This is a genomic window from Micromonospora sp. WMMC264 (genome assembly GCF_027497275.1).
GTDB lineage: Bacteria > Actinomycetota > Actinomycetes > Mycobacteriales > Micromonosporaceae > Micromonospora > Micromonospora chalcea.
The window spans coordinates 3,197,754-3,255,424 of record NZ_CP114907.1 but is presented as its reverse complement, the minus strand read 5'-3'; the positions used below and the strand labels follow the sequence as shown (position 1 = coordinate 3,255,424).

The 57,671-nt window shown below is 67.5% G+C and carries 32 protein-coding genes and 2 pseudogenes (2 of these 34 cut by a window edge); 18 read left to right on the top strand and 16 right to left on the bottom strand.

Annotated features, from left to right (window positions below; genetic code table 11):
• Nucleotides 1-229 carry the final stretch of a CATRA conflict system CASPASE/TPR repeat-associated protein gene (locus O7542_RS13820; protein WP_281606376.1) on the top strand. Its footprint begins 1,955 nt before the window's first position, so the window shows 229 of its 2,184 coding nt (coding positions 1,956-2,184); the start codon falls outside the window, past its left edge; it ends in the stop codon at nucleotides 227-229.
• Between the two features lie 85 nt (nucleotides 230-314).
• Here the strand turns inward: O7542_RS13820 and O7542_RS13815 are convergent, their stop codons facing one another.
• The 3 genes from O7542_RS13815 to O7542_RS13805 all read right to left on the bottom strand — a co-directional run bounded on the left by O7542_RS13815 (nucleotide 315) and on the right by O7542_RS13805 (nucleotide 4,859).
• On the bottom strand, nucleotides 315-1,145 hold the full coding sequence (locus tag O7542_RS13815; protein ID WP_281606375.1) for a macro domain-containing protein: 831 nt from the start codon (nucleotides 1,143-1,145) through the stop codon (nucleotides 315-317).
• Nucleotides 1,146-1,230: 85 nt separating this feature from the next.
• On the bottom strand, nucleotides 1,231-1,773 hold the full coding sequence (locus O7542_RS13810) for a nucleotide-binding protein (protein WP_281606374.1): 543 nt from the start codon (nucleotides 1,771-1,773) through the stop codon (nucleotides 1,231-1,233).
• Between the two features lie 86 nt (nucleotides 1,774-1,859).
• Complete coding sequence (locus O7542_RS13805; protein ID WP_281606373.1) at nucleotides 1,860-4,859, bottom strand: CHAT domain-containing protein; 3,000 nt, start codon at nucleotides 4,857-4,859, stop codon at nucleotides 1,860-1,862.
• Between the two features lie 73 nt (nucleotides 4,860-4,932).
• On the opposite strand from O7542_RS13805, the gene O7542_RS13800 reads away from it, so the two are divergent.
• Nucleotides 4,933-8,046 (top strand): CHAT domain-containing protein, encoded by a 3,114-nt coding sequence (locus O7542_RS13800; RefSeq protein WP_281606372.1) that lies wholly within the window; start codon nucleotides 4,933-4,935, stop codon nucleotides 8,044-8,046.
• Between the two features lie 12 nt (nucleotides 8,047-8,058).
• Here the strand turns inward: O7542_RS13800 and O7542_RS13795 are convergent, their stop codons facing one another.
• The gene (locus O7542_RS13795) at nucleotides 8,059-10,629 is read right to left on the bottom strand and encodes a CHAT domain-containing protein (RefSeq protein ID WP_281606371.1); all 2,571 of its coding nucleotides are present in this window, start codon (nucleotides 10,627-10,629) and stop codon (nucleotides 8,059-8,061) included.
• 718 nt (nucleotides 10,630-11,347) lie between these two features.
• Between O7542_RS13795 and O7542_RS13790 the strand changes: the two genes are divergently transcribed.
• On the top strand, nucleotides 11,348-12,154 hold the full coding sequence (locus tag O7542_RS13790; protein ID WP_281606370.1) for a transposase family protein: 807 nt from the start codon (nucleotides 11,348-11,350) through the stop codon (nucleotides 12,152-12,154).
• Between the two features lie 38 nt (nucleotides 12,155-12,192).
• Here the strand turns inward: O7542_RS13790 and O7542_RS13785 are convergent, their stop codons facing one another.
• Nucleotides 12,193-13,455 (bottom strand): ISL3 family transposase, encoded by a 1,263-nt coding sequence (locus O7542_RS13785; RefSeq protein WP_281606369.1) that lies wholly within the window; start codon nucleotides 13,453-13,455, stop codon nucleotides 12,193-12,195.
• Nucleotides 13,456-13,817: 362 nt separating this feature from the next.
• Nucleotides 13,818-15,320 carry a TIR domain-containing protein gene (locus O7542_RS13780; protein ID WP_281606368.1) on the bottom strand — a complete coding sequence of 501 codons (1,503 nt, stop codon included), beginning with the start codon at nucleotides 15,318-15,320 and terminating at the stop codon, nucleotides 13,818-13,820.
• Between the two features lie 160 nt (nucleotides 15,321-15,480).
• Here O7542_RS13780 and O7542_RS13775 point away from each other — a divergent pair, with 160 nt between their 5' ends.
• Entirely contained in the window at nucleotides 15,481-18,987 is a 3,507-nt protein-coding gene (locus tag O7542_RS13775; protein ID WP_281606367.1) for a helix-turn-helix domain-containing protein, read from the top strand.
• Here the strand turns inward: O7542_RS13775 and O7542_RS13770 are convergent.
• The gene (locus O7542_RS13770; RefSeq protein WP_281606366.1) at nucleotides 18,965-19,525 is read right to left on the bottom strand and encodes a hypothetical protein; all 561 of its coding nucleotides are present in this window, start codon (nucleotides 19,523-19,525) and stop codon (nucleotides 18,965-18,967) included. The two genes, O7542_RS13775 and O7542_RS13770, sit on opposite strands and share 23 nt — an antisense overlap.
• A gap of 513 nt (nucleotides 19,526-20,038) precedes the next feature.
• Here O7542_RS13770 and O7542_RS13765 point away from each other — a divergent pair.
• From O7542_RS13765 to O7542_RS13750, 4 genes are all read left to right on the top strand, one after another.
• Nucleotides 20,039-20,230 carry a hypothetical protein gene (locus O7542_RS13765; protein ID WP_281606365.1) on the top strand — a complete coding sequence of 64 codons (192 nt, stop codon included), beginning with the start codon at nucleotides 20,039-20,041 and terminating at the stop codon, nucleotides 20,228-20,230.
• Nucleotides 20,231-20,776: 546 nt separating this feature from the next.
• On the top strand, nucleotides 20,777-21,955 hold the full coding sequence (locus O7542_RS13760; RefSeq protein WP_281606469.1) for an IS701 family transposase: 1,179 nt from the start codon (nucleotides 20,777-20,779) through the stop codon (nucleotides 21,953-21,955).
• Nucleotides 21,956-22,493: 538 nt separating this feature from the next.
• The gene (locus O7542_RS13755; protein ID WP_281606364.1) at nucleotides 22,494-23,078 is read left to right on the top strand and encodes a sigma-70 family RNA polymerase sigma factor; all 585 of its coding nucleotides are present in this window, start codon (nucleotides 22,494-22,496) and stop codon (nucleotides 23,076-23,078) included.
• Nucleotides 23,065-24,045 (top strand): hypothetical protein, encoded by a 981-nt coding sequence (locus O7542_RS13750; protein ID WP_281606363.1) that lies wholly within the window; start codon nucleotides 23,065-23,067, stop codon nucleotides 24,043-24,045. The genes O7542_RS13755 and O7542_RS13750 overlap by 14 nt, the downstream gene beginning before the upstream one ends.
• Nucleotides 24,046-24,448: 403 nt before the next feature.
• On the opposite strand, the pseudogene O7542_RS13745 reads toward O7542_RS13750, so the two are convergent.
• Nucleotides 24,449-24,925, bottom strand: a pseudogene (locus O7542_RS13745) (transposase); the annotation flags it as partial.
• 550 nt (nucleotides 24,926-25,475) lie between these two features.
• On the opposite strand from O7542_RS13745, the gene O7542_RS13740 reads away from it, so the two are divergent.
• The 4 genes from O7542_RS13740 to O7542_RS13725 all read left to right on the top strand — a co-directional run bounded on the left by O7542_RS13740 (nucleotide 25,476) and on the right by O7542_RS13725 (nucleotide 31,105).
• Nucleotides 25,476-25,928 carry a hypothetical protein gene (locus tag O7542_RS13740; RefSeq protein ID WP_281606362.1) on the top strand — a complete coding sequence of 151 codons (453 nt, stop codon included), beginning with the start codon at nucleotides 25,476-25,478 and terminating at the stop codon, nucleotides 25,926-25,928.
• Complete coding sequence (locus tag O7542_RS13735) at nucleotides 25,925-27,985, top strand: DEAD/DEAH box helicase family protein (RefSeq protein ID WP_281606361.1); 2,061 nt, start codon at nucleotides 25,925-25,927, stop codon at nucleotides 27,983-27,985. Before O7542_RS13740 ends, O7542_RS13735 begins: the two co-directional genes overlap by 4 nt.
• Nucleotides 27,978-30,131: a hypothetical protein gene (locus tag O7542_RS13730; protein WP_281606360.1), complete on the top strand. Its 2,154-nt coding sequence runs from the start codon at nucleotides 27,978-27,980 to the stop codon at nucleotides 30,129-30,131. Before O7542_RS13735 ends, O7542_RS13730 begins: the two co-directional genes overlap by 8 nt.
• Nucleotides 30,132-30,451: 320 nt before the next feature.
• The gene (locus O7542_RS13725; protein ID WP_281606359.1) at nucleotides 30,452-31,105 is read left to right on the top strand and encodes a Crp/Fnr family transcriptional regulator; all 654 of its coding nucleotides are present in this window, start codon (nucleotides 30,452-30,454) and stop codon (nucleotides 31,103-31,105) included.
• Between the two features lie 619 nt (nucleotides 31,106-31,724).
• Here O7542_RS13725 and O7542_RS13720 read toward each other — a convergent pair.
• Nucleotides 31,725-32,432: pseudogene (locus O7542_RS13720) on the bottom strand (IS256 family transposase); the annotation flags it as partial.
• Complete coding sequence (locus O7542_RS13715; protein ID WP_281606358.1) at nucleotides 32,432-32,899, bottom strand: hypothetical protein; 468 nt, start codon at nucleotides 32,897-32,899, stop codon at nucleotides 32,432-32,434. The gene O7542_RS13715 and the pseudogene O7542_RS13720, both read right to left, overlap by 1 nt.
• Before the next feature lie 358 nt (nucleotides 32,900-33,257).
• Between O7542_RS13715 and O7542_RS13710 the strand changes: the two genes are divergently transcribed.
• Both O7542_RS13710 and O7542_RS13705 read left to right on the top strand, forming a co-directional pair.
• Nucleotides 33,258-33,917: a hypothetical protein gene (locus O7542_RS13710; RefSeq protein ID WP_281606357.1), complete on the top strand. Its 660-nt coding sequence runs from the start codon at nucleotides 33,258-33,260 to the stop codon at nucleotides 33,915-33,917.
• A gap of 28 nt (nucleotides 33,918-33,945) precedes the next feature.
• Nucleotides 33,946-34,818 (top strand): hypothetical protein, encoded by an 873-nt coding sequence (locus tag O7542_RS13705; RefSeq protein ID WP_281606356.1) that lies wholly within the window; start codon nucleotides 33,946-33,948, stop codon nucleotides 34,816-34,818.
• Nucleotides 34,819-34,820: 2 nt separating this feature from the next.
• Here the strand turns inward: O7542_RS13705 and O7542_RS13700 are convergent, their stop codons facing one another.
• Complete coding sequence (locus tag O7542_RS13700) at nucleotides 34,821-38,309, bottom strand: CHAT domain-containing protein (RefSeq protein WP_281606355.1); 3,489 nt, start codon at nucleotides 38,307-38,309, stop codon at nucleotides 34,821-34,823.
• A 525-nt stretch (nucleotides 38,310-38,834) separates the two neighbouring features.
• Between O7542_RS13700 and O7542_RS13695 the strand changes: the two genes are divergently transcribed.
• A complete protein-coding gene (locus O7542_RS13695) occupies nucleotides 38,835-39,149 on the top strand; it encodes a YrhB domain-containing protein (RefSeq protein ID WP_281606354.1) in 315 nt (104 codons plus the stop codon).
• Nucleotides 39,150-40,617: 1,468 nt separating this feature from the next.
• Nucleotides 40,618-40,938: a hypothetical protein gene (locus O7542_RS13690; RefSeq protein ID WP_281606353.1), complete on the top strand. Its 321-nt coding sequence runs from the start codon at nucleotides 40,618-40,620 to the stop codon at nucleotides 40,936-40,938.
• A 74-nt stretch (nucleotides 40,939-41,012) separates the two neighbouring features.
• On the opposite strand, the gene O7542_RS13685 is transcribed toward O7542_RS13690, so the two are convergent.
• From O7542_RS13685 to O7542_RS13665, 5 genes are all read right to left on the bottom strand, one after another.
• Nucleotides 41,013-43,445 (bottom strand): tetratricopeptide repeat protein, encoded by a 2,433-nt coding sequence (locus tag O7542_RS13685; protein WP_281606352.1) that lies wholly within the window; start codon nucleotides 43,443-43,445, stop codon nucleotides 41,013-41,015.
• Between the two features lie 714 nt (nucleotides 43,446-44,159).
• Complete coding sequence (locus O7542_RS13680; protein WP_281606351.1) at nucleotides 44,160-44,594, bottom strand: hypothetical protein; 435 nt, start codon at nucleotides 44,592-44,594, stop codon at nucleotides 44,160-44,162.
• Nucleotides 44,595-44,796: 202 nt separating this feature from the next.
• Nucleotides 44,797-49,911 (bottom strand): hypothetical protein, encoded by a 5,115-nt coding sequence (locus O7542_RS13675; protein WP_281606350.1) that lies wholly within the window; start codon nucleotides 49,909-49,911, stop codon nucleotides 44,797-44,799.
• A 465-nt stretch (nucleotides 49,912-50,376) separates the two neighbouring features.
• Nucleotides 50,377-51,378: a hypothetical protein gene (locus O7542_RS13670; RefSeq protein WP_281606349.1), complete on the bottom strand. Its 1,002-nt coding sequence runs from the start codon at nucleotides 51,376-51,378 to the stop codon at nucleotides 50,377-50,379.
• A gap of 906 nt (nucleotides 51,379-52,284) precedes the next feature.
• On the bottom strand, nucleotides 52,285-56,472 hold the full coding sequence (locus O7542_RS13665) for an NACHT domain-containing protein (RefSeq protein ID WP_281606348.1): 4,188 nt from the start codon (nucleotides 56,470-56,472) through the stop codon (nucleotides 52,285-52,287).
• Between the two features lie 387 nt (nucleotides 56,473-56,859).
• Between O7542_RS13665 and O7542_RS13660 the strand changes: the two genes are divergently transcribed.
• Both O7542_RS13660 and O7542_RS13655 read left to right on the top strand, forming a co-directional pair.
• Entirely contained in the window at nucleotides 56,860-57,297 is a 438-nt protein-coding gene (locus tag O7542_RS13660) for a hypothetical protein (RefSeq protein WP_166457799.1), read from the top strand.
• A gap of 179 nt (nucleotides 57,298-57,476) precedes the next feature.
• On the top strand, nucleotides 57,477-57,671 hold the 5' portion of the coding sequence (locus O7542_RS13655) for a hypothetical protein (protein WP_281606347.1). The gene runs 840 nt beyond the window's last position; the window shows 195 of its 1,035 coding nt (coding positions 1-195); it begins with the start codon at nucleotides 57,477-57,479; the stop codon falls past the right edge of the window.

Genomic DNA, 57,671 nt, shown 5'->3' with positions numbered 1-57,671 from the left:
CGACGTACTCGCCGGCATGGCCTTCGCATTGCAGCCCGACCGCACGGTTCTGGTGCGGCTGGGTGGGGCGGTTCTCCCGGACGAGCTCAGCGGCCGGATCGCCGTCCATCTCGATGGTGCCAGCAGTCGCGGCCCTCACCAGCTGGCCCAGCTGCTGCGACGTCTCGGTTACGCCGTCAAGACGGACGGCACGGACTGGCTGGACACGGACCGGTTCAAGGACTTCTGAAACGTCCACCACCCCGGTAGACGGCGGCAGAAAGTGCAAGCTCGCGGGGTTGGGGCGTGACGGGCGGATCGGTGCGGTGGATGCCCTACAGGGAGTCGAGGAACGCCCGCAGCTCCAGGTGATCAATTCTGGCGAAATCCGTCGGTCGCAGCACGATGCGGAGCTGACTGGTGCGCAGGCGTTCACGGGACGCGGCGACGAACGACAGAAGGATGAGCCGCACGATCGACTGCTGGTCCAGCGCGTCCACCCGGGCCAGGGCCGCTCCGGTAACCGGCATGGCGAGTGGCTGCCGCCCGCCATGTTCTTCCACCGCGTCCCACAGCCGGGAGAGGCTGTGCCACAGGACATCCGTGGAGGAACGTGCGACCAGACCGCCGGACATCGTGCTGTAGGCGACACAGAAGAAGCGCCGACGTGGGATGCCCAGCACGGCCACGGCTCCGAGCGGGTAGCGCTCTAGTTTGCCGTGGGCCTTGTCGGCCCGGAGCACCGTCGACAGGATCGGCGTACCGGCCAGCGCGGTCCGCAGGTCGGCATCCAGCCGATGCAGGTCGCCGTCGTACTCACGCCGGAGGAACTGTGCCTGGAGACTTCCCTCGTCCACGATCCGGCTGTCACTCGGATCGGTGTCGAAGACGTCGGTGAACCCGACGACCAGATGTGAGTCCTTCTGTTCGAACAGGTCTCCCGGGACGATCTCGACCCGGCACCGGGGATGGTCAAATGAGCGAGCGATTATCGACTCCGGACGGACGCGGAGCAGCCCGAACCCGACTGATCCGGCGACCATCACGACGGCGACCAGACCCGCACGTCCGGGGACCGGTGAGCGATCCCACACCGCCTGGTAGGACTGGGCCAGCAGGGCGAACGCGCCGAAGGCGGCGAAGGACTGAGTGGCCCAGATACGCACTGCCCGCCTGGTCATCGACTGCCGCCCATGCCTCGATCCTCCTCGAGGACTGCAGCATGTCGCAATGGCTCGTCCGACTGCGGTGTCAGAACGTGCGGTCGTACGCCGCCAGGTTCTTGAATCGGTCGACGTCCAGCCAATCGGTGCCGTTCGTGTTGACGGCACATCCGGCGCCCTTAAGGCGTTGGACGATCTTGTGGAGGCTCTCGACCGTGCCGTCGAAGTGAATGGTGTTGAGACCGGCCAGGTCGGAGACCGGGCGCAGGGTGCCGATCTCGATGATGACCGTGCGGTCGCGCTGGAGTGCCAGCGCCATGCCGGCCTCCAGCAGGACATTGGGGCGGACCTGACCGGTGAGTTCTCCCTCGAATGCCCGGTCGCCGCGGTCGCGCAGACTCTCGTGCAGGATCGCACCGTCATCGGGGGTCATCAGGACGACGGCGGCCTGATTGGTCTCGAAGGCCTTGGCGAGGACCTCGCCCATGTACGGCGACGGGCCGCCCGTGGTCCGTACGACCTCCTCCCAGTCCAGCGGGTGCAGGTCGATGGACTGGAGGAAGCGCCACAGCGCCCGGCGTGCCTGCCCGTCCCGGCCGTGGATGACGAAGACGTCGCGGTTGTCGGGCATGAGCGATGACACTCCTGTCGGTTCCGGACGGAGGCGAGACGGGGAGAATAACCCGGGCGGTACGCCAGCGTGGGTGCAGGCTCAGGTCAGCCGTCCGCGGTGTCCGGCCATGCGGTAACCACCCACGGCCCGTAAACGTATGCCGGGCGGCGCGCCCACCGCTTCTGTACTGCGGACAGCGCCGCCGCTGGTGGGACCCCTGCGGCCAGCTCCGCGTGGTAATCGCTCATCAGAGCGGGCGCGGTGGTGTCGTTGACCGGCCACAACGGCGCGGTGACGACTGCGGCGCCGGCCAGCAGGAAGGCGGTCGCGGCGCTCAGAGCCTCGTCCGGCAGGGCCGCGCCGGTGAGCGCGGCGTCGCAGGCGCTGAGTACGACATGGACCCGCCGGCGTGCCGAGTGCGCGCGCAACCCCACGCGGATCGGTGGTCGGACTCGCAGCACCGTCTGCTGCGGGTGGTCGACGTCGACGTCGCAGTGACAGGCCAGGTGCGCGATGTCAGCGGCGAGCAGGCCGTCGAGCACGGTGTCGTCGGCGAACACTCCACCGGTCGCGGCATTGCGGTCAATGCGCGTCACCGCGCCCGCGTGCCGGCGAGCCACCCGTGCCGCCTCGCGACCCGCGGCCGGGATCGGCCGGTCAGCCGGGCTGGTGTCGGCCCACACCACGACTCGGGGCGCGACGGCCGGGGCCTTGGCTGGGGGTTTCCGGCTGGGGGCGGTGGCCCGGATCAGCAGGATCGGGTCGTAGGCGCCCAGCGCGGCTCGTTCGCCCGGTACGCCGCAGGTCGTGAGCGGCAGCCAGGCCAGCCGTCCCAGCGGGAGCACGGCCAGCCGTCCGGCTGTGGCGACCAGCGGCAACAGCGGAGCCACCAACGAGTCTAGGGTCCAGGCGGCGAACTGGTCAGCCGCCTCCAGCAGGATCGGCATCGCGTCCGGGCTGTCCTCGGCACGGCGCAGCGCCTCACGGAAGCGGCTCGCCTGATCCGCCACGGCCGGTTCGATCGCCTGCGGCAGCTCCGCGTACTGGGCGCTCCCGTTCGGCGCGACCAGGACCGCTACGCCGCCGGCTCGGGTACAGCCGAGGAGCAGCACGTGCCGGTCCATGTCTGCGGCTGCCGCCACGATGCCGGCGAACGACACGGTGTCCGCGTGGATGCCCGTCGCCTCGGCGATCAGTGTCGCCGACGCCTGTTCCAGGTGAACGGCGGCCGCCGCGGCATCGCCGGCCCGGACCGCGGCCAGGGCGGCGAGCGCGCCAATGCCCTGCACACCCGAGCGGGCGCGTTCCTTGTCGGGATGCCGTGGCCGCATCCCGGTCAGCGTCCCGGCGGCCTCCAGCGCGGCCCCGAACGCCTGCTCCGCCTCTGGCCACATCCCCACCCGCCAGGCGATGTCACCGAGCCGCCTGCCGGCCACCACCGCCAGATGCGGGTACCCGGCACCGAGCACCTCATCGAGCAGGTCGGCGGCACGTTGCAGAGTTTCCATGTCGGTACGGCCGCGACGCAGATCGAGGTCGAACCGGTCCTGCAGCCGGGCGCCGAGGTTGAAGGCGATCGTCGCCGTCATCGACCCCTCGATGTCGTCCTCGGCCCGGTCTGCCGCAGCTAGTGCCTGTTGCAAGCGGTCGATGGCGTGCGACAGCGCGTCCTCCGCGCCGTCCTGTTCCCATCGATCTGTCAGCCACATCGCCCAGTTGTTCAGGTACAGCGCCAGGTCCGGAGAGCCCTCGCGGCTGGCGGCGACGGCCTGCTCGGCGTGCCGTTCGGCGGTGACGAGATCGTCCCGGCTGCCGCGATGGTGCGCTCGAGCCGCGTGGAGGCGGCCCGCGCTGTCGTGGCGCGCCGCGAGGTCCCAGCTGTCGAGGGCGGTCGCCTCGACAGCCTCCTCTGCGAGTGCGATCGCCCGGTCGAGGTCGGCGGGTTCGGCACGAAGCTCGAATCGGGCCAGTAGGTTGTTCGCCTGGTTGTTGAAGACGGCGGGGCGGGTGTCCCGGTCCACGCCCTCGGCCAGCACGCGATCGAGAAGTGTGATTGCCTCGTCCAGGTCAGTGCTGTCGCCGCGCAGGTCGTAGCGCTCGGCCAGCAGGGAGGCGAGATTCGTGGCGTACTCGCCGTCACGCCCCTGGCCGCGGACGAGGTCCAGAGCCGCGCAGGCATCGGCGATCGCGGCGGCGAATCCGGGCTGGTCGCCACGCAGTCGTGCCATGACCGAGCGCACTGTCGACCGGACAGACAATGCCAGGACCCGATCCGCGTCGACGGTCGCCTCCCGCACCGCGTTCTGGGCGGACACCGACGCCTCGGTGAGGGCGTCCCGCTCGCCGGTCCACTCGTAGCGGGTGAGCAGCACCGACGCCAGCAACCGGTGCAGAGCCACCCGGACCGTGGCGGTGGCGGGGCGTCCGACCGTGATCGCGGACCGGGCCAGCTGCTCGGCAAGGGCGAGGAGTTTTCGGTCGTAGCGCTGCTCGGCGGCCTCGGCGACCAGGCCGGCCACGTTGACCATCTCGGGACCCGCCGTCGCTGGCTGCAGGCCCGCGGTCACGGTCCGCAACGCGGCGTCGAGCCGGCGCCGGTCGCCGCCGCGCCGCCAGAGCTGCAGGTGGACTCCGGCCAGCGCGGAGATCGCCACCGGCCTCTCCGGATCGTCGGTAGTCGCCGCCATGAGTGCGTCCTCAAGCAGCTGCCGGGCCCGATCGAGGGAGTCCGGCTCGCCGGGCACATCTGATCGTGCGGCGAGGCGGCCGGCGAGGTTGGCGGTGGCCTCGAGCCGGCCAGCAGGCGGTGAGGCCGCCCAGACCCGCTCGGCGATTGCGCAGGCTTCCCTGAGGTCGGCGATCCTGCAGTCGCGCCGGTAGCGGTCCATCAGGTCGATGCCGAGGTTCGTGGACAGGTCGAGACGCATCGACGCTGGAACCTGAGCACCGAGACCTTCCAGCGCCTGCCGCCTGATGCTGATGGCGTTATCGAGTTCACCGTCGCCCGCCCACGACTCGGCCAGATCGTCCATCGCCGAGACCCAGGCTTCGCTTCCGGTGGTGGCTGCCCGCACCGCCGCCGCCAACGCCATTCGATCGGGCACCGCGTCCTCCCGCTGCTACGGTCGAGAATAGACGGAGCGGCGGACACCGGCGAGTCTCGGCGACAATGCCGGGATGGAGGATGCTGACGAGGTGCTGCTGACCGCGCTCGCCGACCGGGTCCGGTCGTTCGTGGAGAACCACGACGGTGCCGTGGTCACCTCCGACGAGGCGCTGTCCGACGCGCGATCGGTGGTGCAGGCCGTGCGTGCCGGTCGTTTCGATCAGCAGGGCGTCGCCAGAGCGCTGTACCTCGTGGCAGCGCTGCACTGGGCCCGGTATCGGGTGCTACCGCCCGGTCGGCAGGAAATCGACTACCTGGCGGCCAAACAGTTCTTCGGTTACATCGCCCCGCTGTCTCCCGAGCGGGTGCCGCTGCCGCTCTGGCCGGTGCTGGGCCTGCACCCGGCGGGCGACAGTCCCGATGACCCGGCCGCCGTCGAGCGGCGGATCGCGGCGCTGGCTCAGTGGGGCGCCGCACTGGCCGCACGCTATCGGCACCGGCCGCAACCCGGCGATGCCGATGATGCTGTACGCGCCTACCGCGAAGCCGTCACGCTGGCACGGACGGCCGGTGACCCGCAGACGCCGGTGCTGGTCGCCAACCTCGCCGGTGCTCTGATGCTGCGGGGCTTCGCGGACCTCGCGATACTGGATGAGGTCATTGCCTTGATAGACGAGGAGCTGCCCGGCGCGGACGAGCGGGGAAGGCACATCCTGTCGTCCAACCTGGCTGTCGCCCTGCGACACCGGTTTCAGCTCACGCGTCGGCACGACGATCTCGCTCGATCGGCGGACCTGGCTCGCAGGCGGGTCGAGCTGACGCCTGCCGGCGACCCCTTACGAGCCGGCGCGCTGTCGACTCTCGCAGTCACACTGGGCAGCCTGTTTGAGATGACCGGGCGGCCGGCGGACCTGACAGCGGCGGTGACGGCGGCGCGAGAGGCGGTGACCGCCCGAGATACCGACCGCATGAGGCGTGCCGGTCACCTCACCAACTTGGGCAACCTGCTGCGGATCCGCTACGAGCAATACCGGCACCGCGATGATCTCAACCAGGCGATCACTGCGGGTGCCGAGGCGCTCGACATCGCTCGGGACCACCATGAGGCGGCAGCGATGTGGTCGAACTACAGCGCGGCGCTGCGGGAGAGGTTCCGGCTGGCCGGTGATCACGCGGATCTGGAGGCGGCCATCGACGCGGCACGTCATGGTCTTCGTGCGGCGCGGGCCGGTAGCCCCCACGTCGTGCCGTGCGCCATCCATTTGGGCTGCGCCCTGCTGGACCGTTATCACGCTTCAAACAAAGTGGGAGATGTCCGTGAGGCGGTCGACATGCTCCGCACAGCGCTCGCCGCAGTCGAACCAGAGCACCGATTCTACGGCCCGGCGTCGGTCAACCTCGGCATAGGGCTCCGCGCTTTGTTCGGATGCACCGGCGATCGTGCCGACTTGGACGCCGCCGTCGACGCCGGCCGAATCGGGCACGCCACCCTGAACACGGATGACCCCTCCCGAGCTCTTGATGCGCTGAACCTAGGCCAATCGCTGATGGCCCGCTTTCAGCAGTCGACGGACACCGCCGACGCCAGAGAGGCCGCCGCGCTATTTCGCGAGGCCGCCGAATCGGTCTCCGCCCCCGCGAAGCTCCGCCTGGACGCCGCCCGCACCTGGGCGGATCTGGAATCAGATCTGCAGTTCGGCAGCGCTCAGAACGTGACCGCCTATCGGACAGCGGTCGAACTGCTGCCTCTTGTCGCCTGGCGCGGCCTGCCGACGACCGAACGCGAGGATCTTGTGGGTGCGTACGCCGGCCTGATCGACGACGCGGCGGCCGCCGCGATCGAGGCGGGCCGCCCTGAAGAGGCCGTCGAACTGGTCGAAGGTGGCCGAGCAGTGCTGTGGGGGCAGTGGCTTGCCACCCGCGGTGACCTCTCCGAGGTGGTTGCCGCGTCCCCGGAGCTTGGCGCGCAGCTGCAAGCCCTGCGTACGGTGCTCGACCGCGACCCCGGTGTGTCTCCCGCCGACCCGCGAGCCCACGAGCAACGGATGACCGCCGCGCAAGCGTGGGAAGCTGCGGTGACACGGGCACGTCGGCTACCGGGTCTTTCCCGTTTCCTCAGGCTGCCGACATTCGAGCAACTGCGTGCCGGGCTTCCGGACGGCACCACGGTCGTTGTCACCGTCAGCCGGCACCGCTGTGACGCCCTGCTTCTGACCAGACGCCACAGCGTACGGGTCGTCCGGCTGCCCGACCTGACCTTCGACGACGCGTACGACCTGACCAACGAACTGCTGCGCGCCCATGAGGCGGCCGACGCCGGCGGTGACCCGGCCACCCACGAGAAGGCCGTCACCACGATGCTGTCCTGGCTGTGGCGGACCGTGGTCGCCCCGGTGCTCGCCGAGATAAGCCCACCTGGGCCCGACCACCGCATCTGGTGGTGCCCCACCGGCCCGTTGACATTGCTTCCGCTGCACGCCGCCACCAGCATCGACGGCCGGGAGAGCGCCTTGGACCGCGTGGTCTCGTCGTACGCGCCGACGGTGCGCGCACTTACCGAGCGCCGCGAGCCGGAAGCCACCACGTCGGTCACCGATGTCCTCGCCGTGATCCAGCCAGCGACTCCCGGATCGGATCCGCTGCCCAACGCCGTCCGTGAACTCGACGCGCTGCGTGAGCTGACCGGCGGAGATCTCACTGAGCTGGTGGGCACGCGGGCCACGCGCGCAGCGGTCGTCGCGCAGGTCGCTGAGCACCGGGTCGCACACTTCAGCTGTCACGGCATACAGGATCTGCGGAATCCCGACCGCAACGGGCTCGCGTTGCACGACGGATTTCTCACTGTGGCGGATCTGCGCGCCGGTGCGCCCGCGCTGCGCGGTGACCTTGCCTTCCTCTCGGCCTGCAAAACGGCCGTCGGCGGGGTTCGGCTGTTGGACGAAGGGCTGACTGTCGCCGCAGCGCTGCACCACGTCGGATACCGACGAGTCATCGGTACGCTCTGGTCGGTGTCCGACCGGCGGGCCGCCGAGGTCAGCATCTCCGTCTACCGCCGCATCGTCGTGGCCGGCCGGCTCGAGTCCTCCGCGTCCGCCTGTGCCCTGCAGGAGACTCTACGCAGCATGCGTAAACGCTTCCCGAGGAATCCGAGCATCTGGGCGTCCTTCGTGTACATCGGGGTGTGAGAGCTTCATCGGTCAGGCACCGAACATTGCAGCCGTATACCCGTCACCCACGATGGTCAGGCCTGCCCACAGGACCGGCGGAGCCGTGCGATATCGGCTCAGATAGCCAAGCTGCACCGCGCGCAAGGCGTCGACCGGCGCAAGGCCAACCGCCAGTCGCTGGTAGAAGGCACCCAGCAACGTGGCGGTTCTCGTTCCGGCAACATCAACCGTACCGGCAAGCACCCAGCGTGCACCGGCCAGCAGCGCCGCAGTGGGCAGGCCGAGCGGTTCCTGCACTCCGCGCAGATCGAGCCGCCCCGCCCAGCATGCGGGCATCAGCACCCCGTCCGGAAGCCGGCAAGTGAGCAGCTCCGCCGCGGTCAGCGGGTCGTCCGGTGCCAGCAGCAGCGCCTGACCGAGCCCGCTCGCAGCGGTTCCGTGCATGCTGAGCAGCAGTCCCGCCGAACCGCCCGCCTCCACCAGGGCCGGACGTACGGCTGTGCGGGGCAGGAACCGTGCTCGCGGGAAGGCCTCTTGTAGCAACTCCCTCTCGCGCTGCGTACCGGGCAGATCCGGGTCGAGGTACGCGCAGAAGCCCGAACCGGTACGCGGCGGCCGCCGGCGCAGGGAGGTCCACAGCGTGATGGACGGAACCACGACGATGCGGGCCAACTCCGCCAGGTAGCGCGAGCCCAGGCGGACCGCGGCCACCGGCACCGGGCCGAGAAGCCCACCGGTCGATACGACTAGCGCCGGTTCCTCGCCTGCGGTGAGCACCTGCGCCAGTCCCGGCGGGATGATCGCCGAGCCCAGAGCGGCCAGCTCGGCGTCCTGGACGACCGCGGCCAAGCCGGGCTCAGCGGCGTGGTACCGGTCTAGCCAGGCCCGTAACTCGTCGCTGATACGTACCTCGTCCACCCGTGGGGTGCCATCGGGCGGCAACCAGACGCGGCTGCAGATCGTGGACTCGTCCTCCAGCACGTCGACGATGAGCGCGTGCCCGCCCGGTGGCAGCGTGGCCAGTGTCTCCGCCAGGTCGGCCGGTTGCGGGGTGACGGCGCGGCGCAGCTCTGTGGTGGTCGCCCGCTCCAGCCGTCGGTACAGCTCAGGCAGCTGCGGGGTGTCGCGCGCCAGGGCGATGGCATCGACGAGCTCGCGCAGCTCATCGCTGAGGCGTGCGCCGCTCTGCACGAACGCGGACACCGCCTCGGCTCGGGCCGCCGTCGCCACGGCGAACGCCGCCGGACCGTCGCCTGCGCGTGCGGCGCAATGCATTGCAAGAATGTAGGCTTGCCGCTGATCCCGGTAAAAAGTCTCGCGGTCATCCGGGTCGGACAGCCGGCGGCCGGCCTTCTCGGCGAGCGTGAACGCGATGACGGCGTGATCCCGGGCGGCCAGCACTTGGTCGTCGAGGATGAGTTGATACGCAAGCTGGTAGTGCGCGATCGAGGCGGCGCTCGGGTCCCGATCGGCGTCCAGCGGCAGCACCGCCTGTTCAAGCAACTCGATGGCCGAGGCCCGGTCACCACGATCGCGGGCCAGCATTGCCCATTCCAGAGCGGCCTGGGACACGTCGCGGGCATCAGGGTCGTCGCCGTACGGCAATGCCGCCAGCCGGTTCTCCGCCGCGGCAAGATTGCCGGTCAACCGGTCGAGCCGGGCCAGGTGGATCTCGCAGAGCATGCGATTGCTCGGCTCGCCGTCGCCGAGACGCAACGCCTGCTCGAACCGGCGGCGCGCGTAGCCAGCCGCGCCAGGATCCTCTGGCACGTCGAGCAAACGCACCTGCCCGAGTCGCCGCGCGGCGTGCGCCGCGCCCAACGCCCTTCCGGCCCGCAGATATTGGGCGAAGGCCCGCTCGTACGCTCGGCGGGCACCCGTCGTGTCACCCACCTGTTCCAGCACCGCACCGAGTTCCCGCTCGGTGTTGGCCACCCCGATCCTGCGACCGAGCTCGGCATACCGCTCCCTGGCTTCGGCCAGCGATTCCCGGGCCTTGTCGAAGTCCCGAGCGATACGCGCCGACACGGCGACGCGATGACAGAGATCGGCCCGTAGCTGCTCGGTCCGGTCCGAGGGCGGACAACGCCACAGCACCTCCGCGAGCTCGGTCAGCCGCTCTCGTGCCTGCAGAAATTGGTAGCGCTGATGTGCCACCGCAGCCCGCTGTGCCAGAACCTGCCCTGCCCGCAGCCAGTCGTTGTGGTGTGCCGCAACTTCGCCGGCTTGCGCCAGCAGCTGTTCCGCGTCCGCGAGCCCTCCGCTATTGCGTTCCAGGATTCCCGCCTCCAGCAACGCCTCAACCCGGAGGTCCCACAGCCGGTCGTCGGCGGCAGCCAGAGCGATCACCTTTCGGTAGCCGGCGGCGGCCTCCGCCCGATGTCCCTGGGCAGCGAGCACCCAGCTCCACTCCAGTAGGATCCGAGCCCGCGTGCGGGACGCAAGACCCTCGCAGTCGACCCACGGGCGTAGCAGCCGTTGCGCCTCACCAAGCTCATGCCGGTCGACATGTGCAGCGGCTGCGCGCCACGCCATGAGCGCTTCGTCGTTGATGGCAGCCACCTCCGGTCGCGGCTCGCGGTGTTGCTCGACGATATCCACGAAGCGTTCCTCACTGTCGCCTGCGGCATCATCTGCTGGCGCCGACTCCAACGCTTAAAAAGTTAGGAGCTCCAAGGGCCGAAGCTCCGGGCTCCGCCTGCGGCTCAGGATGCAGCGCCGATCGGCTGTGAGTCGCCGGCACCACCCATCGTCAGCCGGTTGGCGCTCGCTATCGGGGCACCAGTTGCACGCTACCCTTGATGGCGATTATGGATGTCCGGTTGTCGTCGCCCTACCGACACGAACCCCCATGCCTGCGGCCAGCGTGTAGCGATGGGTAGGGGCGCGCCGTTCCCTTGGTGACGAGTGTTCTGCGAATGGGGGAGCGGGACGCGCTGGACTGGCGACGCCCTGTCGGCCCCCGTTTACCCCCCGAAAACCGCCGCGCGTGGTTGACAACCAGTGACAAGTAGCGATCATCGCTTGATCATGTCTGCGCAGCTCAGCGTCTACTTCTGGCAGTCAATGACAAGGTTGAGTTGGCTACGGACGGTAACAAGGGGTCGTCGTGGTCGGCAGGGAGCAGGCAGCGCCGGTCACTGGGCATCAGCGGGTCACCGAAAACGATTAGCGCAGGTCCTGGATGTCCTACATAGAGCCTTTTCAAGCTGATCTTGCAGCTCAGGACGGGTGTGGCGGGTCCGGTGATCGATGGGTGCAAGGCTCCAGGTAGGACAGCTGTCGACCAAGACTCGAAGCCCCGACCGAGAGCCTCGCCATGCTGTCCTACCCCGCCACGATTCCGTTGTCCAGCCGCACCTTGAACCACCTCGCGGAACGCATCCGCAGCCACCGTCAACAGCGCCGATCCCGGTGGCGGCGCCTCAACCCCGGCCGTCACACGCTGCTGGCTCTGGCCCATCTGCGCAACGGCGACACCTACACCCGAATCGCGGCCGGCTTCGAGATCGGCGTCGCCACCGCCTGGCGGTACGTGCAGGAAGCGGTAGCCCTGCTCGCGGCGGCCGCCGATGAGCTGGCCACCCCCATGGAACGGATCCGCCGGCTGGCGTACGCGATCCTGGACGGCACCCTGATTCCGATCGACCGGGTCGCCGACCAGCGGCCGTACTACTCCGGGAAACACAAGCACCACGGCGTGAACGTGCAGGTCATCGCCGACGCCGCTGGCCGGCTCGTCTGGGCTTCCCCGGCGCTGCCCGGTTCGGTCCATGACCTGACCGCAGCCCGGACCCATGACCTGACCGCAGCCCGGACCCACGGCATCATCGAGGCGCTGACCAGGGCAGACGTGATGGCCTTCGCTGATAAGGGCTACCAAGGAGCTCGCGGCAGCGTGCGCACTCCGTTCAAGCGGCGCCGCTTCCGGCCGAAGCTGTCACACCGGCAGAAGGCCGTCAACCGGACCCACGCGAAAATCCGCGCCCGCGGCGAACGCGCGATCGCCACCCTCAAGACCTGGAAGATCCTCAACAAGCTGCGCTGCTGCCCACGCCGCGCGACCCCGATCGTGCAGGCCATCCTCGTTCTGCACCACGTCGAAGCCAACCGCTACGCAGGATGAAAAAGGGTTCTTCTGCTGGTTTCGTGGGTCGTTGGTGATCATCTTGTGGGTAGGTGGGGTCGGTGGCCGCCGAGGCTGAGCATGGCCATGGCAATGAGGGCTTCGGATGAGTGGAAGCCGAAGGCCATGCGGGTGATGAGGCGGATCTTGGCGTTGACGGACTCGATGCGGCCGTTGGACAGGCCATGGGTGATGGCGGCGATGATCTGGTCGCGGTGACGGGTGACGCGTCGTTGTAGGTCGATGAAGATGTCGATGCGGCTGCGGCGGGCCCACCCGATCCATCGGTCGAGGGCCTCGACTGCGGCTGTCGGGCTGGTCTTGGCCAGGGTGAACACCAGTCGGAGTCCTTCTTTCAACGCCCAGGCCCGGTGCAGGCGGGGGTGGGTCTTGGCGATCCAGGCGAGTTTGGCCTGCTGGGCGTCGGTGAGGTTCTCCGGGTTCTTCCATAACGCCCAGCGGGTGTTCTTCAACTGGCGGGCCGTGCCGACGGCGACGCCGCGACGGCCGGCGCCACGGCCGGTGGCCTCGTTCCAGGCTTGGCGGCGAACCCTGTCCACGGCGTCGGTGGCCCAGGCCACGACGTGGAATGCATCGGCGCAGCGCACGGCGTTCGGGCAGCGCCGTCGGATAACGGTGGTGATCCAGTCCGCGCCGTCGGCGGACACGTGCGTGATCTTCGCGGCCCGCTCATCGCCGAGCAGGTCGAAGAACGCGTTGAGGGTCGCCGCGCTCTTGCCGGGCGAGGCCCAGACCAGCCAGCCGGTGTCATGATCGACCACCACGGTCAGGTAGCGGTGGCCCTTCTTGTAGCTGATCTCATCGATGCCGATACGGCGCAGTCCCTCAAGGCGGTCCACCACGGCACCGGTGTCGGCCCACACCCGCGCCACGATCGCCCCGACGGTGCGCCAACTGATGCGCATCAGCTGCGACACCGCCGACTTCGCGGTATGCACCGCCAACCACGACACCATCTGGTCAAACGCCCGGGTGTGCCCTGCCCCATGCCGAGCCCACGGCACTGCCGCGACCACAACCCCGTGCTCCGGACACGACACCCGCGGCACGTGCGCCTCGATCACCGCTCGCACCACGCCCAGATCCAACGCCCGCCACCGACGACGAACCCCAGCGTCATAGCGGGCACACCGCCGACGACAGTGCGGACACCGCCGCGACGCGCCCTTACGCACCCGCACCCGAGCCACCACCACCGACTCGACCGGATCGAACTCCACGCCCTCGACAACCGCCTGCTCGACCCCGAGCAGCCCAGCCCATACCCTGGCAGAACGCACGCCGTTCTCCCGCCCATCAAGTTCTGACCTTCGACAAGCCAGAACCTAGGCAGGACAACGGCGTGCGCCATCAACGACGCACCGAACCACCCACAGATGCGTCACAAGACCCTGAAAAAGGCTCTCTGATGATCAATGACAAGTTCGGGACCGTCACTTTCGGTAAGAGGGGGTCAGGGGTTGACAACAGATGACAAGGCTCGATGAAGTGCGAGAGTAGGAGGTCATCGGTTCAAGTTCCCCGCCGATCGGGTACACCGCCACGAGGCGCCGACGATCTTCGTTCCTACCTCCACGTAAGCGATCGTAGTCGCTCCCGTGCACGAGTACCCACGCGGCCGACCAGTCGCGTCATATCCAGGTCATGCTCCTGTGCCAGGATGATTCGGTATTACGCCTACATCAAGCTCCCGTACGAGTTCAGGCCTGACGGTTGGTGTAAAAAGTCGCCACTGATGGCGAGCGGCCGCGCCAGCCCGCCTTTCTGGCCGAGGAGACGCTGCTCTGCGAGACCACCGCTGTTCGTCGGGGTCGCGGCCGACAACCAGCAAGACCAGCGGGTCCAGTACCCAGACCCGCCCGTTACGGCGGGCCACGCCCCGCACCTGCAACTGCCGAAGAGTCGATGCAACATCAGTCCCGACGCAGGCTGAAATTGCCGCCGGGGGAGGCAGCGGAAGGGCTCGGATACCGGACGCTTGGGCAGCCCGCAACAGCCTGAGCTCCGGTGCAGTCATCCTGTCGATAACCGTACGGACGTCTGCGAGGAGCCGATCCAGTTGCGGTCCGACGTCAATTTGGGCGGCCTGGGACACATAGGACTCGGCGCCTTGCCGGTCCATCAGGCGCTCGCCCACGGCCGTAAGCGCGCCGGCGTTGCCGCCCAGAGAACGGATAACCAACTCACGTGCGGTGCTGTCCATGACGTCGTCAGGCACGCGGTAGTGATCCAGTACCGCGACGGCATCAGCGAGCGGCAACGGGCCCACCCGGACGACCGGAAGCATCCCCCGCGTGACGTCCTCCCGCCCGATCAGGATCACCTTGGCGCTGGGATGCGCCGCGAGGAGCAGGGCATCGATAGGGTCTAAGTCGGCGTCCTCCGGGATGTCATCGATCACCCACAGACTTTCCGGTGTGCTTCGGATCGCCGGAGACGCCGAGCCGGTGGAGCGCATACTCAGCCAATGCACCCCGCCGGGGTAGGCGGAGCTGAATCGCCACGCATAGGCGGTGGCGAGTGCTGTTTTTCCCGCGCCGGGTAGGCCGCAGATCCAGGCGACCGAGCCGCACTCCGCCTCGACGACCATTGGATAGTCGGCGGCGTGAAGGGCGCTATGGAGATCCCATAGCTCGCGCCAGCGCCCGGTGAAGTGCCGCAGGTGCACGCGCTGAGCGAGTGCCGGGCCACCACGGTGCCTAGGCTGCACCTCGCCGATGGTCGATTCCAGTTCGGAGGTCCGCTTCGATATCTGCAGAGCGAGCTCCGCGACGGGCTCGTGCGTGCGGAGGAACTTCGCATCCGCAAGGTGGACCGGCCTCAGGTGGTCCGTGCCCGGTTCCGGGTTGATTACCATGATGCGCCCGCAAGGGTCACCCTCGCATTGCCCGGCCAGGAAGGCCGACATCAGCTCCTGCTGGCACGCCGGCCGGTCGGCATAGCGTCGGGAGAAATAGGCGACAAGCGCCTTGGCGCGACTCAGAGCGGCCGCGATGGTATCGGTGATGCTGGCGAACGGCTCGATGTCGTCCTCGTCAAGGAAGACTTGCAGGCCCAAAGTGCGCAGCTGCAGGGCGAGCTTGCGGCCAAACGGTCGATCCGGCCCGCAGAATGAGAGGAATACGTCGTAGGTGGGTCCGCTCACGGGACAAGACTCCAACAGCGAGGCTGCCGCCGCCACCGAAACAGCCGTTACATCGTTCCCAACGGAAGAGGTAACGGCGAAGGTTGCCCCTTCTTCTCATCGGCGCGTTGGTCGGCCATGATGAGGGTCAGCGGACCCTTATCGTCGGCGGGAGGCGCGCGTGGACGACCTGGCGTCCTTCGGACAGAGAGTGCGCCAGCTGCGAACCGATGCCGGTCTGTCCATGCGCGTGCTGGGGGAGCAAATCCACTACAGCAATGCCCAGATCAGCCGGATCGAGCATGGACGGGTGCCGCCTTCGACCGAGTTCGCCGTCGCGTGCGACCGAGTCTTCGGCACGGGCGACGAGCTGACGCGGGCATCGGCCGCCCTGGCGCTGCAAAGCAGGCGCACCGAGGCGGCAGCCATCTTCGACGTGCCTGCGGCGCCGCGAATGTTGATCGGCAGAGATGCTGAGCTGGAGAGCGTAGTGCAACACCTTGGCGCCGACATGGATCGACGGACGGCACGGGTGTGCGTCCTGCACGGCATGGGTGGAGCGGGCAAGACGGCGATCGCGCTGACGGCCGCGGAGCGCCTCCGCCCCATCTTCCCCGACGGCGTCATGCATCTCGACATGCTGGGATACAACTCGCACCATGAGCGGATCGAGGAGGCCGAGGCGCTCGACCGCATCCTCCGGCGTTTGGGTGTGCCGGGCGAGCTGATACCCCGCACTAGCGACGACCGCGGCTCCCTGCTCCGCCAGCAACTCGACGGTCTCCGCGTGCTCATCGTCCTCGACAGCGTCGCGGATGCGGGCCAGGTCGCGCGGCTCCTGCCGCCCAGTGGCCATTCCGCGATGCTGATCACCAGCCGGCAGTCGTTGACCCCGCTGGCTGCCACGTTCCGGCAGCACGTCACGGCACTGGAGCCGCCCGCGGCCGTCGAGCTGTTCACCTCGGTCGCAGAGTTAATTCCGGGTATAACCGATCGCGGCGACCCTGCGATGATTACAGAGATCGCCGAGCTCTGCTGCAAGCTGCCGCTCGCGCTGTGCATCGCGGCGTCGAGATTCCGGGATAACCCGGTGCGGCGCCTCGAGGACGTGGCGGAGAGACTCCGCGACCCCTCCGTGCGGCTGCGTGAACTCGACGATGGGTCACGGAGCATTAGTAATGTGCTGGCCGTGTCCTTCGCGACGCTGTCGGACACCCAACAGACCATGCTTGGTGTCATCGCGCTCCATCCCGGTCTACGGGTGGACGCGCGGGCGGCGGCCGCCCTGAGCCGGATGACGGTGACGCAGGCCGAGGATGTACTCGACGAGCTGATTCGGTCGGAAATGCTGGAGCCGCACTCGGTGGGCGCCTACCGGATGCATGACCTGCTGCGGGACTATCTGCTTGGTCCGGGAGACCATGCACTGTCGGCGAGGGAGGTCGCAGCCGCCCGTCGGCGACTCTTCCTGTACTTTCTGCATGCGGTCGCTGCGGCGGAATCGCTGATCGACGAACACCGGTTCCGACTTCCCATCGAGCCGTGCGAGCCGGCCATTCCCGTTCCGGCGTTCCCACATGCCGACGCCGCCCGCCAGTGGCTGCACCGCGAGTCCGACAACGTGCTGCCGCTGCTCGCCGCGATGGACGTCGGCGGCGAGGATGTGATCTGCTGGCAGTTCGCGTACTACCTGCGCGGCTTCTTCTACGCCACTAAGCAGTGGGAACTCATGGCCGCCTGCTCTCGACGAGCTCTTGAGCCGGCGCGTCGCACCGGCGACCCCAGGGCCATGGCCGTCACGCTCAACAATCTTGGGCTGGCCTTCTCGCAGCTCGACCGCAAGGAGGAGGCCACCGATCTCTACGCGCAGGCACGCGCCCAGTTTGCCCTGGCAAACGATCCCTACGGGGAGGCTAATGCCGTCGCCAACCATGGCTGGCTGGCCCACGAGATGGGCGAGCATGCGACGGCGATCGAACTCGCCAAGCAGGCGTGGCACTTCTATAACGACCGCGAACGCCCGTACAACGCCGCAATCGCCTTGGATTGCATCGCCCGGTGCGAGAAGGAGCTCGATCTTCTGGAGGACGCCGAACGGCATTTCTTGCAAGTCGCTCGGGGCTTCGCCGATCTGGACCTCAGTCAGGGTGACAGGGCTCAGGTGCTGTCGCACATCGGCGAGACCCGGTTGCGCCTCGGCCGACTCGACGCGGCCGCGGAGAGCTACGAGGAAGCCGTCCGTCTAGCCCGGTCTGGGAAGGCTCTCCGGGAAGAAGCCGTCGCCTTCGAAGGCCTCAGCCGCACGGCCGCCGCCCGAGGCCGCGTCGTCGATGCCGACGGACACCGTGCGGCGGCGCTGGCCCTCTACGAGAAGATCGGCGCGGCAGAGGACGCCCGGCGGATTCGCGACGAGGCCGCAGCGGCCGGCAACCCGCAGGACGCGGTGGAAGAACCGTCCCACCGCGCCTTAAGCATTCTGGTGATCAACACGGAATGGTCGTCCCGGCACGGCGGCTTGAGCACGCTGAACCGCGAGCTCTGCCGGTCGATGGCATCGCAGGGCGCGGAGGTCTACTGCTCTACGCCCTCCGCCTCCGATGAGGAGAACGAAGACGCGGCTCGCGCCCGTGTGAGCCTGGTCCACCCACCTACGTCCTCAAAGTATCCAGACGCTGTCCTGACACATCCGCCGGAGCTTCCCCCGGGTGTGGTGCCCGATGTCGTCATCGGTCATGGTCGCCAGACCGGCGAGGCTGCGCGGCTGGTGGGTCGTCACTACCCCGGTGCGAGGCTGGTGCACTTCTTCCACGTCATCTCGGACCAGGTGGAGTTCGAGAAGGAACATGAGCCCGACATCGACCCGATGGACACCGCCGAACAACGGTTCCAAGAGGAGCTGGAGATCGTCCGAAACTCGGATCTCGCCGTCGGCGTCGGTCCCGTACTTCACAAGTATCTTCGTGGCCGGTTGCGCGGTCCCCGCCATGGGAAGGTCAGGACGCATCGACTCGACCCCGGCTTCGACATCGCGGAGCAGGCCCTTGAGCCACCCGACCCGGGTGATGACACCGTGCGGGTGTTGCTGTTCGGCCGCCTCAGCGTGCGGGAGTCGAAGGTCAAGGGTGTTGACATCGCCGCCGCAGCGCTCGGGCATGTCATGCGGCAGCGCGGAACTCGCGGCCCGGACGTCGAACTCGTCCTCCGTGGCGTCGAAGCTGGCGAAGGGCAGAATCTTAAGACCACCGTCGAAAAGTGGGCGGGCCGGCCGCCGTCGCTACGCGTTCAGCCCAGGCCATACTCTGCCGACAAGAACACCCTCGAGGACGACTTGCACCAGGCGCACGTCGTCGTCATGCCGTCGCGCGCCGAGGGCTTCGGACTGGTCGGCCTCGAAGCGGTCACCACCGGCATTCCCGTGCTCATCAGCGACCGCAGTGGTTTAGGGCGGCTCCTCCTGAACGCACAGTCCAAGCTTTCCGTGGACCTATCGAACCGGGTGTTGCCTATCACCGGAGACCCACAGGCCGACACGGTTCGATGGGGTGATGCAATCGCGTCAATCCTCGACCACCCGAAACTGGCATTTAGAACAGCGGCTGACCTACGCGCGGAGACAGCGCGGATGTGGACGTGGGCCGCGGCCGCAGCCGAGCTTCTCGCGGCCATCAGAGCGCAGGTGGACCGCTGATCTGTCCACAGAGGGCACACCCTGCCCGCTCCGACCAGTCCTCCCGGTCGAGGTCGCCGGGGCTGAGCTCGCGCTGGCCGAGCTCGACCCTGGCGACGATGCGGAACCGCCATAGCGCTTGGGCAAACGGGTGGTACACGTCGTGCAACTCGGTGGTGGACACCATGACGCCCGATCGCACCGCGTTGCGGATGTCGATCAGCCGTCCGAAGGCCGCCTCGCCGCTGACGACCAAGGCTGGACTGCCCGACATGAGCAAGCGTTCCCGCACGCCGTATAGCCCGGACTCGTGGACCGCCGCGGATGCTGCGACCCGCCGGCTGGCGTCGCCAGACGGTGTGCGAGCTACCTCGCGGAGGGCTGCGTGGGCGGTATCGAGAGCCAGCGCGAAGTCGACGTAGGTCTTGAGGCGGTCCGACTCCCGGTCGCGGCGGCGTTGGCCGCGGTCGTTGCGCGCGCCGGCTAACAGCCCGCCGCCTAGGGCGATGACCGCGCCCAACGCAGTGCTGACGACGGGTATCCAGCTTGCCGCAGCCATAACAGCATCATTCCGTACGCCGGCCGCGCTGGACACCAACGTGCGCCGGCACCTGCTCGCGCGACGCAGGGAGACCTGGGCGCCAGGTTGATGCCCCCGTTTACCCGCCCGCGTTGTTGGAGCGGTGGTTACCTGCTGCTGGCTGGCGCAGGGGTGGCGATAGGTGGTTCGGCTGGCTCGGTATGGCGACTGTGCCAGGCGGTCTCGTACTCGTTCGGGCTGAGGTAGCCCAGCTCTCGTTGGATGCGGCGGGTGTTGTACCAGCCGTCGATGTAGGCGAAGATCGCGTTCTCGCCTCCATAAAAGCGGGGGCGGCTCATCCTGCGCCGGCTGGCTGCTCGGCCCGGGCCGAGGTGCAGGTGGTGGCGTTGACCGGGTTGGTTCGTGCCGGCCAGGGTGCTGCCGTCGCCACGTACCTGGATGACGACGCGCCGTTGGCCCTGGCCGGGTCCGCAACCTAGGTATGGACGCGCGGGATCGTTACCGCGCAGGCTTCCCCAGGCCGTCGAGCCGATGGGGCGATCGCCGCCGCTGACCGACCCCAGCTCGGTGGCGGACGCCCTGCTGCTGCTTCGACTGCTCGACCACGAGAAGCTGAAGGTCCAGGCCCAAGCGGCGCGAAGTCTGCGGCCGCTGGCCGCGGTCGTGGTGGGAGAGGTGGCGACGTTGCTGCGGGATCCATCAAGCAGCGGATGCGGCAGGTGACGGAGCGGCTGCGCCAGATTGTCGGCGCGCTGCCGCCAGCCCTGCCGTGGAAGCTACTCCGGAACGGCCGGGTGGACGGTGGCGCGTCGGCTGCGAACTTCTGCGCGGTCGTAGGGCTGGCGTGGAGTTGCCGGCGGCGTTGAGGTCGCGCGTCGGGCCCTCGAACTCGAAGGCTACAGGAGGAACTTGCACTGACGATGAGCGCGTCTATCGGCACGCCGCTTACTGACCGAAGGAGTTCTGTACCTCCGGAGCCGCCCTCTGCATCGCCTCGTTGAGGACGTCCGCCTGCTCAATCGTCTGCATCAGTCGCCTCCTGCAGGGTGAATCGGCGGCCTGCTCGGGCCGCCGATTGATCAGCATAGAAGCGCTAATACTCCAGTCGCACTTTCATGATTCAGAGTTTCAGCAGCTCAGCGGCATGATCGACGTCCGGGTTATGTCGTCCGCGTAGCTGCGGATGTCGATGCTATTGGACGGATGTGTGGCTTGGTCGCACCGTCTGTCTGTTGTGGTCGATCGTACGGCGGGCAGGCTGCGGTGCTTGTGTTGATCGATGAGATCGTGGGCTGGCGGGCGGGTTTGGATGATCTGCTGGCGCGGTTCGCGCACCGTTTCGGGCGGGCGGAGCCGCGCCGGCAGGCGCTGGCGTACCTGGTCGGGTTGCTGTCGCCGTTGGCGAGCAAGAACGGCTGGACCCTCGCCGAGGCCGCCGGAGATACCACGCCGAATCGGATGCAACGGCTACTCAACAAGTCTGCGTGGAACCCGGACGCTGTTCGCGACGACCTGTTCGCCTACGTGGCGGAACATCTCGGCCATGACGACGGGGTGTTGATTGTCGACGAGACCGGGTTCCTGAAGAAGGGGGTCAAGTCGGCTGGGGTGCAGCGTCAGTACTCGGGCACGGCCGGGCGGACGGAGAACTGCCAGCTCGGGGTGTTCCTTGCCTACGCCGGGCCGCAAGGGCGCACCCTGATCGACCGGGAGTTGTATCTGCCCCGCCGCTGGTGCGACGATCCCGCCCGCCGCACCGAAGCCGGCATCCCCGCCAGCGTCGGGTTCGCCACGAAACCCGCGCTGGGGCTGCGGATGCTCGAACGCGCCGTCACCGCGGGCCTACCAGCGAAATGGGTGACCGTTGACGAGGCATACGGGCAGGACTCGAAGTTCCGGACGTGGCTGCAGCAGCAGCGCATCGGTTACGTCCTGGCCGTGCCCTGCAACCAGCGGGTCCCGACCACGGTGGGCAGTTCCCGTCCGGATGTCCTCGCCGCGAACGCGCCGGCACTGGCGTGGAAGCGGCGCAGTTGCGGCGACGGCGCCAAAGGGCCGCGACTCTACGACTGGGCCGTGGCCTCCCTGCCCGGCACGGTTGACGGCTACGGCCACTGGCTGCTGATCCGACGCAGTATCACCGACCCCACGGACCTGGCCTACTACCTGTGCTTCGGCCCCGTAGGCACCCTCGACGAGGACCTGATCCGCGTGGCAGGGACCCGTTGGGCGATCGAGGAGTGTTTCCAGACCGCCAAGACCGAGGTCGGCTTGGATCACTACCAGGTGCGCCGGTACGGCGCCTGGTACCGGCACATAACTCTCGTTCTGTGCGCCCATGCCTACCTCACCGTCACCGCCACACAGGCCAAAAAGGGGGCACCGAATCCGATGACGGCCTCATTCCCCTCACCCTCGGCGAGGTCCGACGTCTCCTGGCACACCTGATCACCACCACCCGACCCTTCGACCACATCCATCGATGGTCACGATGGCGACGACGACACCAATACCGCGCCAGAAGAGCCCACTACCAGCGAAGACTCCGGCTCCACCAGGTGCGGCTGGAGTACTAGAACAGATACGCCGGATTTACACGAACGGGCACTCGCTACCCACAGTGACCAGACCAATCCAGCTTACGCTAGACGTACACACCCGCTGCCTATCAAAGATCTTGGCCGTCGCGCTTCACGCTAGGGCTGTCCTCGCACCACTGAACGGTGAGCACGACAGGCAGCCTGGACGAGGAGACAGCGATGACAGCTCGCGATGTGATCGGCATAGGGCTGATGATTCTTGGCCCAGTTGTGCCACTGCTGGCACTATGGCTACGGCTCCGCTTCCGACTGCAGCAGGAGCGGGAACGGCGCAACTACCTGCAGGCGGCTACCGCGCTGCCAGCCGGGAGCCGGGTACAGGACCAGCGTGAAGACGGTACCCGGCTCATCCTCGACGTCGGGAACGCAACCCGAGACGAGTGCTGATGAACGATGTCCTGGAACCTCCCGACGAAACGGGACGGTCGTTGCCCACGACTGCGGCCGGTGTGCCAGCTCGCCACGACCCCGACACGCCACCGGTCGACGTCGCCGCCTACAGCGCCTTCTACCGCACAGAGGTCAAAGCCCTGGTCAACTTCCTGCTTTGGATGGGTGCCGGACTCGCCGACGCCACCGACATCGCCCAGGAGACGATGATCGAGGCATATCAGAGCTGGCCGTCGATCCTGCATCCCCGCGCGTGGACCCGGCGCGTTGCGTCCCGCCGATACGGCCGTCGACGCTTCGGCCAAGAGGTAGCCATTGAGCCGGAGCGCCTCAGCCCTCTGCTTCCCGCATGCGCGGACATCTCCGCCTGGGAACAGCGACATGAAGTCCTGCGGCTTCTGGCCATGCTTCCGTGGCGGCAACGACAGGTCATTGCATGGACGTTCGACGGCTACCGGCCGCAGGAGATCGCCGACGAACTAGACATCACACCGGAGGCGGTACGAGCCAGCCTGAAGCTCGCCCGCCGTGCGCTCGCCGAACAACTCGGCCGGGCGGAGGAACCATATGAACCACGATGAGCTGTTCACCAGCCTGCACGCCACCACCGCAGCCGAACTCGACGGCCTACTCGATATCGAAGCGGGCCTGCGCGAGGCCCTCGTCGCCGCCCAACACACCCGAACCGGCCATGACCTGGACCTTGATATCGAGGCAGGACTCCGCGCCGTCATACCTCCCCCGGAGGTAGCCACACCCTCTCCGGCCACGCGTCCCGAACAGCCCAGCGCGACACCCGACCGGCCAGAATTGCAGGGTGCGGTCGCCGCTTGGCTGATGTCGTTTGACAGCGCCAGCCGTCTAGCTCTCCGAAACCTCCCGGCCATTGCCGCGTTCGCTCTCATCCTGGAGATCACCAACGCGGCGGCAACCAACCGAGTTGTAGCCCGCGACCCCGACCCCGCCCTCGCCCGCGACCTCGCCCGCAACCTCGGCCTCGCCCTCGACCTCGCCCGCGACCTTGCCCGCGACCTCGGCCTCGACCTCGCCCGCGACCTCGCCCGCGACCTCGCCCTTGCCCTCGACCTTGCCCGCGACCTCGCCCTTGCCCGCGACCTCGCCCTTGCCCGCGACCTCGCCCGCGACCTCGCCCTTGCCCTCGACCTCGCCCTCGACCTCGCCCGCGACCTTGCCCGCGACCTTGCCCTCGACCTTGCCCGCGACCTCTACCTTGACCCCGACATCGACGACGACCCCGGTCTCGCCCTCGCCCTCGACGACGACCTCGCCCTCGACGACGACCTCGACCGTGACTGTGTCCGCGACCGCGTCCGTGCCCTCGACCGCGCCCGGCATGATTTCACGGGCGCCGATCTGAGCGATGTGGATTTGCGTAGGATGTCGCTCACTGGCATCCGCTGGTCGATGGCCACTAAGTGGCCATCGGACGAGTGGCGGGATCAGGCTTTGCTGAACTCGCGGGATCTGGGCAACGGGACGTACGAAATCCGGGATGGCACCACGAACGTTCCCACCTACAGCACCTGAGCAAGCGCTCGCGCGGCAACCTATGTCCGCTGGCATGGTTGAGGCTGGCGTACCCCGCCCTGCCTGCTGGCGCGGCGAGGCAAGATCAGCAACCACAGTCAGTAACAGCAGCAGCCCTTCCTCGTAGAACTCGCACCAGCCGAATTCGCGACCCTGCTAGGTGGCCGTTGATCTCCGCTTGCAGTACGGCGGTGAACACGTCGTTGCCCTGTCCAGGTGAAGATGGCGGCAGGACCGATGTATAGACGGCCAAGCGTGGCGGACGTTCAACGTTGGCCCCCCCGTTTACTCCCCGAAAACCCAGGCCGAATGTTGGCGAAGAGTGACAAGATCCGGTGAGGCCTTAGCGGCATACTTGCAGCTCAACGACCATCTCAGGCAATAAATGACAAGCCCACTCCGGCTACTTTCCGTTACAAGGGGTTTTGACAACCAATGACAAGTCCTGAGGGGACTCCACAAGAGGTTGTCTTGGGTTCAAGTCTCTCGTTCCCCTGAACGCTCGGTGCCGAGTCGGCGCCGCGGAAGGTGTGGCGCGACGAGCTTGGCCGTGGCGTACTGCAGCGAGCAAAAGTCGCGGCCAGCTTAACTCCGCAGCCTTGCCCTGTGCGGATCTGCGCTGGGTGTGGCCGTTCCTGCGGGTCGTTCGACCAGATCTGGCGGGGAAGCTGGTGAAGGCGAGGAGGTCGTCGCGGGTGGCGTCGAGGTGTTCGGCCGCGGTGGAGAACTTGGCTTCGATCGTGGTCATGGCCCGGGCGAATTGGGCGTGCACGGCGTCGGTGTCGGGTTGGTCGAAGATCGTGCGGACGAGGGTGGCGATCCGCGGCTGCGCGGACTTCGGTGCCCTGGTCAGCAGGTTGCGTAGGTAGTGGGTCCGGCACATCGGCCGCGCAGTGCCGCTGATCGAACTCCGGGGTCTTAGTCACAGGATCCGAGTCCAGTTTCGGCCACGGCTGGTGTCACTGTCGGCTATCCGTCACGGGCTGGCGAGCAGCCCTTTCGCGTAGTGCGATGACTAGATGAGGCGGGCGTCAGGGGAGTACCACCGCGAGTCCGGTCCTGACGATGGTCTCATCCGCTTACCCTCGGCGAGGTCCGACGTATTCAGGCATCTGATCAGCGTCACCCGGCCCTTTTGACCACATCCATCGATGGCCGCGATGGCGACGACGGGACCATTGCCGCGCCAGAACAGCCCACGACCAGCGAAGACTGCGACTCCACCAGGTGCGGCTGGCGCTGGACAGCCTGGCGTTATACCCGAGTGGGCGGATCGGTTGGAGGATCCTCTGGTGGCGACAGCTTGGTATGCGCGGATGGCGGACATCCCCGGTATCCACTTCGCCGGCAGTCCGGGCGTCGATCGTGCGCGGCTTCGCAGAGCCCACAGCCGTCCAAGAGTCGTGTCAGGTCAGCTGTCCTGGCCTTCTGTGAGCGGTCAGAGCTCGGCGTCGCCGGCACACGAGCGAGCGTTCGGCCAGGAGGAACCCAGTCGCATTGAGGATCTTGTTAGGTGGGTATGGGAGGGTTTGGAGCTGCCCGGTGTCCCGTCGGACTATCACTTTCTTCTGCAACACGCGGTCGAGAAGCTGTGGTCCCGTCGGATTGAGGCGCCGGCGGCTCTGTACCATCTTGAGGTTTTCAGTGGGCTCGACTTGGCGCTGCTGGAGGCAGCCCCCGAACTCGCCCGCATCGACCGTCCAGGGGAAGGCCCGGAATTCTTCCGTATCACGAGCCTTGAGCGGCTTCTCTCGCTGCTGGAGCGGGAGGGAGCGCTGCGGGACGCGGTGGCCTTGAGCCGACGGGCGTCACGATTCGGCGATCGTTACCGCCTTGTGGAGTTGGAGGCCAAGCTCTCGGTGTTGGATAGGGAGGCGCGGTGATCGGCGGCCGGCTTGTTGATCAGGTGCGTGGTCAGTCGTTTCTTGAGGACGCTTTCGTACGTTGGGTCTTGACGCCAGCAGCGCGACCGGGCATCGCCGCGCACATCACGGCGCAGTTCCCGGTCACGGTGCCTGATCACAGCTACCAAGTGGATTTTGTGCTGTCCGGATCGAGTCTGCGTATTGTCGTCGAGCTGGACGGATACGCCTACCACAGCGACCGGGGGGCATTCGTCCATGACCGGATTCGGCAGAATGACCTGTCCGGGCTGGGTTTCGTCATCTTGAGGTTCTCGTACGATGCGATCCGGGACCACACCGCCCTGTGCGTCCGGCAGCTGCAGGAGGTTCTGCGCCGGGATCCACTGCTGGCCAACTACCTCGTCGAAGATCCACTCGTCCCAGTACCCGAGGACATGGCCGCGGATCCGCTCGGCCTGCTCACACCACCACCGCAGCGGGCATCGGCTGACTTCGGATATTTTGACCGTACACGCTTCCGTCTCGATCTGAGTCCGCTGCGGGCCTGCCAGCGGGAGGCGATGATCGCACTGGCGAACTACTACCGCCGCGGAGAGACGAACGCAGCCTGCGTTATGTCAGTCGGCGCTGGCAAGACAGCCTTGGGGGTGGCAGCGGCAATGGCCTTCACCCGGCGGCGTGCCTTGATCGTCACCCCCGGACGGGTGATCCGCGGGGCGTTCGCCACCGCACTCGACGCGGACAGCGCGGGTAACGTCCTCTACACCTTGCCTGGTGGTCCGCTTCTTCGCGGTGCCCGTGGGCCGAAGGTAGCCGTACTAGACGCGGCGAGCGGGTCGATCGGCTCGGCAAGCCGAGCCGATCTTCTCGGCGCCGACATTATCGTGACGAACTTCCATGCGCTGAATGCTATCGGTGCTGCCCAGGATTTGCTGGCCAAGCTTGAGCCGGACGATATCGACTTCATCGTCGTCGACGAGGCGCACATCGCGGCCGCCAGGTCCTATCAGCGCCTGTTCGACCGGTTTCCGCAGGCACGCCGGCTGCTGATGTCCGCTTGCTTCACGCGTGGGGACGGCAAGGCCGTGCGTGCTGATGTCGTCTACCGGTATCGGCTAATCGACTCGATCGCCGACGGCCATGCCAAGCACCCGCAGGTGCACCGATTCACCCCGGATGTCACCGAGACCACGTATGAGATCAACTGGCTGGACGGTCGCCGGGAGCAAATCATCGGCAAGGACCAGCTTCTCGAGGTTATGCAGGACGAACGTAAGCTCGCGCGCATTACCGCTACCTCCGAGGAGCCTATCCACCACGTCATGCGCAACGTCGCCGACTGTCTAGCCCGGCAGACCGCTGCGCTCGCCCCGGTACGACCTCGTGTGCTGTTCGCCGCGATCGGGCAACGCCATGCTGAGCAGGTCTCGCGTATAGCCAATGCTTATGGGATCGCCTGCGACACGCTGCACCATTCGATGACCGAGGCGGCGATCACGGCGACCCGAGCAAGGTATGAGGCCGAGTCCGGCAATCTACAGGGCATTGTGCAGCTCAGGATGCTCGGGCAGGGCTACGACCTTCCGGCAATCAGCATCGTGGTGCCGATGCGTCCGTACGGCAGCTTCGGCGAGTTTTACCAGTTCCTTGGTCGCGGCGTCCGCACGGTCCGCTACCCGGAGGCTGCCTCTCGCAGCGAGCGTCAATACCTGGATGTCGTCTACCACGGCGAGCTCGGCCTCGACGAGCACATGGAGACACTGCGCCACGAGAACGACATGGACCCGCACCCCACCGATCCCGATCTGTTCGGTGACGCACCGGTGCCAGACAGCACCAGGACGTACGGCGCGGCTGAAAAGACCGCGCATCAGGCTCCCTTCGATGCCGAAGTCCTCGCAGAGACTGGTCACACGTATCAACAGATCCTCCACGACACCGCCGCCGTGGAGGCACACCGCGACGAGCGGGAACTGGACGCATACGCCCAGCGATACGCTGCCTATGCGGCGGCCACACCGAACCCGCGCCCGTTCACCCAGTTCGTCGAGATCATGCGAGACCTGCATGGCTGAACAAAGCCTCGCCGCACTCATCGCCGCCGCACCGACACCCGACGACGTTCGCCATGCCGAACAGGCTGCCGGACACGCTGACCGTTTCCGCAGTATCGACCAACTCACCGCCCGACTCACGTCAGCGGCATTGAGCGGCCACAAGATCGCCAACATCATCCGCGGAGCCCGGGGCGAAAAATTCGCTGACACCCTTTCCTTGACCCTGCTTACCGACCCGGAACGCAGCGATCTCGCCGAGCTTTACACCCTCACGAAGCAGCAAGCACGCGGTGCCTGGTTCTTGCCCGAGCGAGCGGCACTCAAGGCCGGTGTGCTGAACCAGGCCGCATACCACCGCAGTAACCCCTGGCATGCCCTCACGCTCGCAGCCGACGACACGGCGAGAGTCAGCCTCGGCACCAACCCGGACGCACTTGCTGCCTGGGCCCAGCTGATTCCATTTCTGGAAACGGTCCTGACACCGATCACGTTGCGGGCCGCCGGCTCCACGGCGTCTCCCGAGGAACAGCGGACCGAATGGGTCCGCATCGAGCACGTCTACACCGGCCTAGGGATCGACGCAGCCACGCTCCAGATGTTCGGTTACGGCGGCGGTTGGGCCGCGCTGGACCGTGCCGCCCAAACTCGCACACGCCTGCAGTTACTCGACATGATCGCCCAGCACAACCTCGCCGACGTCGCCGCGCGTTACCGTGCCCACCGCATCCAACAGCTGACCATGGCAGTACTCAAGAAAGGCCGTAACGGGACGCCCCTGGCACGCCAAGCGATGACCAAAGCCCTCCAACCGACGCTGGCCGCCTACTTCGGTGGTGACTGGCTGGCCTACCTGGCCTACCTCGGACTGCCGCCGAGCCCGAATGAGCAGCTAATCCCTGCGCTGCCGAAACCGAGGCTGAAGGTCGAAGGCGCGGCTAAAATCGCCGCGGTCGCCATCAAGCACGATGCTGCGGCGAGCGAGATCGAAGCCATGCTCGCCGCGTTCATGGGCCAGAGTCACGCCGTCTCACCCGTCACCGCACGAGTCAACGTCCTGACTCGTTGGTGGACCGAGTTCGACGCAATTCACGCCTGCCACCGCGCCGGCCAGCACACGCTCTGGGGGCTGGTCGATGAAGGCCACACCTCAACCGAGGATGTCAACGGGCCTACAGCCAATCTCTACCGTCGCATACTGAGCAACGAGCTGCTCGCCGACATCGATCGACTCTGGGACGGCGTTACGCTCCCGCGCTGGCCCGACACCATCGTCAGCGAGCCCTACCCACACCGGCTGATGGCGGACACGCTCGGACCCGCCGTGGACTTCTGGCACGGCGTCGCCCTCACCGCCTGGTACGTGTGCGAAGGCCCCACCTCACGGACGTCGATCGCTGGGCTCGCCGCCTACCATCAGCGGCAACTGGCCGCCTTGAACTCGGCGGGAACCCCCGTCCACCCAAGTCTCTTCGATGACCTTCTGCACGCCGAGGCCCGTCTCGGACCCCCGCAGGCGATCGCATCCCACTCGTACGAGCTGCCACTGCCCAACGGAATCGTCGGCATCCGATTCAGCAACGGCGGACAACGCCGCGACGGGTTCGAGGGCCTACGCGACGTGATTACCCGACACCGCCGGGGCTGGAGCCACACCTACCTTGACGCCTACCTCAGACACCGCTGGAGCGACGCGCTCACTACCGTCTCCCGGAACCTCCAGATCCACATCGCGGCGAAGGGCAAGCAGCCCACATTCCGTCAGTTCGCCAAGATGGCCGCGCCCACCGCCAATCACTGGTTCAACGGAAACCTCACCGACTTATACACAGCCATCGGCGAGAAAGCACCACAGGTGACGCGACGCCAAGACCTTCTCCCCGGCACCGCCTACACCCTCGTCCATGCCGTCTACCAGGGCCTCGGAGGCAGGTACCACAACAACGACCTGCGAATCACCGACTATCCCGAAGCCCGTCGATACCACCAGATATCGCGCCTGGCGTCAGCAAGCCCCTACTACGTGCAGATCTCCGAGGCCCTCGGTCGGCCGCCGACCCCTGACGAGTTCGGTGCCAACCGACACGAGTGGGACTGGTCCAACGGACTACAACAGGGGTGGCCCCTGTACGAGATGGCGGTCAAGAGAGCAATCGCTACCAGCTGATCACGACCTCGGTTCGAGGACTACGAGACGCGGCGCGTCATCGATCGAGCAGACTGCAGCACCACCAGCGCGGACGCGACCTCGGAGGTGACCCGAACGGGCCCGGGAACCGTACAGTTCAAGTAGGTGATCGTCAACCGATCGGGATGGCACCAACAACGCGTAACCCGAGGTGGGCATCGGTTTGTGCCGATCCCGATACAAGCCCATGCCCGACACTCCAGGTCAAGCCCCAACTTCGAGGCGCTGGTATTCGAGGTGACTCGAACCCCAACAGGCGCTGACTGTTCCCGTTGAAGCCTCGGCGATACATTCTGTGCATGCGTGACTACGGTGGCTCCGGACTCGTCGCGTACCTGCCGCAGGACGAGTGGCACCGAGTGCAGAACACCGGGATCCCCGTCCGCTTCGAGCCCCGCGCCGTGCTCCTGCGCCAAGGCGACACTACCCAGCACGTGCATGTGGTCGTAGCTGGGTGCGTGAAGATTGTGCGGTCGGAGGGTGACGGTAGCCGGTCGATGTTGACACTGCGGGCCGCTGGCGACGTCGTGGGTGACCTGGCAGCCGTTGATCTGCAACCTCGGTCTGCCACCGTCACTGCCCTCACCACTACGGTCACCCGGCTGCTGACTGGCCCGAAGTTTCGTCGTCTTCTGACCCGGCCTGCGTTCGCTTCGGGCTTCACCACCTATACGGTGAGCCGATTGCGCAGCTCGGACGCTCAGCGTTCAGCGCTGGCCGTGCTGCCGGTTCGGGAGCGGCTGGCGCGGGCGCTGCTCCAGCTCAATCGGGAGAGCCGGCGCGCTGACGGGCAGCCCGCGATCCGGCTGTCGCAGGCAGAGCTCGCCGAATTGGTCGGCGCCTCACGCAATGCGGTCGTCGCCGAGCTGAGCGCCCTGCGTGAGGCCGGCATTGTCGTGACCGGGAGGCGTGAAGTCATCATCGTGGAGCCTGCTGCACTGAGCGGCCGGTAACACGGTTTCCGCCCAGAACTGGGCAGAGAGGAGCGCGGTCGGGCTGACGCTGAGGGGGTCCCGTTATCGAGAAGGGCCTTCCGTGGAACACATTCCGTTCGAAAGATCAGTCGATCTGCCGCCGTACCGCGCGATCCTGGCGGTGGACGCCAAGGGCTTCACCGCCGAACCAGGCAGCACCCATGAGGCGATCAGCAGAAACCTGCTGGACCTGGTCGGCGACGCCCTGAACGGCGCCGGCTTGCGGGCCGAGTGGGAACGACCGGCGTTCCTCGGCCCGACCGGCGACGGCTTCGCCGTCGGGCTTCCCACACACGTTCTGCCTTACCTGGTAGACCCGTTCCCGCGCCTGCTCCAACAGCGCCTCGCCGAGCATAATCGGCAGGCGCGGACACGCCTCCAGCTGCGGGTCAGCCTGCACGTCGGGCCGTTGCCGGCTGACCCGGAGAATCCCCACTGGACTGGCAACGGCGACTCGCGCAACGACACCCACCGTCTGCTCGATTCCGCGCCGGTGAAGGCCGTACTCGCCGCGGCCAGCCCTCGCGTGACATTCGTGGCGTGCATCTTCTCTGACCGCGTCTTCGAGGATGTCATCGTCGCTAGGTACGCCGGCATGCAGCACGCTCATCCAGAACTTCGCGCCCTCACCACCCGAGCCGGCCCACAAGCCGAGGACATCCTTCTCGCCATCGAGGGTGACCCCGATCGCGGCGTAGAACGGCCGGTTCGCCACCTGCCCGTCACGCACCTTGACCACGATCGCGTCGATGAACACCGCCGCGTAGATCTCATCCAACGGGCGATGCGACCAGTCGGTCATCTCCTCGATCACCTTGTCGGTGATCCGCGAGATCGTCTCCTTGCTGACCGAAGCGCCGTAGATCTCGGCGAAGTGCGCGCTGATCTCCCCGGTCGTCAAACCCTTGGCATACAGCGACAAAACGACCTCGTCGACCCCTGACAGGCGCCGCTGCCGCTTGCGGACGATCTGAGGCTCGAACGTGCCTGCCCTGTCCCGCGGCACGTCGATCTGCACCGGTCCGCTGGCCTCGGTCAGGACCGTCTTCGACCGGCTGCCGTTGCGGACGTTGCCCGACCCGGCACCGGCATGCTCATGCTTCTCATAGCCGAGATGATCGGTCATCTCCTCGTTCAGCGCGGTCTCCAGGACCGTCTTGGTCAACTGCTTGAGCAGCCCGTCCGGGCCGGTCAACGACAGGCCCTGTTCCTTCGCGGCCCGGACCAGCTCGGCGGCGGCCTTCGCCTCCGCCGACGGCTCGGGCCGCTTCTTCCGTCCGGTCTGGTCGTTCAGTGTCGCGGTCATCACGGCACCCTCCTCACCAGGCACAACGCCCGGCAGGTCAGGCCGGAAACACCGTTAGATCCACACTCCCCCAGCGGCGCGGGATACTCCGTCACCTGCGCAGGATGGATGAGGCACGGTTGCGGCACGTAACCCTCATGTTGGACCGCGGCGGGTTGCGGGGCAGAGGCGAGCACGTCGGTGATCCGGGTCGAGGGGCGCCAGAACAGCGCCGTCTTCGGGATCTGCTGCTCGGGGTGGTCGAACGGGCACCACAGCACCTGCATCATGTCCGCCTGCTTGGGCACACGCAGGTGGGGCACGTCGCCAAGATAGAGCTGGGCAACCGGCAGCATTGCCACTGGCTCCTCGGGCCAGGGACAGCCACGATCGATGCGGTCGACGACCTGTTGCTCCTGCGGCGTGAACAGCGTGTCACCGGTGGGACGGTTGTTTGCAGCCGTCATGAGCTGCCGCAGCAGTCTCACGTCCTGCACCGTTGTCGCCGGTTGGCCGTGGGGGTGGTGTGGACCGTCGCAGTACGGCCACGCCTCGCCGGCCGGCCGGTAGCAGGGCCAACAGGCCTACATCCGAGCCTGCCCCGCTCAGGGGCGGCGTGGGTGGTGGAAGGCCGGCGGCGGCCAGGCCAGCCGCACGGCCAGGGCAGCATGGACGACAAGCAGGATCATCCCCGCCCAAGCCGTGAGCGGGCAGCGGGACGCGCTGGGCGTCGGCGAGGCGCGCCTCCCGCAGCGGCCCGTACGCCTGGTCGGTGGGATCGCAGATCGGCCCACCGCCGACGACCTCGCGCTGCCACCGAGGCATCGACAGCGCGATCGATGAGGAGTGAGCGCGCTGTCCGTAGTCCTGCATGAGAGTTTGCTTGTGCCACGAAAGTTCGGGTTCGCGGTCAGCTCGCTCAGTGCCTGCCTTGTCAAATGCCTTGCCGTGGTGGCGCACGCCCTGCGGGTGTCGGAGGATGGCCGCATGACAGCTGTCAGCGTTGTGGGTGAGATGGATATCGAACGGGCGGTCGTGGTCCGTACTGGTATGCGACCCCCCGGCGCGGGCGACGGCTGGCTGGTCACGGTTGACGAGGACGGCGAGGTCGTAGCTGCCGCGCCGGCTGATTGGGTCAAGTCTGATGACCCGATGGCGGAGCGCGACATCATCGTGGTGGACGCTGCGTGCCCGGTGGCCGCGGCCCTGAACAGTCCGGCGTTCGCTGAGGCTCGATGGCCGCCGACGGTGGTGGTGCACGCCGGTGACGGGATCGTGGGCGTCTGGGCCGATGAGGACCTGGCGGATGTCTGGCCGCACCGTCTGGATCGCGGCAGTGTGGATGTCGGGCTTCCAGGCGAGGTGCTTATCCCACGCTTGCGTCGACGTTGCGGATTCCGGGATAAAGCCCGATGTAGCGAACGTCGCGACTTCGTGGTCCGGCATGACAGGGCCGTTCCGTGCGGGAACCCCGACGGGCTCGCCGAGCACAACTTCGTCTGGTGATCGCATGATGAGTGCGGCCATAACCCGGGTGTCCGGCTGGCTCGCCGTCCGTGACATCGTTTCCCTCCTGGTGCCGACGCTGGCATTCGTCGTGTCCGTGTTGGCATTGGTCGCCCGGGCGGCCGGGTGGGCAGAGACCCGGGCGTGGGTCAGACAGCTGGACGGCCTGCAAGTGACGCTGCTGGGCCTCGCCGGGGCGGCCACGCTGCTCGTCACGGTATTGCTATTGCAGTTCTGGCTGCTGCCGCTGACCCGGATGTATGAGGGCTATTGGGGTTCGCTCCGCTGGGCGCAGGCCTGGGCCCGCAGGCGTCAGGTGCGTCGCTGGGAGCTGCTGTCGGGGGAGACCGGTTACCGAACCATGTATTCCCGCTTCCCGCTGGACCGGGAGGACATCATGCCGACACGTCTCGGCAACGTGTTCCGGGCGGCCGAGGGGTATACGCAGGACCGCTACGGGATGGATGCAGTCTTCTTCTGGCCCCGGCTCTACCCGCTGCTTCCCGAGCCGCTGCGGGTCGAACTCGCCGGGCTCCGGTCGGTGATCGACCTAACTCTGGTCTCGGCGACTTTTGCCGGTGTGTTGTCGGTTCTGGTCGTCGCATTCGCGGGCGCCGCCGATCTGGGGTTGGCCCGCACGCTGCTGCTCGCCACTGCTCTGCTTCTGCTCTTCCGGCTGCTGTACCTGTGGTCCGTCTCCGCCGCCGCCCGGTACTGCGAGCTGGTGCGGTCGGCCTTTGACATCTCAAGGCGGACCCTGCTGGCCGCCTGTGGCGTCCGCCTGCCGGCGACGCTAGAGGAGGAACGACAGTTGTGGCAGGCTCTCGGGCAGCTGCTGTATCGAGGTGGCGTGGGGGAGGACCTGGAAGGTGTGCTGTGGTTCAAGGCCGACCCGCTGTAGCGTCAGGGGCCGAGGTGCACGAACGGCGCCCAGATCGAGGGCTTGTTCGGGTAGGCGTCTCGCAGCCGGCGGACAGCGTGGTGCAGGGCACGCGCGGGGGAGCCGACCCTGGCTAACTCGCGGTAGAAGTCAGCGGCCACCTGCGGCCCGACGTGATCCGCGGCGCCCCACAGCGTACCGATCACATGTCTGTATCCCGCCGCTTGGAAAGCCGCAGCGAGGTGGTCGCCGGCTCCGACGTCGCGAGGCGAGGCATTCGCCGAGTGGCATGCCGACAGGTAGGCCAGTTCGGCGTCTACTGGGGTGAGCCAACCGAGCCGGTTGACGGTCAGTACATTGTTCGACAGATAGAGCTGCGCGGGTCGCCCGCCCGCCGGCGGCGTCCCATGGCAGACGAAGTGGACTCGGTCGTGCCCGGGCAGCTGTCCGGCCACGGAGTTGATGGTGGCCTCGGCGTCCTTTAGTGAGCTGGTCAGCCAGGGATCCAGCTCGGCCAACTCCTGCGCGGCGTATCGCAGCATGGCCGCACCGTCAATCTCCGATACCGCGACAGCGAGCATCCTGGGATCCTGGTTGCTCGGACGGTGGTCACGACGGGCGTACTGCAGCATGCCCAGAGTCGTGGTGTAGGACGAAACGACACGGTCCAGAACGTAAGGACCACCCGGCCGACCGGCGGCGTGCAGCGGCAGCATGGCCAGCAGGCCAGTCGGCACCCACCAGATCCGTGGCGGCTCATCGGAAGGTTCACGGTCGAACGGGTGGATCTCTTTTAGGACAGGCTCCGCCACGCTATCCCACAACCAGGCCTGTACCTCCGTGAAGGTGTCTGCGAGCCGGGTACGATCCCCCTTCGACAGATGCCCACTCTGAACGGAGAGAATGGCAAGCATCATCCGCCGGGCCAGCTTGTCGATATCCTCCAGTTTCAGGCGTGGCAGGTCGACGGTGGTGACGCGCCCGTCGCCGACGATCAGCGCGGCGCACCCCAGTCGGCTGATGTTGATCACCACCGCGTGGCCATCGGGCACCGCAGCCAGCAACGTGGACACGTCGGTCCGCAACCGCCACGGCTCGTCGGGCACCGCGCGGCGAACCTTGAGTTCGAAGTCCTCCCAGCGCGCCGCGATCTCATAGCGGGTGTCCTCGGACAGGACTTCGCTGCTCAGCTCCTCGCTTAGCCGTTCGCACTGCTGCATGAACGCTTCGGCGGTGGTGTGGCTGGCCAGGTCGAAGCCGCTGAACCTGGCACGTACGCGTTCCTGTGCGATGGCGAGCATCGAACCAAATGCCTCGATGAAGTCGCGCGGGATCTCGCCGCTCATTCCCTTCCCATACGCCTGGATCGCGTCTACCAGTGGCACCATCTCTTCGGCCAGGTCCGGTCTGTGGGCTCGTAGCCAGCGCAACTGCTCACGCAGCTGCAGGGTCTGGCCGATCCGGACTCCGCGACCTTGCTCCAGCAGAGATAACGCGCTCTCGGGGCGGTTCAACGCCAAGGCGCAGGCGGCGCCGTCCTCCGCCGCGCCGAACCAGCGCTGCTCCTGCTCTCGACGGTCGTCCGGTTCCAGCGGCTGCCGGGCCTCGGCGGCGAGGAGGTCCACGGTGGTGCGGTAGCTGTCGACCGCCAGCGCGAACTGGCCCGCCGAGGCAGCCGCTTTTGCCAACAGGTACGCGGCGTCCGTTCGGTCCGCCGCCGGGGAGGCGGGATCGTCCGCGACCGGGCGAAGCAGGCGGATCACGTCCTCATCGTGGCCGGCCCGCGTTTCGAGCAATATCGCCGCGAGCCGCGTCCGGTGCCGCTTTGCCACTATGGAACGGTCTTCTTTCTCGATGAGGTCGCGTAGCAGGCGGATAGCCTCCTGCGCGTCGTCCGGCCGCCCCCGACGGCTCAGGCTCGTCGCCAGCAACAGGTTGATCATGCGCTGGGTCGGCCCGTCGGCCTTGGTGCCCACCCGGCGCGCGACCAACGCGTGGCGAGCCGCGTCGATCGCCTCGTCGGCATGCCGGTGGTTCCCCGTGGCCTCATCGAGCCGTGTGAGGACAAGGGCGAGGAGAAGCCACCAGCGACCCGCAAGGCCGGCGTTGGCCTCGCGGGTCATCTTCCGGAATCCGTCGGCGAGCGTGGTCAGCGTCTCCGCGTCGAGGGTCGAGGCAGTCAGGATGATCTCCATACCGTCATCGGCCCCTTGCGGCGACAGCCCACCCTCGACGTACAGTTTTCGCAGTAGATCCACTGACGCGCGCAGGTCCTCGACGTTGCCGGTCAGCTGGTAACGATCAAACATCCAGAAGGCGAGGTACTCGCGCGGTTCCGGCGCTCCCGGATCACGACGCGTGGCCGTCCGCGCGTCGCGGATCGCCTCGACGAGGTCCCGCAGGCGCCCGGTTAGGTCGAATCGTCGACGCATCACCACGGCGCGCTGAATCCACAGCCGAGCCGTCGCCGGGGATCGATGGCCGAGCTCGTCAATGGCCGACCGCAGCCGCGTAGCCACGGCGTCGATGACACTCCGATCCTCGGTCAGGGCCGCGATAATGCTGGCCGCGTCGAGCCATTCCCGTCGAAGCGACGCCGACACGTTCTCGTCATACGCGGTGATGGCTTCCTCGAGCAGCCGGGATGCGCTGCCGATATCGTCTCGCAGCACGAGCGCTCCCATCAGGACCAACCTTGCCCGCAGCATCACCTCTACGCTCGATGCGGTCCCGACCAGCGGTGCCGCGATGCTCACGGCTGCTTCCAGATCATCGGGGTGACCTGAGTCCCCAAACCTGGTCAGGTGACATCTCGCCAGCTCGACGAGCAATGGATCGTCTAGCCGTCGGAACCGACGCCGCAAAAGGATTATCCTGCGGCCAACGGCTCCCGGCGGTGGTCGATGTCTCCGCTGTCGCCACCACCGCATGAGGATCTGCGGCGGGTCGACATGCAGCCGCAGATGGCTCAGATAGTCAACGATCTCCGCAGGAGCGGATAGTTCGCCCAGCTCTGCGGCACGCTCGTAAGCCTCCGTGCAGGCCATCAGCTCGCTTAGTGCCGTCCCGCCTGACGTGTGCAAAAATTTGGACCAGCGGAGTTCGCCGATGCGCAGCAGCACCTCCCGGTCGGGGCGACGTTCCCGCGTTGCCCGCTGGGCGATCGCTTCCAGAGCTGCAAGGTGGCGATCGGTCGGATCGTCCAACGCCAGCATGCGAAACCGGCTGGCGACGACCCGGGGGACCGCGTCGATGTCGTATGCGGTGAGCCAAGCCAGGATGTGCAGGGCGTTCTCATGCGCGCGATGGGCGAGAACGGGGTTATCGCTGGCTACGACGTCCGATAAGCGGAGGTAGAAGTCGGCCAGGGTGGCGAGTTCCTCGGTCACCTCGGCGAGATCCGGAAGCGCCGAGAGCGAGTCGAGCAGTTCATTCGCGGTCGCTACTGCTTCCGCCGTGATGACCGTGCATGAGCGCAGCGTCGCTGCCGCAGCTCGGACTCTCGCTACCATCCGCCAAGCCGACATGTGCGAATCGTGACGTCAGTCAAGGGGTCACGTCAATGCCCACAACCGGCTGACTGAGACGAGCTGCTGGCTCATGCTCGGAGAACAACATCACTGCCGTCATCAACGGGGCAAAAGATGCTGAGTCTGAGAGCAACGGGCGCGTCGACCATCATCCGGGATCAGACATCCAGCAGTCGTCCGCCTCCTAGCTGCCGGGGGAACCTCAGCCCTTATGGCCGACGAGGATGAGTTCGCCAGTAATCAGAGGCGGTACGACTATCCACGAGACCTCATCACGCGCGCGGAGGGGACCGCCGAGTGGCTGTCGACTGCGCTGTGCGTCGGTGTGGAACCCTTCGGAAGCCGCTTCCGCACATGGCTGGGCCAGGTCGGTTGAGCTTGGCTCTGGTATTGGACAAGCTGCCGAGGCCAGAGGGCGCACGCCTCACCGGTTTCCCATCTCGCAGGGCGCTTGACCTTCTGTAAGGCGGGGTCGCCCGCGTGCCTCTCTGAGGGCATGATGTGGCGGTGGTTACGGAGCAGGAGGCGAGAAGCATCGCAGCGGCGGTGCTGCAGGAGATGTCCTCGTTTCCGGACGTGCCGCCGCTTGCCATCGCCGATGTGAAGGAGCGCCCGGCCTTCTGGGTGTTCCACTACCAGTCGGTGCGGTACATCGAGACTGGATCCTTCCTCGACTCCGTCATGGGTAACGCGCTGATCCTTGTGGACCGGAAAACGGGGCAGGCCCACCACACGGGTACGGCTCGATCGATCGACTGCTACGTCGCTGAGCACACCAACGGCCGACACGCCTGCGCACTCTGCGCCTCCCCGCAGCCGTAAGCCCGAGCCCTCTTTGGGAGCCACGCGTCGGAGCGGGGGATGCGCGATGCCTCGAAGGCGGGCGATGGTGTGCTGGTGTGCCCGCGGCGACGTCCCGTAGGAGTAAGAGGCCGCTATTGGTGGGGAGCACGGTCTCTGCCGAAGCACCGCAGCTGCCGGCGCCTGCTCCCGCTGTCGGCTCAAGTGTCGTGATCCCGCTCGGTGTAGCCGTGTGCGAGTAGCGCGGCTAGGAGTTGCGTGTTCCATGTCCGCTCATCGGCGTCGTGCCATCGGTGTTGCCGTGGGCATTGCCAGTTCGGTACTGGTTCTTCGGGGAGGAAGCATCCGCCGAGCGCAAGCTCGCCTGCGGCTGCGGCCTTCCTGGCTTTCGGTGCCGGGAGGCCGAAGAGCAGAGGGACGCCCGCGGCGTGGGAGTCGGGACAACTCGGAATCACCTCGTCACGGTACCGAGCCCGCCTCATTTCGATCCTCGCAGCGTTCGCCTCCTTTGCCCCGTCCCGTGGGTTGTCGTCGATCTCTACGGTGTGGTTACGGGGGTACGGCAGGGGAGGGCGGCTATGGGCATCTGTGTCGTGTGTCGGGCGGATCAGCGTACGGTGGTGCTCATCAGCAGTTGGGGCGTTCCGCACGGTGCCTCGGGGCACGAGGTCAACTATCGCTGGAGCAGCGTGGTGGCCTGCCCGGAGTGTGGTGTTGGACTTCTGGTGCGCTTTGATCACGATTGCTTCCACCCGCCGTGGGAGGAGCCGTGGGACATGGACTGGTCGTGGCCGGTCGACGTCGACGGGGTCCAGCGGCTGATGTCTGCCCTCGTCGGGTGCCCGGAACCGCTGCAGCCATCGTGCGAATGTCCCGCGCACCGCAGCTTGCGGGATACCACCGAGAGGCCGCCACCGCGTGAGGTCCCGGTGACGATCGTGTTGACCGAGGACGGGCTGCCGCAAGTCCGGTCGGTAAACGATCTATAAGGCTGGCACGACCGGTGGATAGACGGTCAGACGTGGCGGACGTTGAACCTGGCCCCCCGTTTACCCCCCGAAAACCCAGGCCAGTTGTTGGCGAAGAGTGACAAGAGCCGGTGACGTATTAGTGACGTCCTTGCAGCTCAACGACCATCTCAGGCAAGTAATGACAAGCCCGCTTCGGCTACTTTCCGTTACAAGGGGTTTTGGCAAACAATGACAAGTCCTGAGGGGACTCGACAAGAGGTTGTCCTCGGTTCAAGTCAGGCGGCGTGGGTCATCGCCGGTGGATTGTGCGAGTGACCGGACGCCCTAGGCGCTGAGCGCCCCGTCGGCTCGCGCGGTGCTCAGTGGCGGGGCTATGTGGAACGTCAAGGTCGGGGAGGTAGGAGATCCGGCGAGCTCGGCCAGCCGGTCTCTCGCCGGCCAGTGGACCGGCGGCTGCCTCATGAGCGGAGCTTGCACGACCAGACGCATCGGACCGCTACGACACCGGGGCGTTCTGCATGGGATGTTTTGAGCTCGCGGCGTTGCTGGAGCGTCGCCGCGGAGAGCTTCTGGTCCGGGTCGGCTCGGCCGTCAGAGTGGAAGATTATGCCTTCGCCGATCAGGACCTCACGGCAGGTCTGGGTGATGGTGGGATCGGCCCATCGGAAGCCGTCTGCCGGCTTGCCTGTCGAGGTCAGGACGCGGTGAGCACCGTAGGGGCGGTCGAGACAGCTCGCGATGTGTTGGCCGACGCTGATAGCTGGGAGTGCGATGATTTGCGCAATTTCCCCGTAGTTGGTCCATTCTCCTGGACGCAGTTGCGCTATCAGTTGATGTAGGTCGGTCCAGTCTCGAGTGTTCCTGCCGTAAGCGAGGGCTGTCAGGTCTACGCCGGCCTCGGTGACCCACCAGTTTAGGGTGCATCTGGAAACTCTTCCGGGCTCATGCCGTCTTCGAGGAGGCGTCCTGCTTCGTCGTGTCGGCCGAGTTCGCGGAGCATCCAGGCAAGAAACTCCCGCGCCGTTCCGGTTTCGTCGCCGGCGGCGATTTCTTCCTTGTACAGATGGACCGCCTCGTCGATCCGGCCCTGCTGCTTCAGCACAGCGACGTAGGCGGGTCTCAAACTCTCGTTGCCCCGCTCGACCGCTAGCCGCAGCAGCTGTTCCGCTTCATCGATCCAGCCCCACCGCCGGTAGGCCCGTACGAGCGTGGCAAAAGAGCCGCGCAGTCCACCGTCAACCGCGTTGACGAGTAGCTCTTCTACCTCATCACGACGCTTGTGGCGTTCGAGCAACTCTGCCAGCTCATCCAGAACCTCTCCGTGGCCTGCTGAGGCGCCCTCACGCCACACCTGTTCTGCTTCCTCGGCTCGATTGCGTTCGACGAGGAACCTGCCCAGCGCGAGGTAGATCTTGTGACCGGCCCGTATCGCCTCCCGCAGCACCCGTTCGGCGTCGCCATAACGCCGGTGCTCGACGAACAACTGGCTCAGCTCGTACACCGCGTTGGTGTCGCCTGCGGCGATGTCACGGCGCAGCGATCGCTCCAGCAGCCTCATGGGCACGATCCGGCGACGCCCAAGCCGCGCGACCAGCTCTCCCCGAATAAAGGACCGGCGTCGGCGCACCACACTGTGCCACAGCCGCAGCAGATCTGCTCCGCCGCGGCGGTCGTCAATGGTGGAGATCAGCATAATGCCGGCTATGTCGTCAGCGTCGTCGATCATCGCTCGGCGCCACAGTTGCTCTGCCTCGTCGGCGTCGCCATAGTCGGCACAGATCAGCGCGAGTCCCACCGTGCCGTTCGCGTCACCGGCGGCCACAACGTCGCGGTACAGGTCTTCCGCCTCGTCGACCTCGCCTTTGTTGGCGTACAGGCTCGCTAGCCTCCACCGCGCCTCAATGCTGTCGTAGAGCGCCCGGGTGTAGAGGTTCTCAGCGAACCGCAGCAGGGCCCGAGCCTCTGCCGCGGCACCGAGACGGCACAGGTCCTCGGCGTTCGATGCGTGCTCGGCGTACGCCTCCCAGGCCGAGGTTGGCGGTACTCGGGTGCGCCGGGTGTGGCCGCTGTGCTCGACGAGGTAGTCGGCCACTTCCCATCCGTCGATTACGCCGGGCCGGGACGCGACCGGGTACAAAACCTGGGCCGCGCCGCGCAGCTTGGCGCGGGCGTACGCGAGCGCGCCGGCCAGCCAGTCACCACTCGCCGCGGCAAGCTCTCTGGGCTGCAGGTAGCCGACCACCGCGTCGCTGAGGAACTGCTCGGTCAACGGCGTGAGCAGACCCATGCGTCGCGCGTCGACCGCAGCGGTGATCACCGCCCGGTGCAGCGGGTTCGGTGCCTGCTCCCAGCGGCGCATCAGTTGCGGCGCGGCGGCCAGCACCTGCGTAACCCCGAAGGCCTTTGACCGCAACACCATGCGGAGCCGCGGGTCGTCCGCCGCGATCAACTGGGCACACTGCCGCTCCACCTTAGTGAACACTGCGGCAATGTCGACGACTCTCGCGAGCGCGAGCAGTTCCCGCTGCCGAGCGTACAGGTCGGGTTCACCGCTGTCGGGGATCGTCGTGTAGGCGTGGTACCACTGAGGCCAGACCGTCGCCACCACGACCGCTCCCGCCCGCAACAGCGCCCGGATTGTCGCCGCGGACAGCCCGTTGTCACCGTCGAGGAACGGCCGCAGCTCATCGAGCCACACCACCATGTGGCCCGTCGGTGCCACGGTCAGCGTGCGCACATCGTCGGCGCTGCTTGGCTGGGTCAGCCACCAGTCCGGCAGGGTAGTCGCCGTGGCCTCGTACAACGTACGAGTCTTGCCAGCCGACGAACCGCCGACCAGCAGGACGAAGCATCCTCGGTCGGCGCCCGCCGCCAGGACCGTGTGGAGCTCTGCGTCGGCGTCGCGGCGGACATACGGGGGCACCTCACCGCCGTCGCCGGCAACCCGGATCGCCGGGTGGACGCCGAGGTATCGCGGCTGTGCGTCTCGGACCCGCACGGCGCCCGGTGGCCGTCGCTGCTGCGCGGTCCTCGCCCGCTGCCACGCACCTACCCAGGTGGGTGTGTCGGGGGCAGAAACATTGCAGACGCGCAGCCAAGTCAGTAGCTTTTCGCGGGTCGGAAGCCGCTTGCCTCGGGAGATCTCTCCGACGGTGCTCTTGCCGAGCTTGGCGATCGAGCCGTCGATGACTCGGCCGTCGCGGCTTCGCAGCTTGTCTGCCTGCGCCTCCATTGCCTCGTACGAGAGTCCCGCTCGCAGACGCAGCGTTTCAAGGCCTTCGCAAAGGTCCACCTGGTTGTGAATCGCGGCAGGGTCCACTGGGCCGCGCTGGACGCCCTGCCTCACCTCCGGCCCACCTCCGTGACCTGATCCTGCCCCGGCTTTGACCGTCAGCGTACGTGCGTCCACGGACCAGTGGTGCCGTCGCGCGCCTCCGTTTCCCTCCGGGAACCTCCGAGAGCGTGGTCGGAGGGTAGCCGCGCCAGCTGGACTGATGACATCCGTAGCGGAGCCGGCCGGCCCGACCAACAACCGTAGGAGATCTGATGTCGCAGTGGATCCTGCTTCTCCAGGCCGCCGGGCCCGCCTTCGCCCTTCTCGTCGCGCTCGCGAACCTTGCTACGGCGGTGATCGCCGCCCGGCCTCAGCGGCGGAGGTCCCGGACTAGGCGGTGACAGGTATCGCCTCCGGGGCACTTCCCGAATTGGCATAAGCAGCGGACGGCGGCCACCGAGCCCGGTGGCCGCCGTGGAACGGAAGCCCGCGCTCGGGAAACACCTGCTGCCTACGGGCTAGCCCCTAGCGGCCTGCGTCCCGGCCATAACCGCCAGCGAGAGTGGCTCGAGAGGGGTCTGTCTAGCCCGAAGTTGGTCTGCCCTCCTCGCCGGATGCCCCTTTCCCGGCTCCGCCAAGGAGAAGCCCTTGCCCCCCGGCCCCGCCCTCAGCATCTGCGCCAGTCGTCATCGCGATCGATCCTCATAAGGCGTCTTGGACCGCCGTCACGATCGACAGTCGACTTCAGCCCCTCGCCGCGATCCGCGTCGAGGTCAACCGCGACGGCTATCGGCAGCTGCGCCGCTTCGCCAGCCGCTGGCTGCACGCCGTCCGGGCGGTCGAAGGCGCCACCGGCCTCAGCGCCGCGCTGACCCCCAAACTGACCGCCGACCACATCGACGTGGTTGACGCGTCCGCGAAGCTAGCCGTCGAGTCCGGCTGCTCTCGACCGGACACGGCCGCAAAACGGACCAGGCCGACGCTCTGTCGGTCGGCATCGCCGCGCACACCGCAACTCGCCTCAACGCCGCCGTCATCAACGAAGCGATCGCCACCCTTCGGTGTCGTACCGAACACCACGATGACCTGGTCCGCACCCGAACCCAGACCATCAATCGGCTGCACGCGCTGCTCGCCCAGCTCATCCCCGGCGGGACTGTCCCGCGGACTCACCGCCGCGGCCGCAGCCACCGCGCTGCGCAGCATCCACCCGCGGGCCATGCTGGCCGCACCTTGGGCACGGTTGCCGTTAAGTGCTCAACAGCGACCCTGTCCGCCGCTGTCGCAGCTTCAGGCCCCACCCTGACCAATCTGCACGGCATCGGAGTTGTCCTCACCGCGAAGATCCCGGCTCGCTCCGGCCCCTGGGGCCTGTGGATCTAAGTGAGACAGCCCCGCCCCTGGCCCCGGTGGTGGGATGCGGTCAGGTCAGGCTGTTGAGGAGCTGGCCGGCCACGGCGTTGCCTCGACCGTGGAGGCGGGCGAGGATTTGCCGGCCGTTGTCTGCGGTGGGGCCGGAGCCGCGCAGCGGGTTCGGGGTGCGCGTGAAGATGGTGACCAGGAACTCGGTGACTGCGATTTCCATCCGCTCACTGGTGGGGCTGGAGGAACGTTCGCGGGCGGCGAGCCAGGCGACGGCGTCGTGGACGAACGCTGCCGCGGCTGGCTCCTGGAAGAAGCGGACGGCCGCGTAGGCGAAGTCGTTGTGGCCCATGTGCGTGCCGAACCACGTCGACCACGCTGGCACGGCTGCGCGGATGGTGGCTGTCTGCTGCTCGCTGACCGGCGAGTGCCCCCACTCGCTGAGGCCGGCGACGGCGAGCGCCAGGAGGCCCCTGCCGGAGTGGCCCTGCCAGGTGCTGGCGGTGGTGGCGAAGTGGAGCATGTCTGCGACTAGGGTGGGGAAGGCTTCCGGCCACGCGTCCTTCGTACAGGCGGTTTTCCAGACCTGGCTGAGGTAGTTGTTCACCCAGGAGGGCGCGGTGGCGCCGAGGGTGAGGACCGGCTCCCAGATCGTCCGGGCCTGTGTGGCGTTGGCGCTGATCGTGATGTCAGCGAGTAGGTCAAGAGCGCTACGTTCCTCGTGGTTGGGGTAGCGGGGGGAACGACTGGCGGCCTTGGTCGGGGACAGCCCTGAGGCGAGGTACGCCGCGAGGTCGGCGGCGAATTCGACCGCCCGGGTTCGCGTGAGCGTATCCGCCGCAGCAGTAAGGGCTGTGAAGTGCGGGCGGGAGGCGACGAGGTAGCCGAGGTCGAGAATGCGCGGTATGCGGGAGCGGTCGTCGCGAGCGTCGGGAAATCTGGTCGCGAGGGTGGAGGCGATCCAGTCCGCCAGCCGGGGCACCTCGGCGGGCAGGCCGCCGTTGGCAAAGGCGTCGAATGCGGCCTCCGCGGCCGCCTCCAGCTCCGGAAGGCCGTCGATCGGGCCGTTGCCGGGATCGTCGTCCTCTTGGTCCAGGTCGAGTCCATCGGCTTCCTGCGGGTTGATGTCGGTGTCGAAGTCGAGGTCGTCGGCTACTTCAAAGTATGGGTCGATGTCGTAGTGCGACATCGGCAACCGCGCGCGGTGCAGCGTCAGGTCCTCGAGCTGGCGCAGGTCGTCTGCGAGGCGGGGGTGTGTGGCGGCGAGTCGCATCACGGTGGTGAGGGTGAGGCGGTGGGGAACGAGCAGCAGCCGTGCGATGGCCGCGCGCACGGTGACGTCGTCGGGGATCTCGGCCCACAGGGCGGTGAGCGCTTCGGCGCAGAAGACGTCCCATTCATCCTCGGAGGGGCTGTCGGGGTATGCGCCGGACCGCGTGGCGGTCGGGTCGGTGAGGGGACGCAGTAGTGCGGCCTTGCACCACGCCTCGCGGTCGGGGTGCTTCCGCAGCCAGTCGCGGGCGCACAGCACCAGCCACGCCGCGTACCCGCACCGCAGGTCCTCCACACCGCTAATCGAGCTCGGCGACGCAGCGTCTGGGGCGAGAGCGTCGAGTTGGGGCTGGACGCTGGCCCACTGCTCCTCGAGCTCGGTGTCGCTGGGGCGGACCTGGTCGGAGATGTTGCGGCGCATGGTGTGGGCGAACATCATCCAGGCGCGATCGCGGTCGAGGTGGTCCCGCATCTCGCGGGGTTCTTCCTCAAGGGCTGCCGGTGGAGTGTATACGAGGTAGGTTCTTCCGTCCGTGGCGCGGACGGCGCGGTAGTTCGCGATATCGGTCGCGGCAAGCATCACCCGCCACCGGTGGGCGTCTGTCCCGGCCCAGTGCTTTCGGGCGGCGGTGAGCTGCTCGACGAGCCGGCCGGTAACGAATGCCAGCTGCACCAGCTCCAGGAGCGGTGTCTTGCGGTGGTCCATGGTGTGCCACTTACGGGCTCGCTCAGCTCGGGTGGGATCCATGACGAGCGGGAGCACGCTGAAGGAGCGCATCGCCACGCTCATCCGGTCGTGGTGGAGCAGGTCGGCGCTGGTGACCAGGGGAGCAAGCGGGCCTTCCAGCAGTGCAGGAGTGTGGCGGGCGATATTGGCGAGCAGTCCCCACGTCGCGACCGATCGGCTGCCGGTGAGTTTGACGAGGAGCGTGGTGATGTCGCGGCCGTCGTCGAGGGCCTGGTAAAGGTGGGCCTCCAGGGCCATCATCGCCGCCGCCAGGATGTCCGGCACGCTGTGGCCACCGTGGCTCCAGGCCAGGACGGTGGCGTCACCGACCAGCGCGACGGGGGCGCCGTCGATGAGCAGCTCGAACGCCGGCCGCTCCTGCGTGGGTTCCTGGCCGCCTGACACCGGGGCGTTGCGGGTGCCTCTCCAATGGGTAGTCGCGTGCTCGACGAGGGCGAGCACCACGTCGACGCCCTGCGGTTCAGCGTTGATGAGCATCGCGCGGAACGGACCGCACTCTGGGATCGGATCGAAGGAGCGCGGGGCGCTGGCGATGCCGAGGCCATTACGCAGCCGGTGATGGACGTAACGGCGGTATTGGCGGTCGGAGTCGACGGCAGCCCGCAGCACCAGGTCCCGGGCCATCTGCGCGGACGCCGGCAGCAACGGCATCACGGTGTCGACATCGAGCAAGGCTGCACGGAGTCTCGTCTGGCCGCGACGCTGGCGGCCACTGATCTGGCCGCTGTGCTCGAGCTGGCTGTCAATAGGGGGCAGCAGCGCGCCGAGGAAGGTGGCGACGGCGTCGGGTTCGACCGCGCCGGCGGCGATGACGCACCGCCACAGCACTGTCTCGACCGTGTCGTCGAAATCGCCCCCGCCGTCGATGTGCGCGACGATGTACCGTCCGACCGCCAGGCCGATCACGGCAGCCTGATCGCGGGCCGGCCACGTGTCGGGGGCGCATCGCAGCCACAGGTCGGCGATCGCGGCGACCTCCGGGGCGGCCGCGGCGACTGCGGTCTCATGCTTCGCCGCTAGGACGCGTAGGACCGGAAGCCACAGCGGCCATACCGGCAGCCGCGACTGGGCGGCGGCGTACACCGCCACGTCCGGCATGTCGGCGAGCACAGTGATCCAACCGGAGTCCGGCACGGTCGCGGAGAACCTGAACCTGCGCAGCAGCCGTGCCAGCAGAGCGCTGTCGGCGGCGAGGCGCGACCACAGATCGCCCAGAAGCCGGTCGGCGTCGTGGGCGTAGAACACCGCGTCGAGGTACAAGTCCGCCACGAGCGGCTGGTCGGCGGCGTCCAGGGCAGACCGGTCGGTTTCCCACCGGTCGACACCGTGCTCGCGGAGCACGCCGGCGGCGTACAGGCGGATCGCTCGGTGCCACGACGGCAGCGCCGCCTTCTCCGCGATCACGCCGATAACGTCGTCACGTGAGCGCAGGTAATGCAACAGCGTCCAGTCGTCGAACAGATCATGGGCGAAGGAGACCCGGCCGTCGACCTCGGCGAGGATCCCGTCGACGCGTAGCTGGTCGACCAGTCCAACGGCGTCGACCGGGAGGTCGTCCAGGGGAGTCTGGGCCCGCAGACGGTTGGCCTGCTCGACGGCGATCCGCCGCAGCAACGTCTGGCGGGTTGCGCCGTTCGGGCCCGCTCCGGCCAACCGCTGCCACCACAGGCCCGCGATCGACGGCTCGTCACGGATAGCGGCAACCGTAGTCTCGGGTATCCGCAGCACCAGGTCGAGGACCTTCGGGCGCCGCACGACACCACGGAGCCCACCAGCGACGACCACCGCGGCCAGGTCCGGGTGCCCGCGCAACACCAGATTGACGTCGGCGTCAGACAGGTCTCCCATCACGAGCGGGGCGGCCTGCGGGCCGTTGGCCTGCACCAAGCGCTCCGACACTCGGGGGAACTCCGACTGCTGCGAAGTGATCAACAACCGGATCCGGCCGCCGGTGTCGGCCGTGAGGCGCGCCAGGGCAGCCGTCGCGGCGAACGGCTCGTCGGTGTAGACCCGGTCGAGGCCGTCGACGACGACGCGGACCTCTCCGGGGGCAAGCGTAAGAACTTCCTCCAGGCCCCGAGTCAGCCCCAGTCGCGCGCCGACGCCGGCCTCGAGGTCCGCGGCCGACAGCCAAACCGCCCGGTGCGCACTCGGAGCGGTCAGCCACCTCTTGGCCGCCACGGTCTTGCCGCAGCCCGACGGCCCGGACAGCACGTTGACCGCCCCGGCGTTGGCGAGCACGGCGGTCACGTCCTCACGGACCAGGATCACGTCGTCGCCGAGCCGGTCCCGGACCCGGGCCGTCATGTCGGTGGTGTGCGCGGTGAGAAGGCTCCAGTCAGGGGTAACATCCGGGCGCAGCTGGAACGTGAACTGCGCGCCCAGCCGGCTAGCCAGAAGCTGCCAGGTGATTGCCCCGCCTTTGGGCCGCAGGTCGGCGACCACCTCGAGCAGCGCCGTCCACAGGTCCACGGCCTTTCCGGCTTGCTGCGGGACGAGCGCGGCGCGGCACCGCCGGATCGCGTCCGCGATCGCCTGGGAGGTAGGGGTGAGGAAGTCTAGACGCAGAGGCAGAAGCGAGGCCAGCAGCCGGGCGGGAGAGGAGTCGACGTCGATCCCGTGCTGCTTGGCGAGCTCCGTCGGACACTTCGCCGACTCCCACAGCGAGCGCTTGACCTCGTTGAACGCGCCAGGCACGCCGATCCGCGAGGCGATGCCAGCCTGGTCGGCCTCGGCCTCCCCGATCAGCTCTGCGAGCTCGACCCAGGTGCCCTGCGACGCAGATCCTGACACCAGACCGACCCGGTCTGCAGCGCCCTGGAACCTGTCGGCAAGGATGTCGCGCCAGGCAACCTCCACGAACTCCGTGTGCAGCCTGGCTCCGGTCAGCATGTCGAAGGACTTCACCGACGCCGACCACCGCGGCCCACCGGCCGCGTCACCGGTGACAACGATGTCGTCGAGGAAGAACCCCGACGCACTGCCCTGGAACCGCACCTCCACCGGGACCGCGACCCCGACGCCCAGCGGCATCTCGCCAGCGGCCATCCCAGCGGCGAACCACGCACCAACCTGGTCTTCGAAGGTGAAGCCGCCACCGCCCGTGATGAACGCCGTCGCCACCGACCGCCCGTCCCACGCCGAGATGCTGGACATCGTCTGAGGCTACCGGCCCACACCCGCCCGGCCGCTCGGCTGCCCGAGACGAGCCACCCCACTCGGGACCACAGTCGTGTCGAGCGCCGATGGATCTTGATTGCGCAGGCCGGTCGAGCGCGGAGTTCACCGTGACCTTAAGCGACTAAGAAGAAAAGACCACATCGTGCTCATGTTGGAGCTCACTGGCTCCCAGATCGCCCGCTCAGGCACCCAGGCCGTCAGCACGGGTCGACCGTCACTCACCTCAAGAAGAGTCAATTGTCAGTAGTCGACGGGCTGGGCCCAATATCGCCAGTCTCATCAGCGGTCCACAAGACTCCCGCCGCCGGTCCAAAGAGCGCCACGCATGAGATGCTTCTCGGCCTTGCCCTGGGGCCGGTCGTCGTGCCCCGGTCGTAGATGCAGTTGCCCTAGCCACCGCCGTCAGGTACGAGGTTGCAGCGCGGCCTCCGACAAAAGGCCTCAGGGCCGTTTCTGACACCGCTGCAGTGCCTGTTCTAGGAGCAACAGGGCGGCGGCAGCCCCGGCGGACGCGATCAGGCCAGCCCAAAAGGCCCGGAGTGCGGTGCGGTCCTGACTATAGGGATCGTGTAGCCGGTAGGAGATTGGACCTATGCCCGCACCAGCCTTTTCCCATTCCAGCTTGTTCGGATGCGTCGTGGGCGGCATCGTCGAGGCAATCTCCCGGCCGTTCAGAACATCTTCTCCAAGGCTGAAGCGCAGAGCGGAGATCGACAGATACCGCAGCTTCCGTCCGGATTGCACGTCGGCAAACTCGCCGAAGACGCCAGTGTAGTCGGCCGCGACGTCACCCACGGCCCGAAGCCCGCCCCACTCCTCATCTGTGACTCCGATGGGTGCGAGGCGCACCATCTCGTCCCCGCCGGGGCGCTCTACCTCAGGGCTCCGGTGAGGAATGAAGATCTGTGTGGGGGCGTCATCTTCTGCCGACACAGTCCCGGTGATCACCACTGCGGAGGCAGCATCGTAGCCGACCAGGGAGTCAATCGGAGCGATGATCTTGTCGCCTGATACCGATCCGATCTGGCCACCGTACCGGTACTCGATGCGAGTGGACCCGTTACGGCCGGCGTCGACGCACCGTATGCGGTCGGCTTCCTGCACTACCTCGAGTGCGGATCCGCAGAACAGGCTACGGTCCAGCCGCATATCAGGGAAGTACTGTCCGGATGCGACGACGTACCATTGGCTACCGGCCGCGTCCTGCGAGAAGGTCAATTTTAGGAGTAGTTCGCTGACGCCGTCGAAGCCCGTCGGCCACATCTCAGCGCTGACGGCAGCGTGCGGCGTCGTGCCTACGGGGCGGCCAGTGGTGCTGTCAAGGCTGCGTGCCTTGGCGTCGATCAGCAGAAGAATTCCACCTCTCGGCGCGGCCGGGACCGGTCCGCTCATGCCGGGGTAGGCGCTGATGAACAGCGGATATGCGACCAGTACAGAGATCACCGCCACAGCCGTCAAAGGCAATGCCCAGACCAGCCAGAATCCGCGATCGAATCGACGAACGACTACGGGAGACGCTTCGACCGGAGAAGATGCGTCAGTCGGCCACACCGGCGCGAGTTCGGTCGTCGCAGGGCTGTTCCTGACCGCGGGTCCCGGTGCCGGGGTCGAAGCGACGCGCGTCATGCTGCGCAAGGCCCAAGCAGTAGCTGAGACTACGGCACCAACTGCCAGAGCCGTCCTCAACCTATGCCTTGTTCGCTGCACCGCGTGACTATAGTCCGGCGCCGATCGCGCCGCCGCTCCCGCGGCGGCAGTTCTGAGGACTCCTGAACCTTCGACCGCGACCGCCGCCACCGCGTGAGGTTCCATTGACGAGTTGACCGAGGACGGGCTGCCGCAGGCCGGTCGGTACGCGATCTATGAGATGTGCAGGGCTCGGCCGGTGGGCGGTCAGACGTCGCGGACGTACAACCTTGGGCCCCCCGTTTACCCCCCGAAAACCCCGGCCAGATGTTGACGAAGAGTGACAAGGGGCGGTAGATGGATAGCGATGTCGTTGCAGCTCAACGATCACCTTAGGCAAGTAACGACTAGCCTGCTTCGGCTACGTTCCGTTACAAGGGGTTTTGACAACCAATGACAAGTCCTGACGGGACTCGACAAGAGGTTGTCTTCGGTTCAAGTCCACCTTCTCTCAAGGAGGGTGGTCCTGGGCAAGTGCCGTGCTGCCACGTTAGTCGATGCGCGTAGGAGGAGTGAATACAGGGAGCCTGGGCCCTGAATGCCTCGGCAGGCTTCCAGCGGGCCCGAAAGACCTCCGAACTGCTGGGGGAACCTCAGGGCCTGGCAACCCTTCGATCCAGGTGGGCCGGACCGTTCCTCCGCAGGCGCCGCACCGACCCGTCCTCACGGCTCCCGGACCACGGATGGAATCCCGACGGAGCGCCGAAAGTCGTCGATCGCCGGCCACGCGAGGTCGGGCTGGACCGCCACGCGGGACCGTGCCTGGGCGAGCCGTTCGATCGGCGGGCCGCCGGAGATCGGCCCGAGCGCGCGCACGGTCGTCTCGGCGTCCTCGGCGAAGGCCCGCAGCAAGGTGGCGGCGAGATAGAGGTACGCCTGGGTCTGCACCATGACCGCGGCGACCGGGTCGGTCCGGTCCACGGACGGCATGTCGGTGCAGGCCCTCTCCAGCAACTCCGCCGTCATCGGCACGTCGTGCACGAGCAGGATCCACCGCACCGCGTCGCGCTGCCCGGTGGCCCCCGTCTCGGCCGCCCGGACCTGAGCACGGAGGATGCTCGCCGCGTCTGCGGCCACCAGCTCGACGGTCAGCTTGTCGATGTCCCACATCCTGCGCTCGGAGCTGATCGTCGCCAGCGCCATCACCTGTCGGAGCAGCTCGCGGGGCCGGCCGGCAGACAGGACGTGACACAGCCACAGGTAGGGCTCCGGTAGGCTGAGACCGCGTAGCTGAAGGAGCTTGCCGGCCTCGGCGACGGTCAGTGGCCCGACCTCGATGACGAGGTCGAAGGCGCTGTCGAACGCGGTGCGGACCCCGAGAGCCCGTCGGTCGAACGCGGCCAGCGCATCCTCGGACACCGCCACCAGGAAGTAGCAGCCGCGGACGCCGAACACCGATTTCAGGTCGTTGATGAACCGCTCCGCGTCCTCTACCGACCCGATCTTGTCGAGTTCGTCGACGCCGATGATGATGCGCTGCCCGCGACGGCGGCGTTCCAGGGCAGCCTCGTACAGCATGTCGCGGAAGAGCGCGACCAGTTCGGGGTAGGTGCGAAGCTGCTCGGTCCGTTGGACCTGTCCCTCCGCGCTGAGGTCGAGCCCGCCGGGGACGGTGAACTTGCCGCCCGCCTTCCGCGAGAAGACGGACTGGAACCGCAGCGTCCGCAGGTGATGCTCGGCTGCCGTCGCCGACGGGCTCGGCGTCACCGTGGACCGACGCCGCACCAGGTCGCGCCAGAGGCGCCACAGCATAGGGGTCAGGATCAACAGGCCGCCCAGGACGTACGCCGGCACCCGCGGCGCCTGCCACATGGCCAGTAGGGCCGCGCGGATGCGGGGACCGAGGACCACGACGACGATCAGGGCGACGCCGGCCAGGACCACGGCTGCCGGCAACAGCACGCGGATCCGTGACCGCCACCGGTGCGCCGCCGGCTGGGCGGGCGAGGGCGCGCCGAGCCGTACGCAGGTCTCCGCGAACAGGTGCACGAGGAATTCACGCCGGTCGTAGGTGGTGGGTGCCTGCACCAAGACGAGCACGTCACCCTCGGTGGCTCGGAACTGCTCGGTGCAGTACCGCTGGAGCAGCGTGCTCTTGCCGGTGCCGCGCGGGCCGCTGACGCCGATGCTGGCGCCCTCGAGTTCCCGCAACGCCCAGGCGACGCGACCATCGGCCGCGTTCTCGACCAATTGCTCGGCGCGGCTGACGTCGCCCAGCCGTCCTGGGCTTAGCACGGGCAGTCGCAACGAGTTCCGGTCGCCGCCCTGCCCGAGAAAGGGCCACACCTTCGGCACGATCCAGTGGCGGGCCATCGCCACCAGCCAGTCCTCGCGGGCTTGGCGGGCCGCCTCGTCGTAGCGGCGGGTCGCCGGTGCGGGTTCCGGCCATCGTGACGGGTCGTCGCTGCACAAGCGGCGCCACGCGTCGGCGGCCTGGCGCGATCCCACCCACGACAGGCCAAATAGCGAGGCCGCGACGGCGGCCGCCACGACGAGGGACTCCACCCCCGGGAGGCGCCGGAAGGACATGCCCGCCAGCGTCAGCAACGCCGCGATCGCCGCGACCATGACGGCCAGACAGGCTGAGAGTATGCCGCGGCGCCCCAGCCGGTCCGCCACGCGAGCGACGACTCCACACAGCATGATCGTGGCGACGGCGGCGATGACCGGCGTGGTCAGCGGGGAGATCCGCAACGACCAGAGCGCGTTGCCGAAAGCGAACACCGTCACCGCAAGCGCCAAGCCGGCGAGCAGCCCGTACACGCTGTTCAACCGCGCCCAGGCCGTTACCGCCGCCGCCACCAGCTGACCACGTGCCTGCTGGAACCGATCGTGGTGGGCCGCTCCGCTCTCCAGGACGGCGGACGGGTCGGTGGTGATCTCGCGCCGCACCTGGTGCTCCAGCATGCGACGACGCTCGTCCGGAGCCGGGGCCAGATACTCGGTCACCTCGGGCAACGCCAGGAACTGCGCCAGCAACTCGTCGGTCACCGCCGCCGCAGGCCCGCGCCGCGCGTTGGCGTGACGAATCAGCGCGTCGCGCATTAGGGCGTGGCGGAACCGATAGCCGTCCCTGGTCCGGGTCAGCACTCCGGCACGGTGGGCGTCGGTCAGGAGCCGTTCGAGCCGCAACGGCATTCGGCCCCGGGCCGCCAGCCGCAGCCGCGTAACCGTGTACTGTCCCCACGCGCTGGCGTCGAACACCGCGAGCAGCGGCACCATCACGGACAGGACAGCCACCGCGACCGGTGGCCGGGAGCCGGGTGCGGCCGAGAGCAGCACCCCACCGAGGCCGGCGGCGCACAGGGCGCGAAGGGCCACGCCGAGCCGGTCCTGTCGCAACGACGGGTGCGGGGGCGGCGGCCGGCGCGGGTGCCGACCGGTGACCATCGCGACGACCATCGTCGCGGCGCCGGCACCGGTCGCGAGGTTCACCGCCAGCGGATGAGCGGCCACGAAGGGCAAGATCGAGTTGGCCCCGGCGGAGAACGCGAGCAGCCCGACGGCGATCACCGTGCCGCTGGCCGCTTCGACGGCCGCCCGGACGAGGTCACCCCAGCCCCACCACGCGACTCGGCGAGGTCTCGGCTGGCCCTCGATCAATCCGCCGCGCAGAGTCAGCACGATCACCGCGGCCAGAACGAGAGCGGGGGTGACGCTGCGGGCCAGAGCCGCCGTGAGCCCGAGAAGCAGCAGGGCCCGGACCGTGCGGATCGCGGCGGTGGCGGCTACCGCACCGCCCGTCTCGGCCGCGAGTCGCCACCAGACGATCTCGTTGGGTGGCTGGGCGCTGACCGCGGCCAGCTCCGCCAACCCGGTGCGGGTCCGCTCGGACAGGCATTCGAGCATCCGCTCGACCACCACACCCGCCGGGTCCGGCTGGTCGAGCAGCTCGCGCGGATCCGCAGCCGGGTCGCCGTACGCGTCCCGCGCGATCCCCGCGAGCAGCGGCGTCCCCAGCGTCTGCGCCAGCGGTCCGCCCGGATCGGCGGCGATCTCGGTGAGAACGGGGCCCCAACGGTCGGCGGTCGCCGGGTCCTGGACGAGAAGGGCGGCGACATCGTCGCGCCGCAGAGGCATCAGCTCGACGACCATGGCCCGTGGCTGAGCCATCGCGCTGATGTTCGCGAACTCCGCCGTACGGCAGGTGGCGACGTATCCGGTGCGTAGCCGGTCGAGGGCCGAGATCGCCCCGGACCGCTGCGGTTCGGGCAGCTCGTCGAGCCCGTCGATGAGCGGAAGCACGAGGCCACGCCGAACGAGGTGGCGCGCGCTGGCGGTCTCGTCGGACGTTCCCAGCATGCCTGTGGCGACGAGGGTCCGTACGACGAATGTCTCCGGCGGTTCCTGGTCGGGCTCCCAGGAGGCCGCCGGGCACAGAAGCGGCACCGGCCGTCGCTCGGCGTGGTCCGACAGTAAGATGCTGCCGAGCATGGTCAGCAGGGTCGTCTTGCCCGACCCGGGCCCACCGACGATGATCATTCGGGTCATCCGTGTCGATTGCGCGAGCGCGGCCAAGTCGACGATGCCACCGCCGAGGTCGGGATCCGCTGTCCAACGCAGCGGCAGTCGGGAGCCCCACCCGTCGGTCGCGATCTGCGTCTGCGCCCGGAAGGACCCTTTGGCGGCGACGGTCAGCCGTCGGTGGACTGCATCGCCCTCGCCGGCCGGGTCCTTCGGTGACCGGACTGCCAGCAGGGACGCTGCCAGCCCTAGCAGGCCGAACACGGCGCCGATGACGCTCGCGAGCTGATCGCCGATGCGGAGGTCGACAGTTGTCAGAACCTCCCAGGCGATGCCGACTACGGCGGCGCCAAGCAGAGTGAGCAGCCAGGTCCGGCCCCGCCTCACGTCGCCGCTCCAGTGACCGCCGTCGACCTCACACGGGACAGTATGCGAGACCCGGCACCGTCCGTGGGGACGAGTCGAGCGGGGCTGAGGGTTGACGAGGTGGCAGGCAGGCGCGGCGCCGCTCCCGGACTGGACGCAGCCCTCCCGTACCCCCAGGCTTCGGTCTCGGCCATGTCGAGGGTGCCGCCGCGGTGGGCTGTGGCCGTGGCGTGTGTGTTAGCGGGGGAACCAACTGACGCGGTCTCCGTGCCAGTACGGCAGCCATGACCACCTGCAGGATGTCCTCCAGCAGGTGGTCCTGCCCGACGTAGCCTAGATAGCAGTTGCCTTCAATCTCCAGATCTGGCAGAATCTCCGAATCTGGAGATTGGGAGATGTGGAGATTTTGTGCGACGGATCGAGATTGATGATGAGGTGTACGCCGAGCTAGAACGAAACGTCAAGGGCTTTGAGCAGCCGAACGACGTCCTCCGGCGACTGCTGTTGGAAAAGGGCCATTCGAGAGCAGCGGTATCGGGGATGCCCAACGCAGCCGCTCCGTCAATCCCAGGAGCCCTCACGGCCCTCATCGAGAAGGGACTCGTGCAGGCGGGGGACACTCTGAGCCACGTCCAGGTCCGAAAGGGACGGCGCTTCGCCGCGATCATTGAGGCCGACGGTTGGATCAGGACGGACCTCGGTAGATATAAGGAGCCCTCGCCGGCGTTGGGCAAGCTGACGGGTACATCGATCGACGGCTGGGCGTACTGGGTTCATGACACAACGAAGCAGTCGCTTCGACAGTTGCGCGCGAAGAGTGGCGGAAGCGGCCGCGGAGGCCACTGAGGCAGTATCGGTCGTCCGTCTGCGAATCCCGCCGGCAGACGTCGATGACTCGTGCGCCTCCCTCCTGGCACCCAGTGCCTGGAGGGGTGGCGGTTTCGAGCCACAGTCGGGAAGCGGAGTGCACTGTCGCGCCACGCCGTCGACAGCTCTCTGAATCGATTACAGGAAGGAAGCAAGGAGTGGCTTCCGCGCTCACGCCGGCAAGAGAGCCGCAGCATGCGGTTCTGCAAGCAGTGTACGACCACTTCCGTAGCTACGCCGTCTGGCCAGAGTTCGACCGGGTGGACCGCCAGCTGTGGCGTGCGATGAAGATCGATGTAGCCCAGGCGGTCGTCGACATTCCCCCGACCTTGCTCATGACTAACGCGCCCCGG

Coding starts and splice junctions, on each gene's coding strand:
- O7542_RS13810 (WP_281606374.1), bottom strand. CDS start 1,773: ATGCCCGACAACCGCGACGTCTTCGTCATCCACGGCCGGGACGGGCAG.
- O7542_RS13800 (WP_281606372.1), top strand. CDS start 4,933: ATGGAGGATGCTGACGAGGTGCTGCTGACCGCGCTCGCCGACCGGGTC.
- O7542_RS13790 (WP_281606370.1), top strand. CDS start 11,348: ATGCTGTCCTACCCCGCCACGATTCCGTTGTCCAGCCGCACCTTGAAC.
- O7542_RS13770 (WP_281606366.1), bottom strand. CDS start 19,525: ATGGCTGCGGCAAGCTGGATACCCGTCGTCAGCACTGCGTTGGGCGCG.
- O7542_RS13765 (WP_281606365.1), top strand. CDS start 20,039: ATGGGGCGATCGCCGCCGCTGACCGACCCCAGCTCGGTGGCGGACGCC.
- O7542_RS13755 (WP_281606364.1), top strand. CDS start 22,494: ATGAACGATGTCCTGGAACCTCCCGACGAAACGGGACGGTCGTTGCCC.
- O7542_RS13750 (WP_281606363.1), top strand. CDS start 23,065: ATGAACCACGATGAGCTGTTCACCAGCCTGCACGCCACCACCGCAGCC.
- O7542_RS13730 (WP_281606360.1), top strand. CDS start 27,978: ATGGCTGAACAAAGCCTCGCCGCACTCATCGCCGCCGCACCGACACCC.
- O7542_RS13725 (WP_281606359.1), top strand. CDS start 30,452: ATGCGTGACTACGGTGGCTCCGGACTCGTCGCGTACCTGCCGCAGGAC.
- O7542_RS13700 (WP_281606355.1), bottom strand. CDS start 38,309: ATGGTAGCGAGAGTCCGAGCTGCGGCAGCGACGCTGCGCTCATGCACG.
- O7542_RS13690 (WP_281606353.1), top strand. CDS start 40,618: ATGGGATGTTTTGAGCTCGCGGCGTTGCTGGAGCGTCGCCGCGGAGAG.
- O7542_RS13680 (WP_281606351.1), bottom strand. CDS start 44,594: ATGGCCCGCGGGTGGATGCTGCGCAGCGCGGTGGCTGCGGCCGCGGCG.
- O7542_RS13675 (WP_281606350.1), bottom strand. CDS start 49,911: ATGTCCAGCATCTCGGCGTGGGACGGGCGGTCGGTGGCGACGGCGTTC.